Genomic DNA, 57,671 nt, shown 5'->3' with positions numbered 1-57,671 from the left:
AGGATTAGGGCCGGACTTCCGTCTGGAATGGAATCTCGATCCCTCCCTTGACACGGACGCAATCTATCTCCCGGCCATGCTGATCCAGATACCCGTAGAGAATGCCGTGAAACATGGCTTGTGTGCGATCGAGGGCGAGAAGCGATTATCTGTTTTCGTGGAGCGCGACGGGAAAGGCATCCATATCCGTATAGAGGATAATGGACCCGGGTATCGTCTGTTTACGAATGCGGGACATAACGGTACGGGGATGGGAACGAAAGTCCTTTACCGTACGATCCTATTGTTGAATAGGAGAAATAAAGAGAAGATCACATATTCGGTCCAAAGCAAGGAGAAGGGGATGGGGAGCGGAACAATCGTCAGTTTCTTTATTCCGTTGGATTTTAATTACGCTTTCTAGGTATCGTGAATGTACGAAAGTAATCCGGGCCGTTTCCTCCGGATAGTGGATGGAAGCGGCCCGGATCGAATTGAATCGGTTGATTCGGGTTATAGTCGCTCAATGTCTTCAACAGAAAGTCCGGAGCATTGGGCGATAAGTTCGGAGTCAAGTCCTTGCTCCTTCATCTTTTGGGCTATCTGGAGTTTTTCCTCTTGACGGCCTTTCTCGATCCCTTTCTCGATCCCTTTCTGCATCCCTTTTTGCATTCCTTCCTGCATTCCTTTTTCAATCCCTTCCGTTTGTGCGTAATCGATGGTCGCATACCAATCCCGATAATTCTTTAGGTTTTCCTCGTAGATCGCACGTTCTTTTTCGCTGAGTGAGTTGACGTTCGCCACGTCCAGTAAGCGAAGGAAGGTCTCCTGTTCCTCCTTGAAGGGAGATTGTTCAAATAGGTTCATATTCTTCAATGTATAAATCCAACGTTCGAAGGAGCTCTTGCACTCCTCCTTGCTTAAACTGAATAACGGGAACGATATGTAGATCTGCTTCATCTTGATCTCATTGAACACCTTTCCCGTCCTCTCGTTAGCGAGGACAACATCCGTACGGAAGTCTGTGAACTCCGGCAACTTGAAATTCAAGAAATAGACTCCGTAGATGGGTAGCAACCGATATTGCCATTGCTTGCCGATTTGTCCTTGCCGGGCCACCATGCGACAAAGATAATAAAAACCTCTGTTAAAGAAATAGTGCTGGGGACAATTCTGCATCTCTAGGATGAACTTGGCCCCGGACACGTCCTCGCAGAGCAGGTCGAATATGATGGTACGGTTCTCGACGGTCTCTGGCTTGATCTCCTTGTCGAGGTAGGTGATGTCCTTGATCTGCCGTTCGCCGGCTAGGGCGGCGTTAAGGAACTTGATGGTAACTTGCTTGTCTTGGAAGACAGCCTTAAATCCAGCATCAGTCATGATGTCTACGTATTGTGCCATAGTTAAATGGTTTTAGGTGATTACTGCTCCAAAGGTAAGGTTTATTTTCGTATCGCACATCCTGTTTATTGTATATTTCTTAAAAAGCAGATTCATGGTAGTCAGCTTTACTATTTATAGAAAGTACGATTAGTATTAATAGTAGTGCAAAATACTATGGATAGTAATCGGCTCCCATTTTGATCAATTCTTATTATACGCTGATTATCAGAAATATAAATAACAATCTTTAAATATTAGGCTTATTGTACTTTTTAAGAGATCAAATTTGGTATGGTTGACTTATTCTTTTCACGTATAAAGATAACATTAAATAATAGACTAAGCCGCTAGCATAAAGTTCTCCAAGTGAATAACTAATCACTTCTCAACTCGTAAGCTTATGGCTTGACAAGCCTTGGATTATACGTTTGTAGTATTTGCAATGATTGCATGTGAATGTTTGTATTTTGTATTTATTATGCGGTTATGGATGGATACCATATATAATGTACATGCGTACATTATATAATAGATAGAAACGGCTAGTCTAAACGATCGATTCTTTTAGTCATTTGCAAAGGTACGCGTTTCTTCGATACTTGCAACCCTTCCGAGCTATTTTTTTTTCACTTATCCTCTTTCTTATCAATAGGATAGGTTATCATTTACCAAACAAGCGATTCCTTCAACGAACCTCCCGCTCAAGCGTCTAAAAAACGCAAGATCTAAACGATCGTTTAGACTAGTCGTTTTCGAGTAAAACAAGGGTACTAAACGACGGGATGGACTTTAATTAACACTATTATTAATATTAAATTTTGAATTTATGAACAAGAAGTTTTCTACTCTTTTGGCAGGTATGGCGCTGTTAAGTGTTATGTCTGTTAATGCACAGACTACACCAAGTCGAGTAGACCCGGAAACTGTATTGGGTCAAGAATGGCGTTTAGGCGGTTTGAAGGAGGGAGCTAATTCTGGTCTTTATCAGTTGAAGGTCATGGATGGCACTACTCCTGCTTATCTTGCGATGGAGCTAAATCGTGGAACAGGTGATTATGAACTACGTGTTTATAGTGCAAGCGAAGCTAAGAATAACTTAGAGGCTACATTGTGGTGTGTTTCTGTCTCTAATTATAACCAAGGTCAAGCTCCTATTTATGACTTCCAGAATAAATTGTCTGGAACTATGTTGGATTTGACAATGGCTGGCCATGAGAAGACTGAGAATGGTATGAATGGTGCTTGGAAACCTGTTTTAGGTGGTGAGATCGCAGGTTGGGCATTCTCTCGCTCATACAAAGATTTGGAAGAAAAGAGACCTTTGTATTCTTATTTCTCAACGGACTCAATTGTTGGTTTGAAAGCGGATCCTGCTACCGGCGCTGTTAAGGTTGCCAAGTGGGGTGCTAATCAAATAGATGCCACTTCAAACGCCGCTGATGTGACTAACTTTGCTTTGGTTGGTGCGGCACAAATCGCATTGAGTGAAGATCAAGTAAATACGAAGTTGGGTCTTCTTCAAGATAACGAGGCTGGAGTACAATTGACTTTCACTCCGGACGTGAAAGGTACTAGCTTGAAGAATCCGTTCAATGAGCAGAAGTTTATCGCGGAGGATAAAGATAATGACAAATGGCTTTTCATCAAGCAAAAGGATAAAGACGCTTATTTGAAAGTTGATACGGCTTATACGAATGAGACAGGTACAAAGTTCTTAGCTTACGGTTGGACAGAGAAAGCAAAGGATAAAGCTGATGCTTACAGTTCTATTAGCTCTGAATTACGTGCTCAGCACAAGTTCAAATTTATCTATTCTCCGAGTGGCGATAGCTTGTACATCTATGTGAAAAAAGTTACTTGGAATAATGATGGCAAGTATTGGAATACGCACGTTACGGCTAATCCGGCTAACGAGCATGAGTACTGGCGTGTCTCTTTGCAAGACTTGATTAAAGATGAAACTTGTATTTTGACAGTTGATCCGGAGGACCAGAACACTCATATTTCTTTGGGTCTTAGCGGATGTGAGGAAAAGGGTTCATCCAAGACTTCCGTTGATGATGGTGTTTATTTCATCAAGAATAAACAAGGACAGTATTTAGCTTCTCCTATCTATGAGAATGGTACTATCCGTTGGACAACCGTGAATGAGGATGAGCAGAGTGTTGCTCATATGCCAGCTTATCAATGGGTTGTATTGAAGAAAAATACAAGTAATGATAAAGTGAAGGCTGTGTCTCCGGTTACTATCTCTAACCGTGAATTCGCAGATAAAGTTATAAATGCGGATTTTGATGGTGATGGCCAGATGGAGTCATATAAGACTGCTGTTTATTCTACTGTTCAGTTAAGAAAGGCAGAGGGTGGTTCTTATATGTTTGTATATGGAGATAAACTTACAGCGGAGTATGGCTCTGTCGGTATAGATTCTTTGTTCTTCGAGAAAGTTCCGGCAGCTTCTATTTCTGATCCGTATTTAGGTTACAGAAAGTTGGAGAAAGATTCTTTGTTGGTTAACAAATATACGTTTAACTATTGGCATCCTTATGCTACGGATAAATACATCGCTAAATCTACAGACTCTACGTTGACTGTGTTGGATGGAAAAGATGCTTTCGTAATTGATACATTGACTGAGCGTTGGTATAATAACTCAAAGATATTTGCGACTGTAGATATCCCTTACGGTTATAAGGTTAGCGATGATGTGGCTAAGAATCGTATTAAAGGCTTGAAGACTCTAGTGAGAACTGCTTATGAGGTTTCTTATAAAGATGGTAAAGGTGAACTTAATGAATGGAAAGTTAATAAGGAAGATAAGTTTAATGTAGGTTCTAGTGCTACTGGTCATCAGCAATCTTATACGACTTATTATGCATTCTTCAAAGAAAACAACCATATCAGTGGAAAGCACTATTATGCGATTGTTAATGCTGCATATGATAATTATCCTAATGCTACAAAATATGTATTAGGTTATCAGAAAGCTGGAGTATCCGATTATGATGGTGCCGCTACATTGAAGAATCAAGTATTAGGCGAGACTCGTACTTCTGCTTTCGCTATCGAACCGGACAACACTCCGCTTTACCGTCGTTTCAGTTCTCTTGAACTTGAAGGTAATGAAGGTGACAAGGCCGATACTTTACGTTTTATCGAGAAATACCGTAAAGAATACTTGCAGGTTGAGAATAATAAGAACTTCATGAAAGAAGGTATTGACTTCTTAGGTATTTATACTCCGGATAAGACTGAGGATGGTTTGTCATTCATCGTTGATACCGCATGGGTAAACCGTGGTTCTGGTAATATCAAGCCTCAATATTTGATCTCTATTGATCGTAATGATTTCGAAGGAGTTGAAGGCGTACCTTGTACGGAAGATGACCATCACTTTACCGCAGAAGGTAAACCGACAGATAAATGGCATTGCGTTCACGCAAAACCGGCTGTTCCGGGCTTTGAAAGAGGTAAATATTTGATCAATTTCCATGATTTCGCTAATAAATATGGTTGGTCAACATTATCAAATGGGGAGCAAGATGCTGACTACATGTGGAAGAAATATGATCGTGCAGGTTTCGTGGAAGCTATCCGTGTAGCTGATACTTTGTATATCTTGAGAGATGAGTTCAAGAACTTACCGAACGAGAAGATCAACTTCGCTGATTTGAACAAGGCTGAGGAGGATGCTTGGACTGCGGCTAAGAAGGCTGGAGTATCTGAAGATGAATTTGTTTCACACAAATATATCTTATCTGGTGATAACCATAAGTATGTGACTTGGTCTATGCGTTTCGTAAACAAGGAAGTTGCCGCTAATGAGGTAGAAGCTGATAGAGCATTCTTGTTCGAGTCTATGAAGAGTAAACATGTTTCTGGTTACAATAATTCTGCTATGGGTGACATCGCTCCTACATATGCGGCTTGGTTGAGAATGCAGAATGGTTGTTTAGTTCTGTCTGATGATCGTTCTTCTAATTTCGATGAGATGAATACAGGTGGTGACGATGCTTTGATCTTCAATGTGGAGCAAGGTGATGATATCGCAACAGATAACGAAACAATCGATACTGTAGAAGGTATCTCTGTAGTAGCCGGTAACGGTACCGTAACCGTTCAAGGCGCAGCTGGTAAGTCTGTAGTTATCACGAATATCTTGGGTAAGGTAATCGCTGAGACCGTTCTTACTTCCGATAACGCTACAATCTCCGTGCCTGCCGGTATCGTAGCAGTGGCTGTTGATGGTGAGGAAGCTGTTAAGGCTATCGTTAAATAAGAATTTAACAAAATAAGATAATCATACAATTCCCGTGCGGGTATCGATCCAAGTAATCCGTGACGGATGAACAGGCGGGAGTTGGATTAATATTAATACTAAAGTAATAAATTAAGAGGTCCGTAAGTACCTCCGTGAGGAGGAAGTACGGATAAAGGAACAAGAGGATGCGTCGATATAATGTACGCATCCTCTTTAGTGTTTATAGCGGGTGTTGAGGATAAATCCTGCTTCTACTTGCAAAAGAGCGAGATAAGCAACGGCACGCTGATCTCGAGGATAATCCCGTGGATAATAGCCACAGGTACGATATTCTTTCCGGAATACCGACTGATAACCGGAAGGCAGACATCCATGGAATTGATTCCCGCCACGGATACCGGAGCGAATTTACCAAAGAAAGAGGCATACAGCGGTGCCCCGAATAAAGCTAACATTTCCCGGATGATATTAGCCAATAATGCGATAGCCCCAAGTTGCGAAGCGATCTCTATCCCTGCCGACGCCTCTTTCAGTTGTACGATAAGCAAGGAGGATAAGGAATAATAAGCGAATCCGCTTCCTACAGCCATACAATCATATATATTCCACGAGGTCAATAACAAACTTGCCGCCGCAGAGAATACTAACGTGCCGATGATCGTAAAGAACGGCAGTAGCAAACTGGAAAACCGGATATCCTTTATCATCTTTCCTAATTCGGCGTTTGCTCCCAGATTCAATCCTACTTGGATAACGAGGGCGTATAGCAAGAATTGCGGTAGTTTTTCGCAATACGTGGAGATAGTCGTGTTGGCGAAGGTTCCGCAAAAGATTCCCGCAGTGAAACATAAGATAACGATTAGGTTATTTTTCATTGAGACCTCCTTTCTTGATAAATAATTTATAAGCGATAAAAGATGCTACCAGACTTCCCAATACTCCGCAAATAGCAAGTATGGCTGCTTGTATTCCAAACTCACCAATATTATTCAGCAAAGATTGGTTGGCTCCTATGGTAATACCGAATATGAACAACATCGCGAAAATCGTATAAGAGATGGAATGTTCCAATCCCTTGAAAGCGGGGACGTGTCGGCATAAATAACCGACGCTTATCCCCAGACCTAATAGACCTAGAATGATAAACATAAGCATATTGTATTTTGAGATGCGCAAGACATCTTTTCCCCGGAAACGAAGCATACGAATACTCCCTCTTTTCCGCAGAAGTTAAACTTGAGTGCAATTAAGACCTAGATGTAGGTGTAAGAAGAGAACTATAAAAAGAAGTCCTCTCAAGAAGAGTATGGATGGATTTAGACAAAACCGCTGAACCAATGAACATGCACGATCGTATTGCCCGAGAAAGCCCGGGTATACCATCTTTTTGAGTTGTTCAGAAGCTTCTTGTTCATCTTATTTGTATCATTGTTTGATTTCCGGCGCAAAGGTAGTAATAAATTAGAGATTCTAAAACTTTTTCTAGGATCGGATATATAAGGGACTTGACTTGGATTTTGGATCTTTTTATGTACATTTGAGGTCCTACCCGCTATTGGGCCAACTAAAAACGGATAGAACAGATATGATTAAAAGAAAAGATTGGTTATGAGGAAAAGAATGATTTTAACAGCATTGGCGGCTGTCGCTATCCCTACGTTGTTGATGGCGGCGGATGAGGCGAGATTAATGCGCTTTCCGGCTACAAATGGTTCAGAGATTGTATTCTCGTACGCTGGCGATTTATATAAGGTCCCGGCTACAGGTGGTGAGGCACAGCGATTGACATCGTATGTGGGGTATGAGATGTTTCCCCGTTTCTCCCCGGATGGTAAGACGATCGCTTTTACGGGACAGTACGACGGTAACACGGAAGTGTACACGATGCCCTCTTCCGGCGGTGAGCCATTGCGTATCACTTACACGGCTACGAATAGCCGTGATGATCTGGGCGATCGCATGGGCCCGAATAATATCGTGATGACTTGGACACCGGACGGTAATGGTATTGTTTACCGCAACCGCATCAGCGATGGGTTCTCCGGCAAGTTATATACGGTAAATAAAGAAGGTGGCCTTTCCGAGGTGGTTCCCTTGCCCGAGGGCGGCTTTTGTAGCTATTCGCCCGACGGAAAACAATTGGCTTACAACCGGGTAATGCGTGAGTTCCGTACATGGAAATACTATAAGGGCGGTATGGCCGATGATATCTGGGTTTATAATCCGGAGAAGAAAAGTGTAGAGAATATCACGAACAATGAGGCGCAAGATATCTTTCCGATGTGGATTGGTGATGAGATCTATTTCCTTTCGGATCGGGATTACACGATGAACTTGTTCGTTTACAATACGAAGACTAAACAAACAAGTAAGGTGACGAACTTCACTGAGTACGACGTGAAATTCCCTAGCAGCTTCGGCAATACGATCGTTTTCGAGAATGGAGGCTATATCTATAAGATGGATGCGGTGTCGAAGAAACCGGAGAAAGTGAACGTAACCCTCGCCTCCGATAATGTCTACGCACGTAGCGAGATCAAGGATGGCTCCAAATATATCACGAGTGCCAGCCTCTCCCCAAAAGGTGAGCGTATGGTGGTGACAGCTCGTGGCGAGGTATTCAATATCCCGGTAGATAAAGGGGTTACGAAAAATATCACCCGTACTCCGGGAGCGCACGAACGTGACGCTCAATGGTCACCGGACGGAAAACATATAGCCTATATCTCCGACGCTACCGGCGAGACCGAGCTGTATCTCCAAGATTTCGAGGGGGGCGAGCCTACCCAGTTGACCAAGAATAACGATACGTATATCCGTACTTTCCAGTGGAGTCCGGATTCCAAGAAGATTGTCTATACGGATCGTAAAAATCGTATCAATCTTTTGGACGTATCTAACAAACAGCTAACAACTATCTCACAAAGTCTGTTAGGTGAAGCCCGCAACGTAAGTTTCTCTCCGGATAATAATTGGTTGACTTATTCCCGTGTGTCCGATAATAATTTCTCGATCGTCTATGTCTACGATATCGCGGGTAAGAAAGAATATCCCGTGACCGATAAATGGTACGAGTCTTATTCTCCGGTATTCAGTACGGATGGCAAATATCTGGTATTCACTTCCGCCCGTGATTTCAATCCTACGTATAGCCAAACGGAATGGAATCATGTGTATAATAATATGGGTGGCGTATATCTGGCGTTATTGTCTAAGGATACCGCTTCCCCGTTTATGGAAACGGATGCGGAGGTAGCCATTGAATCTACCCCGGCGAAAGCGGATGCCTCTAAAAAGGACGAGACAAAGAATGAGGCTTCTACTCCGGTCGTAAAGATTGATATAGAGGGTATCACGGATCGAATCGTTAAGCTCCCCTTGCCGGGATCGAATTACTACGATCTTTATTCCGATGGAACGAACGTGTATTATTTCACGAAAGGCGGCATGAAGATGTTTGACTTGAAGAAACAGAAAGAGGAAACCGTTAGCGATGCCGCTATGATGGTTGATCCGGCTGGCAAGAAAGCTGTTTTCTTTAAGGACGATCAACTATTCGTAACCGATATACCGAAGGGTAAAGCGGATTTAAGTAAGCCGGTTAATCTGGCGAATATGAAGATCACGGTAGACTATACGAAGGAATGGGCGCAAATCTTCGATGAGGCTTGGCGTGCTTTCCGGGATGGTTTCTATCTGGAGAATATGCATGGCAAGGATTGGAAGGCGATCAAGGAGAAATACGCCGCCCTTCTTCCTTACGTGAAAACACGTTTGGACTTGAATTATATTATTGGCGAGATGATCGGCGAGCTGGGAGTAGGGCATGCTTATGTGAACCCCGGTGAGGTGGAAAGTCCTAAACGGGTATCGATGGGTCTGCTAGGTGCTGAGGTTTCTCGGGATAAGAGTGGTTTCTTCCGCTTGGAAAAGATCCTGCCGGGGGCTTCTTGGAGTAAGGAATTACGTTCTCCATTGACAGAACCGGGTGTTGAGGCGAAGGCTGGAGAGTATATCGTCGCTATAGACGGGGTTCCTGCGAATAGCGTGAACGATATGTATAAGTTGTTGATCGGGAAGGCGAACGTTCCGACCGAGTTGTCCTTGAATAGCAAGCCTCAGTTGGCGGGGGCTCGTAAGATCGTGGTCAGTCCGTTGGCGGAAGAATATTCTTTGTATCACTATAATTGGATCCAAGATAATATCAAGAAGGTAGATAAGGCGACGAACGGTAAGGTCGGTTATATCTATATTCCGGATATGGGGCCGGAAGGCTTGAATGAGTTCTCTCGCTATTTCTATCCGCAATTGGATAAGGAAGGTTTGATTATCGATGATCGTGCGAATGGCGGTGGAAATGTCTCCCCGATGATTCTGGAACGTCTGTCTCGTGAGCCGTATCGTTTGACGATGCGCCGGGGTTCTTCTTTGATCGGGACCGTGCCGGATGCCGTACAGGTTGGCCCGAAAGTTTGCTTGATCAATAAGTATTCCGCTTCCGATGGCGATTTGTTCCCGTGGGGCTTCCGTGCGCTTGGCTTAGGTAAATTGATTGGAACCCGTACTTGGGGCGGTATCATCGGTATTAGCGGCCCGCTTCCTTATATGGACGGTACGGATATCCGTGTGCCTTTCTTCACGAGTTATGATCCGAAGACGGGCAACTGGATTATCGAGAACCACGGTGTGGATCCGGATATCTTGATCGATAACGACCCCATCAAGGAATGGAACGGTGAGGATCAACAATTAGACCGTGCTATCGAGGAAGTCATGAAACAATTAAAAGAACGCAAACCGCTAGCTCCTGTCCCCGCGCCAAGGGACTGGAGCCATAAATAATGAGAGGTTATTTGTAGAGACGGGGCACGCCCCGTCTCTACAAATAAATAAATAGTAAACGGATTAAAAACTAGTAATCTATCTATGGAACGATTCGCAGCCATTGACTTTGAGACCGCTAATGGAAAGCGGAGCAGTATTTGCAGTATAGGTATCGCCATATTGGAGGATGACTGGGTAGTAGATAGCATTTATACCTTGGTACGTCCTACCCCTAATTTCTATACCCGTTGGACTACGGCTATACATGGGTTGAGCGCTGAGGATACGAATGATGCGTTATGTTTCGAGGAGGCTTGGGAAAGCATCGCCCCGAAACTAAAGGATCTCCCCCTTGTTGCCCATAACAGTCCGTTTGATGAGGGATGCCTGAAAGCCGCCCACGAGGTGTATGACTTAGCCTATCCGAAATATCCCTTCTATTGCACTTGCCGTCTATCCCGGAAGATGTACCCATTTCTGGTAAATCATCAGTTGCAGACAGTAGCCGCCCACTGCGGTTACGACCTTACCCGACATCATAACGCCATGGCTGACGCTTACGCCTGTGCCCATATCGCCCTTACGATGATGCGGGAAAAAGAGGTCGATACCTTGGAGGCGCTTATGGCTTCCTGTTACTCTAGGTAACTATGGGGTGTTTTTCCCGGCTATTTTATCCACCACGACAGCGATAGCGCCATCTCCCGTCACGTTGCAAGCGGTGCCAAAACTATCCATGGCAATATAAAGGGCGATCATCAACGCTTGCAGTGTCTCATTGAATCCCAGCATACTTTGCAAGATACCCAAAGCGGCCATAATAGCCCCTCCCGGAACCCCCGGAGCCGCTACCATCGTAATTCCCAGCATCATGATAAATCCGCTGAAGTTGGAGAAGGTAACCGGTTCTCCCGCCATGATCATGATAGCCATAGCGCAAGCTACGATTTTCATGGTGCTACCTGCCAGATGGATCGTGGCGCAAAGCGGTACGGTAAAGATCGCTATATTCTCCCGTACGCCATTCTTGACAGCCTGCGCCAGTGTCACGGGAATCGTGGCGGCGGAGGATTGGGTCCCCAGAGCCGTAGCGTAGGCCGGTAACATATTCTTCAAGAGGCGGAGCGGATTTTTCCCGGCTATGGCTCCGGCTATCGTGAATTGGATCAATAACAATAATACATGTAAGACAAAGATGACTATGATAACCTTGAGGAACATCGTGATAATACTCATGACTTGTCCGCTCACGGTCATGTTCAGGAAGATACCGAAAATATGGAGCGGTAATAACGGGATGATAACCACCTCGATTAGCTTAATGATAATTTCCTTGAAATCCGTGAAAGAGTCACGCAGGGTGGTTCCCGCTATATTAGAAAGCCCTAGGCCAATCGTAAAGGATAGCAGCAAGGCTGTCATGACATCCATTAAAGGCGGCATATTTACCACGAAGTAAGGTGTCAGCATGAAATCTTCCGGATTCTCCATTGCCGTCAATTCCGTGTTGGTCGGTAGTATGTGCGGGAATATAGCCGATCCGCTCAGGAACGTGAAGAAACCCGAGAAGACTGTTGAACCGTAAGCGATCAAGGCGGTTATCAACAATAGCTTTCCGGCTCCTTTACCCAGATCTCCGATAGCGGGAGTCACCAGCCCCAATATGATTAGAGGGATGGAGAACGATAGGAAGTTGCCGAACAATGAATTGAAGGTTACAAAGATACGTGCGATTCCTCCCGGTAAAAACTGGCCGAACAATACGCCGGCGGCGATAGCGATAACGACTTTAGTTAACAATGATACTCTGATCTTCTTCATGGTGTTGCTTTATTTTGAAGCCAATGGCGGCCATCGTAATACTCATCAACGGACTGATCAGGTTAAAGAAGCAATAAGGAAGATACGTCAGGGTCGCTACGCCTAATATCGTGGCTTGCGTCATGCCGCAGGTGTTCCACGGTACCAGCATGGACGTTACGGTTACGGAATCTTCCGTCGTACGGCTTAACAGGCGACTCTCATATCCTTTTTTCTTGTAGATATCCTTGAACATATTTCCGGTAAGGATAATAGATATGTATTGATCGGCCGTAACGATATTCAAGAATAAACCGGAGAATACGGTAGACGCCACCATGCCGACCCTCCGTTTCATAAAGCGCAGGAATACGGACGTAAGGCTTTCCAGCATACCGCTGGCCGTCATGGAACCACCGAAGCACATGGCGCAGATGATCAGCCAAATCGTATTCATCATACCCGCCATACCCCGGGTAGCGACCAAGCTGTTCAAGGCCTCGTTGCCCGTATCGATTTGGGTACTCCCGTAGAATGTCATGAATAATCCCTTAAACAGGGAGGAGGCATCCGCTACCGACGCTCCCGCTACCTCTTGCAATAAATGAGGCTGGAAAAAGATCGCGAGCACCCCCGCCATCGCTGTCGAGATAAACAAGGTGATCAAAGACGGTACTTTCTTGGCGATTAATATACCCGTTACCACCGGTACGATCAGTAGCCAGAGCGAGATATTAAAACTTTCGTTCAACGAGGCGGCGAACTCGGCTATTTGCCCGGATGCGTTCGAGGTATGCGTAAAACCCGCTATGGTAAAGATAATCAACGTGATCACCATAGACGGTATTGTCGTAAGCATCATATACCGGATATGGGAGAACAAAGGGGTATGCGTTACGGAAGAGGCTAATACCGTCGTGTCCGAAAGCGGTGAGATCTTATCCCCGAAATAAGCGCCCGAGATGATCGCCCCGGCTACCCACCCCGTAGCGAAGCCCTGTGCCTCACCGATACCCATCAAGGCGATACCGATCGTGGCGATGGTAGTCCACGAGCTACCGGTCATAACGGATACGACAGCGCAGATCACGCAACAAGAGGCCAGAAAGAAACTCGGATGGATGATTTGCATCCCGTAATAAATCAAGGTCGGGACGATACCGCTGATCATCCAGCTACCGGATAAAGCGCCAATCAACAATAGGATAATTATAGCTGTGGCCACTCCCAATATGTTTTTACATATCGCCTCTTCTATATCACGCCATTTGACTTTGCAGAAGATCATGGCCAAAAGGGAGGCGACCGCCGTGGTGGTAAGTAATACGACTTGGCTTCCGCCGCTCAACGCGTCGCTGCCAAAAGTGCGTATGGTTACAAACAAAAGAGCTACCAGCACGAGGATAGGCACTAGTGAAAGTAGAGGGGAGGGCATCTTCTTAAGATGATTTTCCATTGTTCATTCAGTCGCTTAAATAATGATGGTGCGAAAATACTAAAAATACCTTGAATAGCGCTATGAATTATAGATTGATTTCCTTATTTCACAGTCTTTTGGACGATCTTATAACCGGTTGCCGCTATAAGAATGCTCATAAACGGGCTGACGATATTAAAGACGCAATAAGGGAAATAAGTCCAAGTAGATACGCCAAGGATTGTAGATTGCGTCATGCCGCAAGTCGTCCACGGGATCAGCACGGAGGTGACGGTGACGGAGTCTTCCGTTGTCCGGCTAAGCAGGCGGCTCTCGAATCCCCGTTGCTTATATACTTCTTTAAACATTTCGCTGTTCAGGATGATGGCGATGAACTGGTCCGCCGTGCAGATGTTCAAGGATAATCCGGACACGACGGTAGAGGCGACCATGCTGGTACGGCCTCGCATGAAATGCAAGAAGATACGTGTGATGCTTTCCAGCATGCCGCTAGCGGACATGGCCCCGCCGAAACACATGGCGCAAATGATCAGCCAAATCGTGTTCATCATCCCGGCCATTCCCCGGGTAGAGACTAGAGAGTTCAGGGCCTCGTTGCCGGTCTGTATCTGCGTGCTGTCATAGAAAGTCATCAGCAGGCCTTTGATATAGGCGATAATTCCGCTATCCGTGATCCCGGAAATCTCCAATAAGGCGTTTGGCTGGAAGATCAAGGCGAATATTCCGGCGAGTATGGAAGAGGCGAAAAGCACTACGATCGAAGGTGTCTTCTTGGCGATCATGATTCCGGTAACGATCGGTACGATCATAAGCCAAGGCGTGATATGGAACGAGCCTTTCAAGGCTTCGGAGAAAGCGGCTATCTGGGACGCGTCCGCTGTCTCCCTCGAGAATCCGGCGATGCTGAATACGATCAGTGTGACGATCATAGAGGGAACGGTCGTATAAAGCATATACCGGATATGCGTGAAAAGGGGCGTGTCCGTTACGGAGGCCGCCAATACCGTAGTGTCTGATAACGGCGACATCTTATCCCCGAAATAAGCGCCCGATATAATCGCTCCGGCTACCCACCCCGTACTGAAGCCTTGCGCCTCGCCAATCCCGATCAAGGCGATCCCGATGGTGGCGATGGTAGTCCACGAGCTACCCGTCATAACCGATACGATACTGCATAGCAGGCAACAGGCCACGAGGAAGAAATCCGTTTGCATGACTTGCAACCCGTAATAGATCAAGGTCGGCACGATCCCGCTTACCATCCAACTGCCCGATAGGGTTCCGATCAATAAAAGGATGATGACGGACGGTGCGATCCCATAGATGTTACGGGCGATTTGCCCCTCGATATCTTCCCACTTGATCTTGCAATGAAAGACGGCGATCAAAGAGCAGATCGAGGTGGCTATCAATAATACGATTTGGCTGGCTCCTCCAAGGGAATCGCCCCGGAAAATATAGATGGCTACGGCCAGCATGATGACTAATGTCACTACGGGTAGTAAAGAGATCGCGATGGAGGGTGTCCGGGGCTTTTCTGCCATGGGTTTATTCACGTCGTTTGTTATTTATCATGGATAATCCGAATAAATTCTTTATACGGACTTGCCTTGTGTTATCGATTCTAATTAATTTCGCTGCAAAAATAAAAAAGGATTTGGATAGGAGGGTAACTTATGGTAGTAAATAATCGGTTAGGCTATTTATTTGTCTTTTTGGGGATGAGTATGGCGCTATATGCCCAGCGAAAGACGGAAGTGATCCGTTATGGCGATCTGGATCAGTGGGTGGTACGTAAGATCACGGAATCGGCTATTATCGGGAAGGAGACGAAGACACTTTACTGCGTTGGCCCTACGGATACGATTATCGGAAATAGACCTTTTGAGTCGAAAGCTTCGCCTTGGGGCAGTTCTAACGTGATGGCTAGGGTGAGCGGGATTACGAAAGCTAGCGTCAGTGTCTACCCCGAAAGACGGGATGAGGGGTATTGCGCACGGCTGGAGACGGGGATAGAATCGATCTCGGCGATGGGTATCATGAACGTGAAGGTGTTGGTCGGGGGATGCCTCTATCTCGGCCGTTTTCTGGAACCGGCGAAGAATTCTTCGGAGACGTGGGGACAGATCGTTTGCGGTATCCCGTTTCACCAAAAACCTACGTCCTTGTTATTCGATTATAAGGTGAAACTCTCCGGTGATCCCAATCGTATTAAATTGAGCGGTTTTAGCAAGAGATCGGAGGTAAATGGCATTGATATGCCTTTGGTGAATCTCTTTCTTCAGAAGCGTTGGGAAGATAAGGACGGGAACATATATGCTAAGCGTATCGGTACGCTGGTAATCCGGATGGATAAAAATACGGATTGGGTAAACGATGCCAATTTCACGATCTTATACGGCGATATCACGAAACGTAGCGATTATAAAGAATATATGGGGTTTCAACTCGGAGAGTCCGCTCGTTATAGTTTAAACAGCAAAGGTAAGAACGTCCCTGTCCAAGAAATCGGCTGGGGAACGGAGGACGATGAGGTAACCCATATGATCTTAGAGTTCTGTTCCAGTCACGGAGGCTCATACATAGGGTCTCCGGGAAATACCTTTTGGGTAGATAATATCCGGTTGGGATATTGAGCCTATTATCGTTGAAACCCTATGGTATTTGTCTCCGGTCTTGATACAGAAGCCAACAAATGAAGCGTAGCTTGTTTTATTCTATGGTTTCGTGATCAGAATATAATAGTCTGATATTAGCCTCTAATATTCTGAATCCACTCCCATGATCGTGCGGCATACCATATTTGGGGCCAGATTTATAGCTCCCGATTCTTATATCATACATTATCTTCCCATCGGTTAAGAGTGATATAAAACGCTCAAATGATGGCTCTGTATATATATCGGCTTTATTGAAGTAGAAGAGTTCCTTACCTCCTTCTTTTTTTGTTTGGGCAGTTACATATAATAAGTTCTTTAGCTTCTTTGTTAGTGCTTTTTGAATGTCTTGATAGGTGTAACCTACGCTACAATCTAACAGCTCTTTTGTATTTAAGTCAAATACTCCTATTAATATTGTCTTGGCGACAGGGTTGTTTAGGAGTTTAAAAGAATATTTCTTCATATATGTGTTATAGCTATTTGCAAACATAGACGTATGCAAGCTATTTATAGATGGTGCATCTTCATAAGGTGTTCCAAATTTATCTTTTAAATAAGCATTCGCACGTTTGGGAAATGAGGGGCTTTTAGTGAATAGGGTAACGTAAGAGCATGAAGCGCCGCGATGAGATTTTATTTCGAATCCAGCTAAATCGGGCTCGTCTAAATTGTTCTCGACAACTCCGATGTAATCTTCAAATGTTTTTCCAATCCCAGTATTGTTGGCTCTATTGCTTGGAACATATTCCAAGGATTTAACCTCTTTGAACTTTGAAATAATAAAATCCTTATTCTCCATAACGTATTATATTAAATATGAGTAAGTCAATAATATCTCTATCTTTGGAAAAATCTTCCTCTGATATGAATAGCTGTTCTATGGTAATGTTGAAATAGTGGCATATTTTATAGATCTGACTAAGGGTGTACTTATGTGGAAATTTAGGGCTTTCTATACTCCCTATTAAGCCCGGAGCCACTTCGAGGAGATTCGACAACTCTTTTTGGCTAACATTGTTGGCCTCTCTTAGCTCCTTTATCTTAAGGATGATTTCAAGTTGATACTCGGTCTTTCTAATCATTATTGTTATTTTTGCCCAAAAATATAGTTTTATATATGCTTATGTACTCACAATATGTGAGCAAATGAGTATATTTGCACTCACATAATATAAGTAAGGAAGGTATGTACAAAAGAACGATTGATAATAGGTGGAGCTTTAAGGATGCCGATACCAAAGAATTTACTCATTGCTATCATGCGTATCCTGCGATGATGATTCCCCAAGTAGCAAGAGCTCTAATAGAGGAATATAGGCCAGAGGATGGAGTTGAGCTACTTTTTGATCCATATATGGGAAGCGGTACATCGTTAGTTGAGGCTTCTATAAAAGGTATAAATGCGATAGGAACAGACCTTAATCCATTGGCTAGATTGATGAGCCATGTAAAAACAACCCATTATGATTTATCTTGTATCAGAGATACTTTTTCAATGATGCAAGCCTTGTTCTTTGAGTATTCTGAAGATAAGGTCAAGAATAAGAATTTCGATAATATTTCTAATTATACTTATTGGTATTCCAGAGATAGCCTTTTGCGCCTTTCTTATATTTATCAAGTAATTAATGAATGTGTGGCTTTAGATTTCGCTGATTTCTTTAAAGTTCCTCTTTCCGAGACTGTTAGAGAGGTGTCGTTTACGAGGAATGGAGAATTTAAGCGGTTTAGGATGAAGGAAGAGAAAATTAAAGACTTCAAACCGGATGTCTTTCGATTGTTTGAAGAAAAGGTTATAAGAAATATAAATGGACTTGAGGAGTTTAATAGTATAAAATATCCATGTAATATAGGTATCTATGACTTTAATAGTACTATAGAAATCCCTTCCGATATAATACAGCCGAATAGTGTTGATATGGTTGTAACCTCTCCGCCTTATGGCGATAGTAGAACAACCGTTGCTTATGGACAATTTTCAAGGTGGGCAAATGAATGGTTCAATTTTGAAAATGCTAAAACACTAGATAATCTCCTAATGGGGGGACGAGTTCAGAAAGAGGAACTTTTTGAGACTAAAAGCATTAAATCTGAACTGGACGAAATAAAGAGCATTGACCCAAAGAGAAATTTGGAAGTGGTCTCGTTTCTTAATGATTATAGTTGTTCTATAAAGAATGTCGCGTCTGTAATAAAGAGTGGTGGAGTCGTTTGTTATGTCGTAGGGAACAGAACGGTTAAGGGGGTTCAAATTCCATTAGATTACTTTACTGCTGAAATGTTTGAGAAGAATGGTTTTACACATATCGATACTATTGTTAGAGAAATACCTAACAAAAGGATGCCTTCCAAAACAAGTCCTACTAATGTGGCAGGGAAGAAGGTTAGTACGATGTGCAATGAATATATAGTCATATTGGAGAAGAAATAAGGAAAGAGGCTGTTTTATTTGACTGAATTGATAGCCAATGGCTCCTAGTGTCGAGTTCTTTCTTTTTGACAGTTTGTAATCTTAACGCCCGTAGAATCGATTATTGCGGGGGAATGTACAGTCTACTCTTAAATTTGAGTTAAAATATATTTAATCGCTTGTTGGATAGTTGGATATCAAAAGATGCTCTTTTGTTCTAGCGAAACTAGCTCATCCTAATTCCTATTTTATGGGATGAAAAACCTATCTCAATGGGTTACGATAGGGAAGTGACAGGGTTATGATGGTTATTCTTGATAGTTCACGACCCTATTCTTGACTATTCACGATGCCTAACGGCACTATTGGCGTTGCCAAACACGACCGATAGTGTAGGCTTTTGTCGATACTCGTGTGTAAAAAGTAGTACTTTGCCGCATAAAACGCCGCTTACAACCTCCTTTTTCTCATTATCTTGCCTCTTTTACGAATAGCCTATGTCACGATATGCGCTTTATTTCAGTCAAAAGGATTGTATGAATGCTGTTTTACTGACAGGGAGATTCGCGGGAAATAGTCTGTATTGGAAGTAAAATATAAATAGATAATTGAAAGTAGAAATGAATTGTTCTTTTAATGTACGCTCGTACATTAATGTATAGTTAAATACGTTGATATTTGAGAATTTTTTATGGGATAGAAACGACTAGTTTAAACGATCGATTCTTTTAGTCATTTGCAAAGGTACGCATTTCTTCGATACTTGCAACCCTTCCGAGCTATTTTTTTATCACTTATTCTCTTTCTTATCAATAGGATAGGTTATCCTTCACGAAACAAGCGGTTCCTTCAACAAACCTCCCGTTTCGACGCTCAAAAAACGCAAGATTTAGACGATCGTTTAGACTAGTCGTTTTTAAATAGCGACGATTTGTTAAGGTCTTGAATGATATTTAATTAACACTATTATTAATATTAAATTTTCGATTTATGAACAAGAAATTTACAACGTTTTTGGCTAGCGCCATGCTTGTATCTGCTTTCTCTGTAGGTACGGTAGCGGCGTATGTCGGAACTCCAGTTGCTCCGCAAGCTACAATGGCTGCGGAAGAAACTCCGGATCCTAATGCGACGATAACGCCTAAAAAAGGGGAGGCCGTTTTGTTTCAAAACGGTTCTGAGGCGAAGTTCTTAGGTATCACAAAAGGAACGACCTTCGGTTATATTACAAAGGAGACTGGGACTTCTCAGTTTACATTGGAGAACTTAAACAAGGCTACTTGGACAGTTTCGGAGAAGAAGACCGTTTTAGGTCAAACGGTTTATTCTTTTGTGAACAAGAATACAGGCTTGACTTTCGCTGTAGATCCTTCTTTGGCGGCAGAGGCTGTTATGCAAGAAGACGGTGAAACGGTAGATGCGGCTAAAACCGCTAAGAAAGTTGAGGAGGCGGCCGTAGCCACTTTAGGGGGTAGCGCTACGGAGTGGGTAGTGAAAGATCTTGACGGCAGCGGCAAAACTTTGGTTTCTTATGTGGATGGTAATAAATATGTTTATCTGGCGACCAGATCGTCTGATGGCAAGATGATCTTGGTTAAGGGATCAAGTACTTCTTTAACGGGAACATCTGTATTATCTATCGGATTGAACCAAGGTAATATTCCGCAGGAGTTAGAATTAGGAGCAAAGGATTTAAATACCTTGTTGCAATCGGCAGTTGAAAACTCTTTCCGTTTGAATATGACTCCGGAGGTTACTTCTGGAAAGAAAAATCATTTGACGGCGACCGACCTTGTTGCGGAAGACGCTACTGAAGGCTATGTACTTTTACAGGCTAAAGACCAGAAAAAAGATGATGCGCAGTTGTATGTTGTTGTTGATACCACTTATTATGGCGGTACGGAAACAGATGGTTCCTTGCTTACTTATACGTATGATGCCTATGGGCCTAAAAACGACGATGGCTCTTTAAAGGATACGAAATCTATTACGGGTACCGTGGAGGGTGAATCAGTTACATATACAACTCTAAAGAACGGACGTTTGCAAGGCTCTTATAAGTATAAGTTTACTTATAATGCAGTAGATGACAAGCTTTATGTCCAAGTGAAGGACGCTATGCACCAAGTGCCTCGCAGAGAGGATGAGACAGATGCCGCTTATGCTAAAAGAATAAAGGACAGCTTTGATAATGCGAAATGGCAATCCGCTGAAAACGTAGTAAACGACAAGTATATTTATATGGCTAGTCTAGCCAGTGTAAATGTATTGTCATTGAATACGGATGAGACGGAAAAAGAAAAAACAGGTGTGGTAACTCAAAACGTAAAGATTACTATCGGTACGAGTTTCACAGGTTTGAAACCGACTACAATCCCCGATGGTGTTTATACGGTCCAGTTTAAGGCTAAGGCAGGAAATCCGAAGTTCGCCCAAAACGGTACTTATGCGTTGGCTAACCTTGCTGGTGATTTCGGCTGGGCTGATCAGGCTAAGAGACAAGATTTCAATCATATGCCGGCTGCTCAATGGGTGGTTAAAAAGAATGGAGTTTCTACTACGTCTGCGGTCACAATCAAGAACCGAGAGTTCAATGATTGGGGAGCTGATGCGTCTGCTGAAAGTGTTTTGCCTAAGACTTCAACCCAATTCTATGCGGTGGAAGGTAGCGGTGATGTCTTTTATTTCAATGGAACAATGCCCGATACATTGACCTTCACGAAGGTAGCGGACGAATTAGTCAAGGATACGAAGTTGGGTTATAAGTACGTAACCGCTAACGAGGCTATGGTGCAGACCTATACATTTAATTACTTGCATGGCTTGTCATTAGACAAATATTTATACACCCCGGCAGGCAAGGACTCTATCGTACGTGTAGACGAGAATGATGGCAAGTCCAATTTCCGTTTGATCTTGAAAGTCAAGGATGACAAATATGGCTATGAGAATGGCTTGGTAAGAAACGCTTACTATGTATCTGATGGCAAGGGACATTATATCTCTTATGACTCTGACGCTAAAAAGTATATGATGAAATCCGAGCCTACTTTGTTCTTCTTGAAAGAGAACAATTGCGATAATGGCAAGCATTACTATGCGTTAGTGAAGGCTGTGGAGCGTACGCATGCAGTTGGTGAGGGCTCATTCTTCACTTCTGATTATTTAGGTAAAGAGGTTAAGGAAGGTAAGATCGATGGTAAGGAGCTTGCTAAAGTGAAAGACGAAGAAAATACGCTTCTTTACGACAAGGATGGCTATCGTTTAATTAAGGACAACAGCGAGATCAAGAAGGCTTATGTGTATACGTTGAATGAAGATGAAAGTAAAGTCATATTTGACGAGATTGAATTAACTTCAGTTGCTGAACAAAAACACAAATCAACGGATTATGCTACTGTCAAGGTTTCTGTGGATGATAACACGTTGGATTTGACGGAAGGAAAGTTGAATGATAAGTTCGATGATGGCACTGACAATGAGATCCGTACTTCCGCTTTTGCGGTAGAGGTTGACAACTCTCCATTGTATCGTCGTTTCGACAACGCCGAGTTGGAAGAGAGCGAGACAGCTGACAGCTTATTCTTCGTAGAAAAGATCCGTAAGGAATACTTGATGGATGAGTGGAATAAGAACTTGACAGATAAGAAGGTTGATTACGCTGGTATCTGGAATAAGGAGAAAGCTGATGGTAAATTGGCGTTCATCGTTGATACCGCTTGGGTAAACCGTGGCGCTGGCAATATCAAGCCTCAATATTTGGTGTCTGTAGCTCGTCAGGATCAAGCCGGTACTCCGGGTGTTCCTTGTACATATGCTCATAATCATTTCGACAACGCCGGAAATCCTGTAGAGGCAGATAAATGCTCACATGCTACTCCTGCTAGCCAAGGCTTCAACTACGGTAAGTATTTGGTAAGTTTCGGTGACTCTGCCCTTATTAAAGGCAAGGAATACAAGACTCCGTATATGGATATTGACGGTGGTTATACTCGCGTTGGTTTCGTAAAGGCTATCCACGCAGGCGACAGTTTGTTCATCTTGGTGAATGATTTCGCTAACATGAAACCGGAAGAGTTGAATGTTGAGACAATTATCAAAGCTTATGAGAAAGCTAAGATCAACGAGACATATATTGTAAACTTGCGAGGCGACAACCATAAGAACGTAACTTGGTCATTCCGTTACGTAAATCCGGATAAGGCCGCTCAAGCTTACGAGGATGGTAAAGAGGGTGAGAACAATGAGTTCATGTTCGAGTCTAACATTTATTCCGAGACTGCTGACGCTGCTGTTACGGGTAATAAAGGTAAGGCTACTGCAGGTTACAAGGAAGTTAAGGCCGGTTCCATAGCTCCTCAATATGCCGCATGGTTGAAGATGCAGAACGGTTGCTTGGTATTAACTCGTGGTGATTCAGAGTTCAGCGCAGCTAAGACTGGTTCTGACGGTGCCTTGATCTTCAACGCATATCAGAAGACTGATGCTGAGGATATGGTAACATCTATCGAAGGCGCTAACGCTGAAGGCGTATCTATCGTAGCCGGCAACGGTACTGTAACCGTTCAAGGCGCAGCCGGTAAGTCTATCGTTATCACGAATATCTTAGGTAAGGTTGTCGCTGAGACTGTTCTTACCTCCGATAACGCTACAATCGCTGTACCTGCCGGTATCGTAGCCGTAGCTGTTGATGGTGAGGAGGCTGTAAAGGCAATCGTGAAATAAGAAATAAACGAAATAAGATAATCATACGATTCCCGTGCGGGTATCGATCCAAGTAATCCGTGACGGATGAACAGGCGGGAATTGGATTAATATTAATACTAAAGTAATAAATTAAAGTTCATCCGTAAGTACTTCCGTGAGGATGGAAGCGGATAAAAAGACAAGTCCTTGGCAATGTGTTCGCATGCCAAGGACTTCGTGTTTATACTTGCCTTCGTCAGACCTAATGAGTGTATGAATTGTTTAATTCTGCGTAAGCAACTCCGTCAGCCTCTTGACCCCTTCCGAGGCCCCGGCCTGTATATGCTCGATATCGTTGCGATAAGTACGTACATCTTTCGGGTCGATCAAGTAGATCGGTTGGCCCCGGCGCACGTAGTTTAGTAATCCGGCAGCAGGGTAGACGTTTAAGGAGGTACCGATAATCACGAAAATATCACAATCTTCCACCAGCTTGATGGAAGGCTCTATCATGGGTACCGCCTCTCCAAACCATACAACGAAAGGACGTAGCTGATTTCCGTGAGGGTCCTTGTCGCCCAGATGAATATCCGGGTTCTCCGGCGATAGATTGTAGGTCGTGTCCAGATCCCTTACGGAGCATGCCTTCATCAACTCTCCATGCAGATGGATCACGTGGCTGCTACCTGCGCGTTCATGTAAGTTATCGATATTCTGGGTAATGATCCGTACGTCGAAATCTTTCTCCAAGGCGGCAAGGCCGAGGTGACCGGCGTTAGGTTTCGTATTCAATAGCTCTCTTCTGCGCTGGTTGTAGAAGTCGAGAACCAATTTAGGGTTGGCGGCGAAGCCTTCCGGCGTGGCGACATCTTCCACCCGGTATTTCTCCCATAACCCGTCCGAGTCACGGAAAGTGGAGATACCGCTCTCTGCGCTCATTCCCGCTCCGGTAAGTATGACTAACTTTTTCATCTGTTACTTGTTTAATGTATAGATGTATATATTAATAGTTACGAAGTTACGACTTTATTTCGTAAAAAGCTTTGAATGAAATAAAAAGTTCTTACAAAATGCTGTTATACGATTAAAAGCATTACTTTTGTGGCTTATAATTAGTTGAACAAGAAAAAAGAATGGATAAAGTAAGTTATGCGCTTGGCTTAAGTATCGGAAATAATTTCCAGAACTCAGGCATCAAGGATCTTCAAGTGGAAGATTTTGTACAGGGATTGAATGACGTCTTAACAGAGGCAAAACCTGCTCTTAGTTATGATGAGGCAAAACAAGTGATCAATGATTACTTCATGAAGCTTCAACAAGAGAAACTGGAGATCAATAAGAAAGCCGGTGAGGAGTTCCTTTCTATCAATAAGCATAAGGCTGGTGTGGTAGAGTTGCCTAGCGGTTTGCAATACGAGGTGCTGAAGAATGGTACAGGCGCTAAACCTACGGCGAACGATAAGGTAAAATGCCACTATCACGGTACGTTAATCAACGGTCAGGTGTTTGATAGCTCCGTACAGAGAGGCGAGCCCGCCGTATTCGGTGTTTCACAGGTAATCCCGGGATGGGTAGAGGCCTTGCAGTTGATGCCGGTCGGTTCTAAATGGAGATTGTTTATCCCGTCTAACCTTGCTTATGGCGAGCGTGGGGCAGGTGAGGCTATCGAGCCGAATAGTACGTTGATCTTCGACGTTGAGTTATTAGATATCGAAAAATAATATATAAGAGTTAAAGAAAAATGAAAAAGTTAAGTGTATTAGTCGCTACAGTGATTGTAGCAATGGGCGCATCTTTCACCTCTTGCGGTGATTCTCACAAAAGCGCGAGCTTGAAGACTTCTATCGATAGCGCAAGCTACGCTATTGGTATCAGCACAGGTGCCGGTTATAAGGAAAACTTAAAGACTTTGCCGGGTGGTGAGGCTAACGTAGATGATTTGATCGCTGGTTTTATCCAAGCTATCAAAGGGGATTCTTCTGCGATGAAGATGAATCCGCAACAGGCTCAACAATATTTGCAGACTTACTTCGTAGAGGCTCAGGCTCGCGAGGCTAAGAAGACAAAAGAAGAGGGCGATAAGTTCTTGGCGGAGAATAAGACAAAAGAAGGCGTTATCACGACTGAGAGCGGCTTGCAATATAAGGTAGAGAAAGAAGGTACAGGCGCGAAGCCGACCGCTACCGATAAGGTAAAAGTTCATTATACCGGAACTCTATTGGACGGTACTAAGTTTGATAGCTCCGTGGATCGTGGCGAGCCGGCTGAGTTCGGTGTTGGCCAAGTAATCAAGGGCTGGACTGAGGGCTTGCAGATCATGCCGGTCGGTTCTAAATATATCTTCTGGATCCCGGCTGAGTTGGCTTATGGCGAACGTGGCGCAGGACAAGATATCAAACCGAACAGCGTATTGAAGTTCGAGGTTGAGTTGCTTGACATCGTAAAAGAATAAGTAGCGAAGAAATAGAAACGGAACGTTTGTAAGATAATAGGCGGGCAAATTATGCTAAAAAGCATTTTTTGCCCGCTTTTATTATTTATTGATTACTTTTTTCTTTCAGAATGATATATGATTCAAATTTATTATATACTTTTGATACATTAAATCTGAATGCATATAATAAAGCGAATTTAAAATGGAGAAGATAGACAAACTGGACCGGCAGATATTGAACATTATTTCAAAGAATGCTAGGATTCCTTTTAAAGATGTTGCCGAGGAGTGCGGTGTATCTCGTGCAGCTATTCATCAACGGGTTCAACGCATGATTGATATGAATGTGATCGTTGGCTCAGGGTATCACATCAATCCTAAAATATTGGGGTATAATACATGTACCTATATCGGCGTGAAATTGGAGCGTGGATCTATGTACAAGGATGTTGTCCCGGAATTCGAGAAAATACCCGAAGTGGTAGAATGCCATTTCACTACGGGTCCGTATACGATGCTGATCAAGCTGTATGCCCGTGATAACGAGCACTTGATGGAGCTTTTGAACTCCAAGATTCAAGAGATACCGGGTGTTACGGCTACAGAGACCTTGATTTCTTTACGCCAAAGTGTTAAACGTGAGATCCCTATCTGTAATATCAATGAATAAGACGAAGAATTATACATGAGCCCGGCCTATTCCAGTGCCGGGCTTTTTTGTTTATTCGGCGGTATCATCTATCTTTGTAATTCGTAATTGTGTGAGGTTCTATGAGTAAATATATAGGAATATTCGTTTTCGTATTCAGTTTGTTTTCTTTGGGAGTACATGCGGGGGAAAGTTTTCGTTTTCGGGTGTATTTGAAAGATAAAGGGGATTCCGGTTATACGCTGGATAACCCGGAGGAATATCTTTCCAAGGAGTCTGTTGAGCGACGGAACCGGCAAGGTATATCGGTGTCGGAATCGGATTTGCCGATCGCTCAAGCTTATCTGGATACCTTGTCCGCCAATGGAGGAAAACCGGTGCTGGAGAGTAAATGGTTCTCTACGGTCGTGGTGTCCAGTCCGGATAGCTTGGTCGCTGAGCGTCTCTTGCGCCTCCCGATCGTGGATTCCGTGAAATGGGTTTGGAAAGGTGACGAGGAAATCGATATTCCTAGGGAGGAGAATGATACGACACGGTTTATGCCAATAGATAAACCGGAGAAATCGCCTTACGGTTATGCCGAGGAGCAGATCAAGATGCTGAACGGTATCAAATTGCATGAGGCGGGCTTTAAGGGTAAGGGTATGCGTGTGGCCGTGGTCGATGCCGGTTTCATGAACGTGGATCGGATCAGCGTATTTGATTCCTTGCGGTTATTAGGAACGCATAACGTGGTTTTCCCCGGCCGAAGCGTTTTCATCGGGGATGATCATGGGACGAAGGTCTTATCTTGCTTGGCCGCTGATGCGCCGGGCTTGATGGTCGGTACGGCTCCCCAAGCCGAATATTGGCTGATAAAGAGCGAGGATAGCCGTTCGGAGTTTCCCATCGAGGAGGATTATTGGACGGCAGCTATGGAATTTGCCGATAGCGTGGGAGTGGATGTGGTCTCTTCTTCGTTGGGGTATTTCTCTTTTGATGTAGAGGCCCTGAACTATCATCAAGATCAATTGGACGGGAGGACTTCCTTGATCAGTCGTGCCGCTAAGATGGCTTCATCAAAAGGGATCTTGTTGTTTAGTAGCGCCGGCAACGAGGGGGGCGGTAGCTGGGGAAAGATAACCTTTCCTGCGGATGCCCCGGATATATTGACAGTGGGCGCTATCACGGATCGTAAGAAGAAAAGTAATTTCAGTTCTGTCGGCTTTACGGCGGATTACCGGGTGAAGCCGGATGTGGTTGCCTTGGGTACGGGCTGTTGCGTGATAGATCCTACGGGGAATATCCGTTATGCGAATGGTACCTCTTTCGCTACGCCGATCTTAGCGGGGTTGGGTGTTTGTCTATGGCAAGCGTTTCCCAGTCTGACGAATAAGGATATAATCTCTCTTTTGCAGCGTTTCGGCAGTAAGTTTGAGCAACCGGACGCTGAGTTGGGATATGGCATCCCGGATGTGTACAAAGCTTATAAACAAGAGCGTAAATATGCGGCCGAATCTAAATAACTTATCGGGTGAGAAAGAGGCTCTATCTTTGTTAGAGCTGAATACCCGCATACGGGGTGCGTTGTCGAGGGCTTTCCCGGAGACTTGCTGGGTGCGTGCGGAGATGAGCGATGTGCGGGTGAATACTTCTTCCGGACATTGTTATCTGGAGTTTGTGGAGAAGAATGTGCAGACCGGGCAATTGGTGGCCAAGGTACGAGGGTCTATCTGGGCGAAGACGTTTCGTATGTTGAAACCTTATTTCGAGATGGAGACCGGTCAGATGTTCGCTTCCGGCTTGAAAGTGTTGGTGAAGGTGTCTGTTGAGTTCCACGAGTTGTATGGATTGAGTCTTACGGTGCTTGATATAGATCCGGCTTATACGTTAGGTGATATGGTGCGTAAGCGTATGGAGATTATCCGTCAATTGCAGGAGGAAGGGGTCTTTACACTGAATAAGGAATTGCCTTTTCCGCTACTTCCTAGGAGAATCGCTATCATTACTTCTCCGACGGCTGCCGGCTACGAGGATTTTATGAATCAGTTGACACGGAATAAAGGAGGTTATCCGTTCTATACCAAATTATTCCCCGCCTTGATGCAGGGAGAACGGACGGAGGCTTCTGTAATAGCGGCTTTAGACCGGATTTATCAACATCAAGATCTTTTTGATGTGGTCGTGATTATCCGTGGAGGTGGGGCTACCTCGGACTTGAATAGCTTCGATTCTTATCTGTTGGCGGCGAATTGCGCTCAATTCCCTTTACCGATTATCACGGGTATCGGGCACGAACGGGATGATACGGTTGTAGATTTGGTAGCGCATACCCGGATGAAGACACCGACCGCTGTCGCCGAGTTCCTTATTTCCCGAATGGATAGCGTTGGTGAGGAGTTGGAGAGTTTGCGTCAAGACGTGAGTTTATTGGCTATGGATATTCTATCCCGACAGAAAAACTATTTACAATTGGTAGCGACCCGTTTCCCTTCTATCGTGACAAGCCGGATCGAGCGGAATCGTTCGGGACTGCAAACGATAGCGAGCCGTTTACCTGCGATGGCATCGGGTTTGTTATCACGCCGCCAGTCGGTGCTTGAGAATACGGAACTTCGCTTGCGGAACGGTATTACCTCTAAACTTTCCGAGAGTGGGCGTTTTATCCAGCTTACGGAGCAGTTTATCAAGATGGCTTCTCCTGATTATATATTGAAGAGGGGATATAGCTTAGCCTTGAAAGATGGCAAGATTATCAAACATGCCTCTGATTTGCGAGCCGGCGAAGAACTGACGACTCGCTTCATCGATGGTGAAATAAAAAGTATTATCAAACCATAGAGGGTGGTTTTATAACCGTCCGATAAATACATAATTAATATGGCGAAGAAAGAAGAAACATATAACGAGGCGATCGAGAAACTTCGTAAGATCGTGGCTGAGATCGAGAATGGAGACTTGGATGTCGATATCCTGTCCGAGAAGGTAAAAGAAGCTACTCGTCTGATCAAGCTTTGTAAGGAGAAGCTGTATAAAGTGGATGAGGAAGTTAAAAAAGTTTTGGAGGAATTGGATTGATGGATAAGTACGTCTTGATCGTTGCCGGGGGGAAAGGGCTTCGTATGGGTGGAGATCTGCCGAAGCAGTTTATTCCTATGCGGGGGAAACCTCTTTTGATGCATACGTTAGAGGCTTTTCATCGTTGGGATGCTTCCGCACGTATAATCCTTGTGCTTCCGGAGGATCATCAGCCGTATTGGAATATGCTTTGCAAGGAAATCGGCTGCAAGGTCCCGCATGCGATCGTGAAAGGGGGAGATACTCGCTTCTTCTCGGTTAAGAATGGGTTGGATTGGCTTTTGGCGGAGAGGCGTCGGAAGGGGGAGGAGGATAGCGGTCTGAGTTTGGTCGCTGTGCACGATGGCGTTCGTCCTTTCGTCTCTCCGGAGGTTGTTGAGGCCTGCTTTGATAAAGCGGCTGTCACGGGAGCCGTTATCCCGGTTGTTCCGATGATTGATTCCCTGCGTGAGACAGATGAAAAAGGGAGCCATCCGGTGGACCGTTCCCGCTATATGGCTGTACAAACCCCGCAAGTCTTCCATTTGGAATTATTGACAAAAGCCTATGAGCAACCTTATTCGTCTTTATTTACGGACGACGCTTCCGTGGTGGAGGCGATGGGGTATGCGATTGATACGGTTCCCGGTGATCGTGAGAATATCAAGATTACCACGCCCTTTGATTTGTTAATAGCGGAAGCGATGTTTGCCCGGTAAACCCTAAAAACTCATAGACGTTATGCTGGACCTTGATAAGCGATCGATTACGTACTTGCCGGGAGTAGGACCCAAGAAGGCGGATATCCTGCAAAAGGAAGCGGGGATATCGTCGTATGAGGACTTGCTCTTTTATTTTCCTTATAAATATATAGATCGCAGCCGGTTTTATAAAGTAGCTGAGATCAGTGGGAATATGCCTTATATCCAGTTGAAAGGCCAGATTCTCTATTTCGATACGCTAGGCGAGGGGCGGAGTAAACGGCTGGTCGGCAAGTTCTCGGATGGTACGGGCACGATCGATTTGGTCTGGTTCAAGGGCTTGAATTATGTGACGGATAAGTATCGTCCCAATACCGAGTATATAGTTTTCGGAAAGCCTACGGAGTTCGGTCATACCTATAATATACCACATCCGGATATTGATTTATTGGACCAAGCGGATCAAGTGGCGAGAGGCTTGACCCCGTTCTACAATACCTCGGAGAAGATGAAAAAGTCGTTTCTGAATTCCCGGGCGATCCAGAACCTGCAATATACGTTGTTAAGCTGGCTGAACTGGAAACTTCCGGAGACGCTTTCCCCCGACGTATTGAAACGGATCCATATGATGTCTATGACAGAGGCGATGCGGAATATCCATTTCCCGGAATCTGCCGCTAAGTTGCGTGACGCCCAGTTACGTTTGAAGTTTGACGAGCTTTTCTTCATACAATTAAATATATTACGTACTGCTAGTGTTCGGAAACTGAAGCTAAAAGGGATCATATTCCCGACGGTCGGCCATTATTTCAATACGTTCTATAAAGAGTATCTTCCTTTTGAGTTGACGAACGCCCAGAAGCGGGTAGTCCGTGAGATCCGGATCGATATGGGTAGCGGGCGGCAAATGAATCGCCTGCTGCAAGGTGATGTGGGGAGTGGCAAGACTTTGGTAGGCTTATTGTCTATGCTATTGGCGATAGATAATCATTGCCAAGCTTGTATGATGGCTCCTACCGAGATCTTGGCGACCCAGCATTATGCGACGATCATGGGATTCCTGAAAGATATGGACGTGAAGGTCGCTCTTTTGACTGGATCTACCAAGAAGAAGGAGCGGGATAAGATATTACCGGCTATTGCCAGCGGTGAGATCCAGATCGTGATCGGGACGCATGCGTTGATTGAGGAGACGGTGGTTTTCTCTTCGTTGGGATTAGCGATTATCGATGAGCAGCACCGTTTTGGTGTGGAGCAACGCTCACGCCTTTGGATGAAGAATGCTATCGTGCCGCATGTGCTGGTGATGACGGCTACCCCGATTCCCCGTACTTTGGCGATGACTTTGTATGGGGATCTGGATGTATCGGTGATCGATGAGTTACCTCCGGGACGTAAACCGATACAAACGCTTCATCGCTATGATAATAAAAAGGCGCAATTGTATGAGTTCCTTCGGAAAGAGATACAAAAGGGGCGTCAGGTTTATGTGGTATATCCGTTGATTGAAGGAAATGAGAAACTGGATTATAAAGACTTGGAGGCCGGTTTTGAGACGTTCAAGGAGGTTTTCCCTGAATATAAGGTATGTATGGTACATGGCCGTATGAAAGCGGCGGATAAGGATACCGAGATGCAGAAGTTTATCTCCGGCGAGGCGCAAATCTTGATGGCTACTACGGTTATAGAGGTTGGCGTGAACGTGCCGAACGCATCCGTCATGGTGATCGAGAGTGCTGAACGTTTCGGCCTCTCTCAACTTCATCAGCTTCGTGGCCGGGTAGGACGTGGTGCTGAACAATCCTATTGTATCTTGGTCTCATCCTATAAACTAAGTAATGATACTCGTAAGCGATTGGAGATTATGGTGAACAGTACGAATGGCTTTGAGATCGCTGAGGCGGATCTCCGTCTCCGGGGACATGGAGATTTGGAAGGTACCCGACAAAGTGGCGAGGGGATAGACCTTAAAATAGCGGACTTGGCGGCCGATGGACAAATACTTCAGTATGCGCGGGATATCGCTCAAGGAGTTCTTGACGAAGACCCCGAATTATTGTCCGAACAGCACCGGATATTGAGCGAAAGGCTCAAAACTCTGTTCACAAGGAAGATAAATTGGGGAATGATTAGCTAATATGTTGTGAAACATATTGTTCTGTAAGTCTTTGATATTTAGTTCGTTTATTCGCTTGTTTTGCTTTTATTCAAAGTCATTGCAGAAATTTTTCGTTAATCAATTTTGTCGGCTTATTCAAATTTCCGAACTTTGACAAGTTGACAATCAGGCAGAGATGCCGGGTATTGCCGTTTTATCCTGAATTATAAGAATGAAAGTTATCAAAAAATGAGTATAAGGACATTTCTATTCATTTGTTGTGCCGCTGTGATGGTATCGACTGCTAATGCGGAGAACCCGGTGAAACCGGAAACTCCGGAGACTCCCAATCATCCAACCCACAAACTTATGGACAAGCGTGTATCTGAGTTAATGGCTGACCGTGTTGGCTTTAAGAAAGATATGGCTTTGAAGGAGCTTGCGGAGATTAATGAGAAAGCGGAGTTGGAGGCGAGAGAGAACTTGATGTTCCCTGCCGATGAATTATATGGCGAATGGACAAATGAATGGGTGAATCCTTTCCGGGGTAAAAAGGTAGATATGCCGGATTCTTGCGTAATCGATTGTTCTACTTTTGTCTTGCCTATGGACTCTATGACAAGGGTCACTTCAAAGTATGGTCCTCGCCGTAGACGGATGCATAAGGGGATAGACTTGAAAGTGCAAATTGGAGATACGATCCGTGCGGCGTTTGACGGCAAGGTGCGTATCAAGAATTTCGAGCGTAGGGGATATGGCTATTATCTTGTGATTCGCCATCCGAATGGTTTAGAGACTGTATATGGTCATTTATCTAAATTCTTAGTAGGTGTGAACGATATCGTACGGGCTGGAGATCCGATCGCTTTAGGGGGAAATACAGGACGCTCTACGGGATCTCATTTGCATTTTGAGACTCGTTTTCTTGGACAGGCTATTAACCCGGCTGATATTATTGACTTCGAGAACTCAATACCTCATCAGGATCAATATGTGTTTCGTAACGTCAAGATTAACGGACGTAAGAGCAATATCTATACATCTTCCAATAGTCAGATGGTGTACCATCGTGTAAAATCCGGTGATACCTTAGGTAAAATCGCACGTATATATGGTACGACAGTGAATGAGCTTTGTCGTTTAAATGGATTGAAATCTACTTCTATGTTACGTATCGGCCAGTCCATTCGTTGTAGTGCCGGTGTGGAAACCGCGGCTAAAGCGACTCCAAAAGCTCAAACTCAAAAGAAATCGACTGCTTCCGTATCTTCTAAGAAAATCACGGTACAGGCAAGTTCTTCCGCTACCGCTTCTTTAGGAGAAGACACGAATACAATGAATGATGTGGAGGCTACTTCGGTTTATCATCGTATTAAATCCGGTGATACGCTTGGCGCTATCGCTAAAAGATACGGTACTTCTGTTAGTAAACTCTGCGAATTGAACGGTATCACAAAGACTACCGTGTTGCGTTTAGGACGCTCATTACGCTGTTCATAACGATATATAAGATGTAAGGAAACGAAAAGGAGCCGCTTATAAAGTGGCTCCTTTTCGTTGTAACCTCTTTTCATTTATCTTATTAGCTTTTGTTGTCTTGAATTTTCGAGAACATCTACGTCTTTTTTCCTATATTCGCGGGTATAATCTAGGATAGTATGCCAAATACAAAGGAACAATTCGAGCAAGTGATCTCCCTGTGCCGGGAGTTGTTCGGGAAGAAGTTGAAGGATTACGGGCCGTCGTGGAGGATTATGCGTCCCCAGTCGGTTACCGACCAAATATTTATCAAGGCGAACCGTATCCGTAGCTTGGAGATTAAGGGGACGAGCATGGTGGACGAGGGAATCCGTCCGGAGTTTATCGCCATCGTTAATTATGGTGTGATCGGTTTGATCCAGTTGGGGTTGGGATTCGCGGATACGACCGATATCACGATAGATAAAGCCTTGGAATTATACGATAAATACATCACTGAGACGAAGGAACTGATGTACGCCAAGAATCACGACTATGATGAGGCGTGGCGCAGTATGCGTATCAGCTCGTACACGGATCTTATTTTGATGAAGATTTATCGGACCAAGCAAATCGAGAGTCATGGAGGCAAGACACTCGTCTCCGAGGGAGTGGACGCTAACTACATGGATATGATCAATTATGCCCTCTTCGGCTTGATTAAGCTGGAGTTTGGTGAGGAGTGAGCTACATGGAATATAAGGAAACCGTAAAGAAAGTGATTGCGGAGGTCTGCCGCCTGTTATTGGGAGTTGTCTTTATCTTCTCCGGGACGGTGAAGGCTGTCGATCCCATGGGAGGTGCCATTAAGATTGGCGACTATCTGACTTCCTTTGGGCTGGATAAGCTGCAACCCTTTACGGTATTGATCTCCTTTAATTTGTCCGCTCTGGAATTCATGCTGGGTGTCTGTATGCTATTGGGGGTGTACCGGCGGTATACGACCTTCTTGACCTTGCTGATGATGTCTTTCATGACGCCGCTGACGCTGTATCTGGCGATTTTCAATCCCGTATCGGATTGCGGTTGCTTCGGGGATGCCTTGGTGATCAGTAATTGGCAGACCTTCTATAAGAATGTCGTACTTTTGGCCGCCGCTATTTACGTGTTCATCCATAATCAGCGGCTTTTACAAGGCTATACCTACCATGTCTACTGGTTCGTGGCCTTGTGGGCATATGTCTTCGCTATCGGTTTCGCTTACCGGAATTATAATCATTTGCCGATCTTGGATTTCCGTCCCTATAAGTTGGGTGCGAATATCCCTGCCTTGATGTCGATACCGGAAGGTGCGCCCGAGGATGAATATGCGTATTCTTTTATTTACGAGAAGGATGGCGTACAGAAAGAATTTTCTTTGGAGAACGCCCCGGCCGATGATAGCACGTGGACTTTCGTGGATTCAAAGACCAAGCTGATCAAACAAGGATACGTTCCCCCCGTTACCACATTTCATATCTATAATGAGAATGACGCAGACGTGACTGATGAGTTGCTGAACGACCCGAAAGGTCTTTTCCTTTTGATCGCTCCCCGTCTGGAGAATGCGGATGATGAGCGTATCGACGAGATTAATAACGTATACGATTACGCCTTGGAGAACGGCTTGGGCTTCTATTGCGTGACGGGTTCTTCCGCTGATGCTATCGCTACATGGAGCGATAATACCGGTGCCGAGTATCCGTTTCTTATGGCCGATGATGTCCTTTTGAAAACGATCATCCGCTCCAATCCGGGATTGGTCTTGCTGAAGAAAGGTACGATCTTGATGAAGTGGCATTACAACGATATCCCACAGGAAGAAGACCTGAAAACGATCGTAAACGGCTATCTGGAAGGAAATACCGACTGGAAAGCGAAAGAAGATGCCCGGCTAATAACCAACCTATTAAGTTTTACCGTACCTTTGTTGCTGGTTTGGGGATACGATGCCTTGCGCAATCGCCGTCGCCGGAAAGGAAAAGAATCTGAATAGAGATTTATTTGTATTACATATTTAAATTATTAAGTTATGAGAAAGAATATTGTTGCAGGAAACTGGAAAATGAACACTACTCTTGCTGAAGGTCTTGCTTTGGCTAAAGGTTTGGACGAGGCTTTGAGGGGTAAGACTCCGAATTGCGATGTGATCATCGGTACTCCGTTCACTCACTTGGCAAGCGTTGCTGCCGCTATCGATACAAACAAGATCGGTGTTGCAGCTGAGAACTGCGCTGACAAGGAAAAAGGTGCTTATACAGGTGAGGTTTCTGCCGCTATGGTAGCTTCTACTGGCGCGAAATATGTGATCTTAGGCCACTCTGAGAGACGTGCTTATTATCATGAGACTCCGGAAATCTTGAAGACGAAGGTTGAGTTGGCTTTGGCTAACGGTTTGACTCCGATCTTCTGTATCGGTGAGGTTTTGGAGGAGAGAGAAGCCGGCAAGCACTTCGAGGTAGTAGACGCTCAGATCGCTGGTTCTTTGTTCGATCTTTCCGCTGAGGATTTCGGCAAGATCGTCTTGGCTTACGAGCCGGTATGGGCTATCGGTACAGGTAAGACTGCTTCCGCTGAGCAAGCTGAGGAGATCCATGCTCACATCCGCGCTACTTTGGCCGCTAAATATGGCAATGAGGTAGCTGATAACTGCACGATCCTTTACGGTGGTAGCTGTAACGCCGGTAACGCTAAGGAATTGTTCGCTAAACCGAACGTAGACGGTGGTTTGATCGGTGGCGCTTCTTTGGCCGTTGACAAATTCATGCCGATTATCGAGGCTTTTTAATTAATTCATAATAAGAAGGTATCTTTCCCCTCAATGAATGGGGAAAGATACTCTTTTTAATATTCTATCTATGAAAAGAATTCCTTGTATCTTATTGCTATTTGCCTTTATGATGGCCGGTACTTCATCTTTATTCGCTCAGACGGCGTTGGAAGGTGAGCGTTCGACCATATTCGATGCGTTGCAGAGATCCGGTTTGGGAAAAGGCGAGGTCGTTATCAATCAATCCGCCGCTATCCGCGAGATGGTGGGTGAGCGTATGCGTGGAGCGAACGTGGAGACGACCGATAGCCTTACCTTCTTGAAGGTACAAGGGTATCGTACGCAGGTATTTTCCGGTAATAACCAACGGGTCTCGAAAGACGAGGCTTTTCGTAAGGAGAAGGAAATCAAGGAGCTTTTTCCAGAGATCCCGACGTATGTCACTTACAACGCCCCGTTCTGGAAGTTGCGTGTGGGAGATTTCCGCTCGCATGAGGAGGCCTATCATATGATGCGCCTGTTGATGGGTGCTTTCCCGAAATACGGGAAGGAAATGTATATCGTACGAGAAGAGATAAAAATTCCCCTAAATTAAAGAGAATGTCAGAAGTAAACGAAGAGACGCTACGTGCCCGGGAAGCTTTGGCCGGCCATTATAAGGAAGTATTGGGTTTGCTGGGTGAGGATGCCGGGCGTGAGGGTCTGCTTAAAACGCCGGAACGTGTGGCGAAAGCCATGCAGTTTTTAACCAAGGGATATCATGAGGACCCGGAGGCGGTGCTCCGTTCCGCCATGTTTCAGGAAGAGGATTACAAACAGATGGTTATCGTGAAAGATATCGATTTCTTCTCCCTTTGTGAGCATCATATGTTGCCTTTCTTCGGCAAGGCCCACGTGGCTTATATCCCCAAGAAATATATTACGGGCTTAAGCAAGATCCCTAGGGTAGTGGATATCTTCGCCCGCCGTCTCCAGATACAGGAGCGTATGACGATGCAGATCAAGGATTGCATCCAGAGGACCTTGGACCCGTTGGGCGTGATGGTCGTGATCGAGGCGCAACATATGTGCATGCAGATGCGTGGCGTGGAGAAACAAAATTCCTTGACGACTACCTCTGATTTCACCGGCTTTTTCCAACAAGCTAAGACGCGCGAGGAGTTTATGAATCTGATCAAGCATAACCGCTGATCATCTCCCGTCATAGCTTACTCCAGTTTAGCCGTATAACTGATCCGCAGTGATACGGCTTTTATTATATCCCTACATTTCCATTAGTTGGGGCACAGTCGTGAAATATATAGGCGGGATGCAACTTTTACGGAGACCTATTCATCAATTAGATATAAGGACATTAAAAATATCAAGTTATGAAGACCAACAATTACCTATTCCTGTCGCTCTGTCTCTGCATACCTTTGTTTGCGTTGACTGGGTGCGACAATGATTCTTTCGGAGAACCTTTCGGAACCGATACTGAGCGATATGATATACCTTTGGATACTAAATCGATAGAGGTAAACGCTAGAGGGCAGAAGTTCGCTTTTAATTTTTATAAGGAAATGGCTGGCAAGGAGGAGTCGAATTTTTGTATCTCTCCTTTAAGCGCCTCCTTTTGTTTGGGTATGGTATTGAATGGGGCGAATGGTAATACGTATACAGAGCTACAAGAAGCCTTAGGTTATGAGGGCTTAACCAACGAGGAGATAAACGCTTATGCCCAAATGATGCAGACGGAGCTTCCCAAGTTGGATGGTCGTACTGTTTTCATGAATGCGAATAGTATGTGGATCAAGGATGATTTCCAAATGCTGGAACCATTTGTAAAGACCAATCAGACATATTATAATGCCGAGGTTTATAACGAGCCGTTCAATATGGAGACGGTGGACAAGATCAACCATTGGTGCGCCAATAAAACGAATGATTTGATCCCTAAGATGCTGGAGACAATCAGTCCCAATACATTGGCATGCCTGATCAACGCCATTTATTTCAAGGGAGTGTGGAAAATGGAGTTCGATAAGGGAGATACAAAGGACAAGCCGTTCCATCTAAAGGACGGATCAGAGATCAAAGTTCCTACCATGAAACAACAAGCGACAAATTATTATTATGGTGATGAGCAGGTATCTGTCGTGGAACTACCTTATGGAAACGGAGCGTTTAGTCTGGTTCTTTTTATGCCGTCCGATAAGAAGAAAACCTCGCTAGATGAGTTGATTGCGGACTTGGATGCGGATCGTTGGAACCAGTGGATGAGCAACCTGAGTTCTTATTCGTTCGACCTCTATTTGCCTCACTTTACGATGGAATCAAGTATGGATTTAACAGATGTGATGAGGACATTGGGAGTCAAGGATGCCTTTAAGTCGGAGGCAGACTTCACGAATATATCAACCGAACAGCCTTTATTTATAGGCTTGATAAAACAAAATACCTTTATTAAGGTCGATGAGTCCGGCACGGAAGCCGCCGCTGTTACGATAGTAGATATGGATACAAGTGCGCTTCCTCCCGCTACCACTTTAAAGGAACTTCGTTTTGATCATCCCTTCGGCTATGTCTTAAAGGAGAATAGTACGGGTGCCATTTTATTCGCAGGCCGAGTGGATCATCCCAAGTCTTAAAATAAATCAGTGTGTGTACCGGTATCGGTCATGATCAAGACCAGTTCGGTATCGTTTTGTTGCCATATTAAGAGCCAGTCGCTTTTAATATGGCATTCCCATAAGCCCTCAAATTTACCGCTTAGTTTATGGGGGTGATATTGCATTGGGAGGGAACCGGTTTCTTGAAGAATGCCGATAACTCCCATAGGAGTTCTGGATTGCAATTCCTTTTCAAGCATTTCTTGAAACTCTTATCAAATTGCTTGGTAGTCTGTACGTCGTACATGGTTTATTGATTTAGCAAATGCTTTTTTAGATCTTCCATATCTTTGGCCTTATAAACCCTTCCTGCCTTGATATCCTCCAGCCCCTTCTCTATACCGGACTTCTTCCTGCCGATATTCCAACCGAATTTCTTGGCCAGTTCTTTGAGCAAGGCCATGTCTACCTCCGGTAAGGTAATTTCTACTTTCTTGACTGTCACTTCCATATCTTGGGTTGTTTATAGATTGTATGTGACAAAAATACGTTTTTTTATTGAATTGATAATCATCTTTGAGAGATTTCGAGAAAGACGATCGAAGGATATGACAATCTGTTAGGATTGACAATTTGTAATCGGAAGTCCCGGAGAATCGGTTTTTCCGGGCTAAGGTACGTCTTGTGCTTGAATTTGAAAAAATAAATCAGCAATCGGTTCATTGATAGAGCAATGCCGAAAAATAGCCTTTTGTTCTAGCGAAAATAATTCATCGTAATTCATATCCGATGGAGCAAAAGGAGGGAAAAACGGTGTTACGATAGGGCTATAAGGAGGTAAGAATGCCCATTCACGACTACTTACAACCCTATTTGCGACTGCTTATAATGCCCAATGGCACTACTGGCGTTGCTTAACGCGACCGTATGTGTAGGCTTTTGTCGCCTAATGTGTATCGAAAACGGTCTTTTTCATTGGAAAAGCACTGTTTATTGTTATCTCCCCTCCTTTATCTTGTGATTCCTGTGGAAATGAGATGTTATGGAAAAGCTCTAATACTACTCAAAAAGACAGAAAAGCCTCTTTGTGGATGACTTTATGGAAATGAGAATTTTGCTTGATCAACAGCTAGAAAAGGCGTTTAGAAGTGAATAACTAATCACTTCTAAAGCCGTTAGTTATTCACTGGGTATACTCGTTAGTTATTCACTCGACAAGCCGCAAGTTATTCACTTCAGAAGGCAAAAGTAGGAGATTTTACCTTTCATCCCCCGGATACTTCCGTTGGTCACAATAATTTGATTGGATATTCCTGCTGATGTAATTTTGATATAAAAACGACATGAGCAGGAATCTTTTTATAATAGTTCTATTGATAATTACCCCTTTTTGTGGTTGGGGACAGGTCGATACGATAGCGGACCAGAAGTTACAGGAGGTGGTGATCATGGCTAAGCTCCCTACGGTAGAGATGAAACCGGGGAAGATGACTTATAGGCTGGATGCCTCTATCACCCAAAGCCAAGGGAATGTCTACGACGTGTTGACCAGTTTGCCGGGAGTCGTGATACAAAATGATGGCACTATTTTCTTGAATGGTCAAAACGGGGCGAATATCTTGATGGATGGTAAGCCTACCTATTTATCGGGGCAAGATCTTGTCAATCTCTTAAAATCGACTCCTGCCTCCATTACGGATAAAATCGATTTGATTACGCATCCCTCGGCACGTTACGACGCTAGCGGAAACTCCGGTATTATCGATATACGTACGAAGAAGATATTGCGAAGGGGAATGAACCTTTCGGTAAATGGTAGTTATGACCAAGGTAAATATGGGGAAGGTTTCGCTTCTACTACCTTGAATCTGCGGACGAATAAGTTCAACTTCTATCTCTCTTATTCCTATTCCCGGAAGAATGATTACGATGATTTGTATGTGGAGAGAAGCTATCTGGAAGGTTGGCGGCCGGAAGGGGAGACCGGGCAGATGACGCAATCTTCCTATCGAACTTGGAAGAATACATCAAACTATTATCGTTTCGGGATCGATTATCAAATGTCGGATAAGACTACGATCGGGTTTTCTACGGATGGTAATCTGGCAGGTAACAAGGTTGAGGGAGATATGAACTCATCCATTCCTAAGCGATCTCCACAAACCGGAGGTTCGCTTCGCACCTTGAACGACCAGAGTCGTTCGCAGGATAATTTTACGGCTGTTTTAAGTTTAACACATACCTTTAACTCCGATGGCGGGGTCTTGGATGCCTCTATGGACTACTTGCGTTATCGATACGAGGAAGATCAATATTTGAATAGCCAAGATACCTTGTTTGGGGATATGGATGGAGGAATCCATTTATACTCCGGACAAGCGAATCTGGTGTGGCCTTTCTCGAAATCTTTCACGTTCCATGCGGGCGCCAAGACCTCTTTCGTCTCTATTGATAATAACGCTGATTATAATCGGTTACAAGGTGATTCTTGGCAACCGGACCATGACTTGAGTTGTGATTTTCAGTATGACGAGAATATAAACGCAGGCTATGTACAGCTTGACGCCAAATTCTCTTCGGTAAGTCTGGAGGCAGGTCTTCGTCTGGAGAATACCCGTATAGAGGGCGAACAGTCGGGTAACGCTTATCAAAGAGACTCCTCCTTTACCAATCATTATACACATTTATTCCCTACGCTTTCTGTTCAGTATGCCTTGAGGAATGGGAATAGTCTGTCGCTAACTTATGGCAAACGGATTGTCCGTCCGAATTACCGGGACCTGAATCCGTTTGTATATATCCACGATGAGTATACGTATGATAAAGGTAACACCTTATTACGCCCGGAATTATCCGATAATCTGGAACTGGCCTATATACATGGCGATTTATTCCGGGTGGGGCTTGCTTTCAATTATACGAAGGATGTAATTATCAAGAGCTATTTGGATCAAGGGAACTATGTTGTTTATGTCTCACCGGAAAATCTCTCTTCCCGCGTCAGCGTAGGTCCCCAGCTCAGTACCTCCCAGTTACCGCTAACCTCATTTTGGAACGTGAACGTCAGCGCATCCTTGATCTATAACCGGTATCGTTTACCGGAGAATTATCAAGTAAAGGTGAATAAGAGATGGACACCGAATATCGGGATCTCGAATCAGTTTAACTTTGCCCGGACTTGGAGCGCTGAACTTATCGGTTTCTATAATGGGAAAATGGCGGCGGGACAAGCTACGATCTATCCGTTATGGCAAATAAATGCCGGTATCCAGAAGAAGATATGGAAAGGCCGGGGAACGATACAGTTATTCGCACGGGATATTTTCCATTCGAATGTATCGAGAATGAGCGTGATGACCCCTACCCAGCACGCTTTTATAAAAGAGCGGATGGACCGGACGGTAGTCGGTATTTCATTGACCTATCGTATAAATCGTGGTTTGGAGGTGAAAGAATCTCGCCGGAAGCATAGCGTAGATGAAAGTAAAAGAATAAATTTGTGAAACCTCTAGACAAATGGTTTATGAAAAAGATATATAAGTGGATATATGCCTTGATTTTTGCGGTCTCTTTGTATTCTTGTATCCGCTGGGTAACGGATTATACGAAAGAAGGACACTACTGGACACAGTCCTTGGGGAATAGTATCCTAGAGATCGTGATTCTAATCTTTGTCTCTTATTTGTTTTTTATTTACTTTGGAAGCCAGATCGAGAAGAGCCGAAGAGCGAAAGAACCGAATAGGTGGAAATTTGTTTGGAGATCGTATGGAATGCCTTTCTTATTTATTATATTGGGTGTGAATGCTACGTTGGCAATAACCCGTATATTTATCGGTGATACTTTCCATATGGACGATATAATAATTGCGAACGTGATAGGGAGCTTGTTTGCGTTTATGGTCTATAATGTTCAGCGAGCTCAAGTATTGGATAAAGATTACGCCGAGCAGCGTATCCAACTCGAAAAGATCAAGAATGATCAATTACAGACGGAATTGAAGTTCTTGAAATCCCAATATCATCCTCACTTCTTGTTTAATGCGCTCAATACCGTTTATTTCCAGATTGATGAAAGTAACAAGGCGCCTCGTCGCACGTTAGAGATGATATCCGAACTCTTGCGTTACCAACTGTATGGCGGTAATCAGAAGGTCAGTATCCTACAAGAAATTGATTATTTGAAAACTTATATAGCTTTGCGTAAGCTTCGTATGAGTGAACGCCTGCGGTTGCGTGTAGAGTTTCCGCCCGAATTGAATGAACTGAATATTTATCCGTTACTCTTCCTCCCGTTGGTAGAGAACGCTTTTAAATACGTAGGTGGCGATTATCAATTGGATATTATCATGAAATGGGAAAATAACCGGATCAGTTTGTTTATACGAAACTCCATCCCCGAGCTTTCAGCGGAGGACGAAGCGTTGCGTAAATCGGTGGATGAACGGCAACGTAAAGGCATCGGTCTGGTAAATTTACGCCGCCGATTATCTTTATTGTATCCCAGTAAGCACCGTTTGGAAACCCGGAAAGAAGAGACTGAGTTCGTAGCGGAATTAATGATTGAAATAGAAGAAATATGACAATAACCTGCGTGATAACAGATGATGAGCCGATGGCCCGTAAAGGATTGCAATCGTATGTGGAGCGAGTGGATTTTCTCTCCTTGACCGGTGTATGTGAGGACGCTATCCAATTAAATACCCTGTTGAAAACTCAGCAGCCGGATTTACTTTTGTTAGATATCGAGATGCCTTATCTTTCCGGTTTGGATTTATTGGCGACCTTAAACCAGCCTCCCAAAGTGATCGTTACTTCCGCTTATGAGCAATATGCCTTGAAAGGGTATGAGCTGGATGTCGTGGATTATTTGCTGAAGCCTATTTCCTTTGAGCGTTTCTTAAAAGGCGTGAATAAGGTGCACGACCTGTTGGCTCGGGAGAATACGCCGGATGCGGATGCCTCGTTTTTCGTGAAAAGCGAGAAGCAAATGCGTAAGATTTACCTAAGAGATATCTTATTTGTAGAGGCGTTGGAAAATTATGTTAGTATCTATACTACTTCCGGTAGAGTATTGACCCATTCAACCTTGAAGCGGATCGGGGAATCCCTACCCGATGATCAATTTCTCCAAACGCATAAATCGTATATAATTAATGCGGATCGTGTCGATCTGGTAGAAGGGAATAGATTACGTATCGAATCCTATCAAATCCCGATCGCCCGTAATCTCAGAGATATTGTATTTAAGCGTATCCTTAAGAATACGTTGTAATTATATGACTGTAGCTAGGTCATAGAGACGCGGCACATGCCGCGTCTCTACAACTGGGGTATTTTGTTATTTGAATAACATTGGGGCGAATTTTGTGAGGTAGATGCGCCAGTTTTTCCAGATATGGCCGCCGTCGCTCTCGTAGTATTCGTATTTGTAGCCGCTATCGTCTAGTTTCTTGCGATAGTCTATGTTGTTCTTGTATAAGAAGTCGGTTTTACCGATGGCGATCCAGTATAATTTCGGGTGCTTGCCGAATTGTACTTTCAGCTTCTCATCCATATTCTGGTAGATGGGAGATTCGGAGCCTTCGCGGGGGAGGATAGCGGCAGAGAATAATCCCACGTAATCGAACATATCCGGATATTGCTTAGATATATGCAAAGAATGGAAACCACCCATGGAAAGTCCGGCTATCGCACGGCTGGATTTCTTTTTTTCCACACGGTAATTGCTCTCGATAAACTTAATGACATCCGGGAAGCTGCTTTCCATGCTACCCTCCATGGTTTTAGGTAGTTGCATATTCGGCTTAACTAAACCTAGGCTGGATTCTCCCGGAGCGGCCTCTTGATCCGCATTTCCGTTTGTCATAACCACGATCATCGGTTTTGCCTTACCTTGGGCGATCAAATTGTCTAAGATCTGGGCCGTACGTCCTAAGGCGATCCAAGCTTCCTCGTCGCCACCCATGCCATGTAAGAGGTAGAATACCGGATATTTTTTGCCACTTGTCTCATAGCCAGCCGGCGTATAAACGGTAATACGGCGGGTCTTTCCCAATGTCGGGCTCTCATACCAACGGCGAGCGACCGTTCCGTGAGGAACATCATTAACGCTGTATAAATCGCCCTGTCCACCCTTGATGATAAAGATATTCGTAACGGATGCCACGTCACGGTTCAGATAGACATTATTAGGATCTGTAGTCTTTAATCCATCGACAATAAAGGAATAGCTATATAATTCGGAGGGAAGAGGTTCCGGTGTGGTATATTCCCAAACGCCTTCTTTACCTTCCTTTAAATCAACGGTACCGGGTACATCCACTAAACCGAACTGAGTCTCCATCTTCTGTGTGGGAAGGAAATCTCCTGTTACCTGCACCTTGATTGCTTTGGGTGCCATGAACCGGAAGGTTACGGTGTTATCCGGATGAATCTCCGGAGAGATGATGTTCTGACTACCCCAAAGGGCTTGTTGGGCGAACGTGATCACGCTGATCAGCATGAATACGGCCAAGATTGATAATCTTTTCATAATGATAAATTTATTAATGGTATTACTGAGGTCTAAAGATTTTTACAAATGTAATGAATAATCTGTTACATGAGCAATAAATAGGCTCGATAATGTGTGTCTTTCGTGACGGGGCATAATGAGAGGTAGCCTTCTTGAATCCTTCCATTCGCAAAGCGAAGTGGATAAGTCTCAGACATGAGGCGGTGTTTCTCGAGAGCTTCTCCGGCTTCCTTCTCGTAAGAAACCCGGTAATCGCCAACAGCCCTAGGCACTACATAATGCTGGAATAGACGTAAAGCGACCATTCCCATCGTGTACCGCATATTGATCTCAATGCAGGGATGAATAGCGAAAGATCCGTCCTTTTGTCTATAGACCAGCATATCCACACCTATACAGCCCGCGTAAGTAGATCCGTACACTTCTTGTAATACAGAGCGTACCGCCTCTTGGATGCGGGAATAGGTTTCTTCGCCCGTGAATCGGGTGATGCGAGAGAGCATGGTGGATTGTTCCTCTAGGATGTTGCCTGTATAGGAGCCTCGCTCCTCGGTATTGAAAACGGATAATCCCTCGTAACGGACAGTACCTTGCCCGTCGGAATAAAATTCCATGGCGAAATCCTGTACTTTGTCTAATCCGCTTTCGATACTGATCATTCCTTGTTTGTTGAATACGCCCTCTATCCAGTTTTTCGTTTTTGTATCCGGTTTTCGTTTCTCTACCCATAGCAATCCCCGTCCGGAAGAGGAATAGGGTGTTTTTAATACGAAGGGAGCGTTGCATAAGATCATGTATCTCTCCACCTCCCGGATTTTCGTGCAGAAACGAGGCGCTACCGGAATAGGGAGATCGGGTAGGAGGGCCTGTATCTTTTCCAGACATTCCGCCGCCGTTTGCCTACCGGTAAGGCGAAAATAATCCTCTTTCCAAGTCGGGACGGATAGCCGGACTTTTGCCTTGTCCCTCAACTGCTCGAATAAATGAAGACTATGCGGGGAAAGTCCCCACGGGGCTGCGTCCATAGGAGAGAGGTAGGGAGCGTTTTTCATCAGCATCGCTTTTGTTACAGGTATAGGAGCCGGGTGTAGGTCTTTGGGTAAATGGGCGAAAAACGGAGGGGTTGCCTTACTATCTTCCAGATAGACAAAATCATCCTCTTCCGCATACCAAACCGGCAGCAGCGCCAAGTCTTTTTGCATTTTACGGACATTTGTCGGTGCCGTGTAGTTCTGTGTCCCTAAAAGTACGGCCGTCTCGTGGCCGGGATTGAAATAATGTATCCGTGACATAAAAGCGTAAAAACAACAAAGCCGTCTTTTTAAAGGACGGCTTTGCTCGGGTTTATGAGATTGTTATTCCAGATTCTCGTCGATGGCATCGATCTTCTTGACTGTTAAAGCCATATCCTCTTTCAGTTTTTCGATCTTGCGTTCCATTTCTTTCAGTAAACCGCCGCCGCCCTTGGAGGAAATGCTTAGGAAGCCGATGTTGTTCTCGTAAGTCTGAAGCTCGTTCTTCATGCGCTCGTACATACGCATCAACTTATCACGCTCGCTGAACAAACGGCCTTTACCTCTTTCGCCGCTGGTCATCTCGTTTAGGTTGTTGCGGAACGACTGCATCTTGCGATCGTTCTGGTCTACCTTCAAGCGATCGAATTGTTGGTCAACCGCCTCGTGATATTCCTTGTAGATCTTATCTTTCTCCTTGAACGGTACGAAACCGATCGTGTTCCATTCCGCCATATAAGACTTCAAGGTCGTGATAGCCTCATCATGTCCAAGGCTCTCGTCCATGCCCTTAATCTTAGCGATCAACTCTTTCTTAGCGGCCAAGTTGGTCTGCTCTATGCTCTTTTGGGAAACAACGTTCTTATTCTTTTGCTCGAAGAAATAATCACAAGCCGAGATAAAACGTTTCCAGATAGCGTCGGAATGCTTACGGGCTACCGGTCCGATCGTCTTCCATTCTTTCTGCAAAGCGATCATCTTATCCGTCGTATCCTTCCAGTCCGTACTATCCTTCAAAGCCTCGGCTTTCTCGCATAACGCACGTTTAGCGTCGAGGTTTTTCTCCATATCGCTCTTGATCGCCTTGTAGAACTCGCTCTTCTTCTCGAAGTAGACATCGCAAGCGGCACGGAAACGTTCGAATATCTTTACGTTATATTTTTTCGGAGCAAAACCAATCGTCTTCCATTTCTCTTGCAAGCCGATTACCTCCTTATTCTTTTCTTCCCAATCCTTAAACGATTTCAACGCGCTGAAATCAATCGCCTCGATTTGTTCGCAAATCACGGTCTTCGCATCCAGATTCTCCTGCTCTTTCGCTTTTAGTTTCTCGAAGTGCTCTTGGTGACGCTTATTGATCACGGTTGAGGCAGCTTTGAAGCGAGCCCATAAGTCCTCACGTAACTCTTTCGCTACCGGCCCGATCTCACGCCATTGCTGGTGCAGCTTCTGAAGCTGGTGGAAAGCGGAGATAACATCCGGCTCGTTACCTAGTTTTTCTACGGTTTCGCACAAGGCGGTCTTCAATTCCAGATTCTTCTTGAAGTCGTAATCACGGAACTGATTGTTTATCTTGATAATATCATAGAATTTCTCGGTGTAGATCTGATAGTTCTTCCAAAGCTCGTTCACGTGCTCTTGGGGAACGGCCTTCACCTCTTTCCATCTTTGTTGGATGTCCTTGAAAGAGTTGTATAATTTATTGAAATCATCTTGGCTTTCGCAAAGCTCTTTCAACTGGTCGATCAACTGCAATTTCAAAGCGTAGTTAGCGGCCTTTACACGCTCTTCCTCGGCGAGGATAGCGGCTCTTTTCTCTTTATAAGAGGTGAGCAAATCCTTGATCTTGTTCTCGGTTTCGTCAGCGGGGGCTGTAAAATCCTTTTCTTCGCCACCATCAGCGATGAATACTTTCTTAAGCTCTTCCACCTCGTTACGACGGATCTTGTAGTAAGCCTGTTTCAAAGCCTCTACTTCTCCACGGGAAGTCTCTACGGAAGTCTCAACAAGTTCGGTTAACTTAGCGAGAATTTCTTCTTTGGTTAATTTACCTGCGGCAATAGCAGCGTCCGCCTCCGCTGTATCGTTGGCTTCAACGTCTGCGGTAGCATCGATTTCCGGCGTCTCAACCGGTTTTTTAGTTTCTTCCAATTTCCCGGCTTCTTCCGGCAAATTAGTCTCAAGAGTGTCCTTCATATACAATCGCTTTTAAGAAAAGGATAAATACATTCCTATATCAAGTCACAAATTAAACTAAATATTTTTGGATTACAGCATTTCGGGGAAATTATTTATCTAAAAAGTCATTTTGGATACTAATAGATGTTAAGGTTGGCCGATTTCTCCTGATTCCGGTTGTAGAGACGGGGCATGCCCCGTCTCCCACCATCTACTCATACTATTTAATCTTATTTATCCCAAGAAGGAAATCAACACGCCGGCAGCTACCGCTGAGCCGATCACCCCCGAGATATTACTAGCCATGCAATATTGCAAGACATGGTTCTTCGGATCATATTGCAACGCGATCTCATTCGCCACACGAGAGGCCATGGGTACAGCACTTAAACCCGTGGCTCCGATAAGCGGATTGATTTTCTTCTTGGTGAACAAATTGAAAATCTTAACGAAGAAGATACCTCCGGCGATAGACAAGGCGAATGCCAAGAAACCGCCGATTACGATACCGATTGTTGTCAGGTTCAAGAACGCCTCTGATGTCATGGTAGCTCCGACAGATAATCCAAGGAAGATCGTTGCAGCGTTCATGATGCTGTTGGAAGCGGCATCGAACAGACGGAACGTATTGGTTCCGATCTCTTTTACAAGATTACCGAACATCAACATACCGATCAAAGGAACGGAGCTGGGAACAAACAAGGCGACTACGGTAGTTACCACGATCGGGAATATGATCTTCAATACACGCAAGTTCTTGATCTCCGTGTCGGAAGGAAATTTCTTCTCTTGCTCTTTCATGTTGATCCGTAACTCATCCTTCGTACACAATAGTTTAACTACCAAAGGAATGATAACTGGAACTAAAGCCATGTAAGAATAAGCCGCGATAGCGATCGGGCCTAATAAATGAGGCGCCAACTTAATGGTCGTGAAGATAGCCGTCGGGCCATCGGCACCTCCGATGATTCCAAGAGATCCGGCTTCTTTCGGTGTGAATCCCATTAAGATCGCTACCAAAAGTACCGTGAAGATTCCCAATTGGGCCGCGGCGCCGAAAATGGATAGGCGAAGGTTGCGGAGCATTGGGCCGAAGTCGGTCAACGCACCGACACCCATGAAGATAATCGGCGGCAAGAAGCCCGTCTTGATCAACATATAATAGATGAAGTTCATCAAGCCAAGCTCGTGTGCGATATCATGCAGCGGCATTTCCCAGATGTTTCTCATCACGCCGTGTACATTAATCAACCCATTCTCATCCGCTTGAATCACTCCCATATCGCCTCCGGGGAAATTGGCGAGCAATACGCCGAACGCGATAGGCACGAGCAATAGCGGCTCGTATTGTTTCTTGATACCGAGGTAGAGCAATACGAACGCTATGGCATACATGATCAAGAACTGCGGTTCAGCAATGATATTGCTGAACGCAGTCATCTCATATAAGTTTTGAAATATCTCGTTCATTATTGAATCGTCATTAATACATCATCCTCAGATACGGCATCACCGGAAGACAGGCAGATCGCCGTGATCGTTCCCCCGAACTCGGCACGTACGGCATTGTATGTTTTCATGGCCTCCACGTAGCAAAGGACATCACCTTCTTTCACTACGTCGCCTACCTTCACCGGTGTATCGGAAGCGTTCTTTATAAGGAAGAATTTACCTTCCAGCGGAGAAAGCACCTCTTTTCCAGCGCCTGCGGGAGCATTTGTTGTCTCCGGGGCTGTCGGGGCGGGAGCCGCTGTCGGTTTAACTTCCGGAGTCGCGCTGTTGGTATCACCAAAAGCGACGGTCACACGGTAAGCTTGCCCGTTTACATCTACGGTCATGACTTGCGGAGTAGTCGGCATCGTTAATGCAGCGGCAGGTGCCGGAGCCGGTGCGGCTGGAGTGGCGGGTACCGTCGGTTTACCGGCGTTCGCTTTCTCTGCCTTACGTTTTGCCACGTCTGCCTTAAACTCGACCTTGGCCTTTCCGGAGCGATATGCCTCGTATTGAGCGGGGTGCATGGCGTATTCGAAGAGTTCTTCCTCATCCTCGCCAACTTCCCATTGCTTCTCGTTCATCAACTTGCGATACTTATCCAACGCGTCCGGATAATTGTCTTGAGGATTGCCCTCGAAGAACTGGCGGCCTTCGGCCTTCGCCTTCTCGACGATCTCGGGAGCCAACGGGCCCGGAAGACGTCCGGCCTTTCCGAGGATCATATCCCAAATATCGTCGGCGATCATGCTCCAGCGGGCTTTCCCCTTCTCCATCTGCATGACGTTCATCAAAGCTAGGTTCTTCACGTATTGGCTGAATGGAGTTACCAATGGAGGATAACCGACACGTGGCCATACGTAAGCTACCTCGTCGAACAACTTGATCAATAACTGGTCTTGAGACATCAGCGGTTTGTTGTTCTTTATATTGCTCTTGTTGATCGTCTCTAGGTTCTTCTCAAGGTCTGCCATCAAGCTACCCATCATACCGCCCGGAAGTCCCGGTCCGATTAGCAAGGAATTCATCAACCGGTTCTTCGGGCTGATATACAATCCCAAGAAATCATCCATGAATTCTTGAACCAAGGCACGAACCTTCATATAAGCCTCCATATTGATCTCGGGCACCTTATAACCGGCGTCCTTCAACATCGCCTGTACGGTCAGCAAGTCCGCATGTCCTGTACCCCAAGAAAGCGGCTCCATACCTACGTCGATATAGTCGCAACCCGCGTTACAAACCTCCATGATGGAAGCTACGTTAAAGCCGGGACCGGCATGGCTATGATATTGGATCGGGATCTCTGGATATTTTTCCTTGATATTGGCTACGATACGGCCTAATGTGTACGGACGTCCGATACCGGCCATATCCTTGATACAAATCTCATCTGCTCCGAGCTCGATCAACTCGAATGCCATCTTGGTATAATACTCAACCGTATGTACCGGAGAATGCGTGATACACAAGGAGCATTGTGAGATCATACCGGCCTCTTTCGCGTATTTAATAGATGGGGCGATATTCCGTACGTCGTTCAAACCGCAGAACGTGCGGGCGATATCCGTTCCCTGCGCTTTCTTTACCTTATAAAATAGCTGACGTACATCGTCGGGTACCGGGCTCATGCGAAGGCCGTTCAACGCGCGGTCCAACATATGCGTCTGGATACCTGCCGCATGGAAAGGTTTTGTCCATTCACGGACCGCTTTATTAGGATTCTCTCCGAATAATAAGTTGACTTGTTCAAATCCTCCGCCATTCGTTTCCACCCGGGCGAAACAGCCCATCTCGATAATTGCCGGAGCGACTCTGGTTAGTTGGTCTACGGTCGGGACATACTTTCCGGCAGATTGCCACATGTCTCTGAAGACCAAACTGAATTTGATTTCTCTTTTCATGATATTAATATGTATTATTTATACTTTCTCAATTTTGATAACTTTCCCCTGTCCACGGGTCACGGCGCTGATTGCCGATACGATGGCGGCTGTCTCCTGTCCGGAAAGACTGCCGATTGCGGTGGTTTGCGTTGGAGTGGCCGTTTGTACCCGAACGGCTGCCGCTACTGGTTTCTTCGCTATGATCTCTTCCGGTGCGTATTTATTCACCAAGACGATAAGTCCTTTTCCCAGATTGATAACGATCAAAAGGATAGCAAATACGGTGGTCATTCCAACTACCATTAACAAAAGTCCTGTCTCTATATTCTCCATATTCTATATTTGTGGCTAGCTTAAAAGGTTTCTACAAAGGATTGAGCAACTTTCAGCCAAATTAAAAACAATCGCAAAATTATAAAATACTGGAAAACGATCTGTTACATTTTAATTAAAAAAATGAAAATAAATAAGCGAAACGGCCTTTTCGGTGAATGATTGTCAGCTTGAAAAAACATGTACGTGTTTTCCAAAAAACATGTACGACTTTTTCCAAAAACACGTACGTGTTTTTTCCGGCGCTTGTACGGCTGAAAATTCAAATATATTACCGTAACTTTGCGGTGGAATTCTAATAATGTAGAACTATAATAATTAAGGAATAAGACCATGGGAAATTTCTTTACATCTTTATTCTCTTCTTCCAAACCGGCCGAGGCGACGGAGGATAAGGCGAAGAACGAGCAGAAGAACTTTGATATCTTGAAATACGACGGCGTACGTGCCCAGAAGATGGGAAAACTTGTTTATGCGATCAAATGCTTTACGGAGGCACTGAATATACAGGAGGATTTTGAGACGATGAGCTATCTCGTTTCCGCTTATACGATGGCGAACGATCTAGGGAAAGCCGAGGATGTGTTGAACCGGATGGTTGAGATGGAGCCGGATCATATCGCTACCCGCTTGACTCGCGTTAACTTATTGTTTATGTTGGATAAGGATGCGGAGGTCATAACCGATTGTTTGCACGTGATCGAGCTAGAGCCTTCTAATCATGTCGCTTATTTCATGATGGCAAAAGCGAAGAAAGCGACGAATGACGTATTTGGCGCTATCGCCGACCTGACGAGATCGATCTCCTTGAAGGAGGATTTCGCCGATTCTTATTTATTGCGTGCGGAGATTCTTTTAGGACTGGGACAAGCTAAAGAGGCGCTGCCCGATGTGGAGAAAGCGATCGAGATCGTGCCGGAGGAGGAAAGTTCTTATTTATTGAGAGGACGTATTCATATGGCTTTAGGGGATATCGAGGCCGCGAATTCTGATTTCCAGCAGGTCCTAGATCTAAATCCGTTTAATGAGGACGCTTGTATCTTATCTGGTCAGTTACTGATCGAGCAAAAGAAATATGACGAGGCGATCGCTTTCTTCGACGAGGCGATCGAGACGAATCCGTCTTTTGCCAAGGCTTATAGTGAGCGTGGGCGAGCCAAGAATCTGAAAGGTGATAAGACCGGTGCGTTCGAGGACTTGAAGAAATCTTTGGAACTGAATCCAGAAAGCGAGGAGGCCCAGAAGATGAACGGACAGCATTCGAATTTCGATGATATGTATAAAGGGGGAATCTTTTGATTCCCCCTTTTTAAGTTTGCGCTAACAGTCCGCTATCTCTTCGGGAGAGAGCCCTGTGCAATTCGCTATGATCTCGATGGGAAGCCCTTGCTTTTTCAAGTTGGCGGCAATTTGACGTTTCTCTAGGTTCTGTCCTTCCGCGATACCCTCCGCTCTACCTTCCGCTTTACCCTCCGCGATGCCTTCTGCTCTGCCTTCCGCTCGTCCATCCGCATGCCCTTCTATCCATCCGGTCTCGATGACGCTCCTTTGATATCGAAGGGCTTCCATGTGGGCGTAGTATTGGCCCTTCTCGGAAGGGCTGAGTTTATCGATCCGTAACTTCTCCCGTGCTTCCGGCAATCCTTTGGCGGTGGCATGTTCATCTATTTCTCCTGTTTTTAGGAAATAGATCCATTCGTCGAGGGGTGTTTTCGCCAGTTCGTCAAACTCGTTGACACGTAATACGTAATATTCAGGAAAAATATCGCCGGCTTCTTGTTTGACGAATTGTTCCCGTTGGCGGGTGGATAGTTTCAATATATCGTCAAAATGAATACCTTTGAATTGGGTCTTCCCGTGATATACGTAATCTTTTCCCTGCCCAAGATCGAAATAGATAATGTTTACGGAGTAGATTTTCTTGATAGTACCGTATTTCTCTCCCTCATGAATATACTCGGTGACTGCCTTGGATGTGCCATATAGCATACGGTGAAAATAATCTAGCTCCCGGTTGTTTTGTACCTCGATGATTACCAGCTCGCCTTTACTGTTTTCTGCCAATACGTCTACGCGGTTGAACTTGTCCTCGCTATCCTCTTTGTTACCTTCGCTTTCTAGGATGCGGACAATAATCACGTTTTCCCCGAGAAGGGTGGATAAAAGACCTTCGAGGACTACAAAATTGGACTTTTGGCGAAGTAAACGTTTGATCGCCCAATCGAAACGTACTAACGATGATTTATTTTTCATAGTTATCTTGTTTATTTGTTTATACTTCCACAAAGATAATGAATTAAACGATTATCTTTGTTCCTATTCATAAAAAAGCAACCATGACCTATAATGTTTCTCTGGCAGCATGGGTATCTCTATCGAAATGATAGGATTCTCTATCGTTTATTTCAACAAACCTTAAATTGCTAGTTTTACCCCTTAAAGTTGAAAGTTCCGCCTATTCCATTCATTAATGTATCCATTTAATTTTGTCAGTGTAAAAAAATCCGCTAGCCTGTCCTTGGGAACTTCGTTCCGATAGGACGAAGGTCTAGGCAGGCTTGAGTAAAGAAGACATACAAGACTGAATCAACTCTTTACCTTGTTGAGAATAGGTAAAGATAATTTTCATAAGTTCTTCTCCAAAGTGGATTGATTTGCATAAGAGACTATAATATAAGGATTTAATATTAGGATAGGTTATATAGTCCTATCGGAACTAAAACGATCCTTATATTCTAGACAATAAGGAATAAGTTAAACGAATAAAATATAGGGGTATGAAAATAAGGATAATAATCTCAAGTATTTGCTTGATGCTACTAGCGATCTCTTGCTCGATGGGGGATGAGGTGCTGGATGAGGTAGGCAAAGTTGTTACAGAGGAAGAATCGAGGATGGATATATATGCGGAATTCGACTTGGCTTTAACAGGTGGCACTCTACAAACTAAATCAGTAGGTACAGAAGCTCCGGATAATAATAAAACAACAGAAGGAGTTATCAATAGCTGTTATATAGCGGCATTCTTAGGGGGTGAAGATGCGTTAACAAACGGAAGTGAAATAATAGCCTCTGCTTTCTATAATACCTATCAAGGAGGTGATGCGATAGGCTCTGCACCTACGAAAGATAATCCTAATATTTATGCGTTGGGAAACCATATGATTATTAAGATTCCTGTAAGAAACGCGGATGCGACAGATAAACCTAAAGTGACGTTTGTGGCGGTCGCTAATATATTATCGGCCGATGCAAAAAAAGATCTGGATGGATTTGTGGCAAACTGCAAGACTTACGGTGATATATTGGGACGAAGAATTACTAAGACAGATCCTAATATCTTCGTGAAGTTCGGTTCAGCAACTATATCTGATTATAAAGTGCGGGAGAAGGTATTGGATGAATGTGTTGAGGGAGAGAATTGTACCAAGGTTGAAATACCGGTATATCAACTTACGTCGGCTATTCAGTTGGAGGAGTTTAAGGTAAATAAGAAGGTACAAACTGGAACAGATTCGAAAGGGGAACCTGTTTTCAAGGAAGAGACGGTACCCGATGCTAACGTTGTAAGCGTTTCATTATTAAACGCCGTTACTAGCACATATGTTAAAAAGGCTGATCCTAATGTGATTCTGAGATCTTCTCCTGTAGGTCCGCTTTCTGTAGGTGATGATAATCCTTTTCATCCGGATTATAATGATTCGAGTGTATCCCCAAAACCAACGTATGAGAATATTAGCGATATTCGTTTTTATACATATGCGAATGAAAGCAATGACGTGAATAAACAAACGGCATTGAAAGTCGTATATACGGTGAATGGAGTGGAATCTACAAGTACATTTAAGATAAAGACGGACGGCGCAGCCTGCGTACAGCCGGGGAATATATATAAACTGTATGTGACCATTACGAATGGCACGGCAGAAGGAACCTGCACGGTAAACGACTTTATATCGAATACGGTAACAGGAACTTGGGAAGAAGTAATAAAATAAACGGGTAAAATTAATAAGTTATGAGATTAAAGAATATACTATTTACGATAGCTGCCACGACATGGCTATTCTCTTCTTGCTCAGAGGAGACATTGGTTGACGGACCTGTTATAAGTGGAGGAGAGGAGGCTACGATATCGGCTACTTTGTCCATAAATAGTGTGGAGACAAAGGCTGCTGCGAACTATGAATTTCCACAGGATGATGCCGAAAAGAAAATCAATAACTATGTGATAGCGGTTTTTGATCCGGAAAAAGCGAATGTGGTTGGTTTAAGCTATGGTGAGCCGGATGCGAAGGAATCGTTTGAGGTAGAAGTCGTGGCTAAATGTTACGGGGAAAAACAGCCGATATTGACACTCGTTAATTTGCCGAGTGTTCAATGGGAAGCTTGTAAGGCTTATACGACATATCAGCAATTCAAGGATTTGGCGGTAGAGCAAGCAGGAAGTTTCAAATCCTCTGAATTGATAAAAATCGCGGAACAGTCTGAAACTCTAAATAAAGGTCAAATCAATAAATTTGATATCAAAGTGGATCAGTTGGTTGCACGCATTGATGTTTCGTGGAAATTTTCTGCTGGAGAAGAAGCTTCTTTCGATGTTTCCTCATTTAAAATAACAGGGATCAACCCGGAGTCAGACGTGGTTTTACCTGCGGGAGGCACCGTTTGTACGAATAGTAAAAAGAATAAATCAATGACTAGCTCATGGGATAAAACGGAGGAAGGCTGTATCAGCAGCTTCTCTTTTTATACTTATGAGAAAGCTACTGAAGGTTCTCCTATTGTAATCGAGATAACAGGCGTGTTAAAGGAAAGCGCTATGGATGAGGGGATGGCTCGGACTTTTAAGTATGAGTTGAATCCGGTGCGAAAGGCTGGAGTGTGTGAAACTACCGGTCTGGTTCATGGAAACTTATATAAGTTAGCAGGAACATTTGATTTGAAAGAGCGCAATATGAAATGGGCTTATAGTATAGTAGATTGGGTACCAAGAACGACGGATGTGAATGTGGAGAAAGGAAATTATTTGTTAGT

45 protein-coding genes and 1 pseudogene (2 of these 46 running past the window's edge) are annotated in these 57,671 nt (G+C 44.5%); 28 read left to right on the top strand and 18 right to left on the bottom strand.

Translation table 11 applies throughout. The features are described 5' to 3' along the window. On the top strand, window positions 1-403 hold part of the coding region annotated (locus tag DW033_RS12885; RefSeq protein ID WP_122382808.1) for a histidine kinase (this coding region is incomplete at its 5' end). Its footprint begins 1,568 nt before the window's first position; 403 of 1,971 annotated nt are visible. Window positions 404-492: 89 nt separating this feature from the next. On the opposite strand, the gene DW033_RS12880 is transcribed toward DW033_RS12885, so the two are convergent. After that, window positions 493-1,380 (bottom strand): Rpn family recombination-promoting nuclease/putative transposase, encoded by an 888-nt coding sequence (locus DW033_RS12880; RefSeq protein WP_005860923.1) that lies wholly within the window; start codon window positions 1,378-1,380, stop codon window positions 493-495. Between the two features lie 808 nt (window positions 1,381-2,188). Here DW033_RS12880 and DW033_RS12875 point away from each other — a divergent pair. Continuing rightward, complete coding sequence (locus tag DW033_RS12875; protein WP_048927868.1) at window positions 2,189-5,641, top strand: DUF6383 domain-containing protein; 3,453 nt, start codon at window positions 2,189-2,191, stop codon at window positions 5,639-5,641. Window positions 5,642-5,874: 233 nt separating this feature from the next. Here the strand turns inward: DW033_RS12875 and DW033_RS12870 are convergent, their stop codons facing one another. Together DW033_RS12870 and DW033_RS12865 are read right to left on the bottom strand one after the other, a co-directional pair. Further along, window positions 5,875-6,498, bottom strand: a complete 624-nt coding sequence (locus DW033_RS12870; protein WP_048927869.1) for a lysine exporter LysO family protein — start codon at window positions 6,496-6,498, stop codon at window positions 5,875-5,877. Then, complete coding sequence (locus DW033_RS12865; RefSeq protein WP_172718840.1) at window positions 6,488-6,772, bottom strand: LysO family transporter; 285 nt, start codon at window positions 6,770-6,772, stop codon at window positions 6,488-6,490. The genes DW033_RS12870 and DW033_RS12865 overlap by 11 nt, the downstream gene beginning before the upstream one ends. Before the next feature lie 459 nt (window positions 6,773-7,231). Between DW033_RS12865 and DW033_RS12860 the strand changes: the two genes are divergently transcribed. Next, complete coding sequence (locus DW033_RS12860; RefSeq protein WP_057326060.1) at window positions 7,232-10,465, top strand: S41 family peptidase; 3,234 nt, start codon at window positions 7,232-7,234, stop codon at window positions 10,463-10,465. A gap of 84 nt (window positions 10,466-10,549) precedes the next feature. Beyond that, window positions 10,550-11,095 (top strand): 3'-5' exonuclease, encoded by a 546-nt coding sequence (locus tag DW033_RS12855; RefSeq protein ID WP_036611673.1) that lies wholly within the window; start codon window positions 10,550-10,552, stop codon window positions 11,093-11,095. On the opposite strand, the gene DW033_RS12850 is transcribed toward DW033_RS12855, so the two are convergent. The 3 genes from DW033_RS12850 to DW033_RS12840 all read right to left on the bottom strand — a co-directional run bounded on the left by DW033_RS12850 (window position 11,096) and on the right by DW033_RS12840 (window position 15,229). After that, a complete protein-coding gene (locus tag DW033_RS12850; protein ID WP_005866537.1) occupies window positions 11,096-12,268 on the bottom strand; it encodes a dicarboxylate/amino acid:cation symporter in 1,173 nt (390 codons plus the stop codon). It abuts the gene before it with no gap. Beyond that, complete coding sequence (gene nhaC, locus DW033_RS12845) at window positions 12,237-13,703, bottom strand: Na+/H+ antiporter NhaC (protein ID WP_122382807.1); 1,467 nt, start codon at window positions 13,701-13,703, stop codon at window positions 12,237-12,239. The genes DW033_RS12850 and nhaC overlap by 32 nt, the downstream gene beginning before the upstream one ends. Before the next feature lie 83 nt (window positions 13,704-13,786). After that, complete coding sequence (locus DW033_RS12840; protein ID WP_005866541.1) at window positions 13,787-15,229, bottom strand: Na+/H+ antiporter NhaC family protein; 1,443 nt, start codon at window positions 15,227-15,229, stop codon at window positions 13,787-13,789. Between the two features lie 132 nt (window positions 15,230-15,361). Between DW033_RS12840 and DW033_RS12835 the strand changes: the two genes are divergently transcribed. Then, complete coding sequence (locus DW033_RS12835) at window positions 15,362-16,321, top strand: PCMD domain-containing protein (RefSeq protein ID WP_005866543.1); 960 nt, start codon at window positions 15,362-15,364, stop codon at window positions 16,319-16,321. A 76-nt stretch (window positions 16,322-16,397) separates the two neighbouring features. Here the strand turns inward: DW033_RS12835 and DW033_RS12830 are convergent, their stop codons facing one another. After that, window positions 16,398-17,144, bottom strand: coding sequence for an MvaI/BcnI restriction endonuclease family protein (locus tag DW033_RS12830; protein ID WP_005860943.1), 747 nt, complete (start codon window positions 17,142-17,144; stop codon window positions 16,398-16,400). Next, window positions 17,134-17,427, bottom strand: a complete 294-nt coding sequence (locus DW033_RS12825; protein ID WP_005860945.1) for a helix-turn-helix transcriptional regulator — start codon at window positions 17,425-17,427, stop codon at window positions 17,134-17,136. The genes DW033_RS12830 and DW033_RS12825 overlap by 11 nt, the downstream gene beginning before the upstream one ends. A gap of 104 nt (window positions 17,428-17,531) precedes the next feature. Here DW033_RS12825 and DW033_RS12820 point away from each other — a divergent pair, with 104 nt between their 5' ends. Together DW033_RS12820 and DW033_RS12815 are read left to right on the top strand one after the other, a co-directional pair. Beyond that, window positions 17,532-18,776, top strand: coding sequence for a DNA methyltransferase (locus DW033_RS12820; RefSeq protein ID WP_005866545.1), 1,245 nt, complete (start codon window positions 17,532-17,534; stop codon window positions 18,774-18,776). A 969-nt stretch (window positions 18,777-19,745) separates the two neighbouring features. Next, complete coding sequence (locus DW033_RS12815) at window positions 19,746-23,480, top strand: DUF6383 domain-containing protein (protein ID WP_005866547.1); 3,735 nt, start codon at window positions 19,746-19,748, stop codon at window positions 23,478-23,480. Between the two features lie 243 nt (window positions 23,481-23,723). Here the strand turns inward: DW033_RS12815 and DW033_RS12810 are convergent, their stop codons facing one another. Next, window positions 23,724-24,413, bottom strand: coding sequence for an NAD-dependent deacylase (locus tag DW033_RS12810; RefSeq protein WP_005866555.1), 690 nt, complete (start codon window positions 24,411-24,413; stop codon window positions 23,724-23,726). Window positions 24,414-24,574: 161 nt separating this feature from the next. On the opposite strand from DW033_RS12810, the gene DW033_RS12805 reads away from it, so the two are divergent. The 15 genes from DW033_RS12805 to DW033_RS12735 all read left to right on the top strand — a co-directional run bounded on the left by DW033_RS12805 (window position 24,575) and on the right by DW033_RS12735 (window position 39,256). Then, on the top strand, window positions 24,575-25,162 hold the full coding sequence (locus DW033_RS12805) for an FKBP-type peptidyl-prolyl cis-trans isomerase (protein ID WP_005866557.1): 588 nt from the start codon (window positions 24,575-24,577) through the stop codon (window positions 25,160-25,162). Between the two features lie 20 nt (window positions 25,163-25,182). Then, window positions 25,183-25,893, top strand: coding sequence for an FKBP-type peptidyl-prolyl cis-trans isomerase (locus tag DW033_RS12800; protein WP_005860960.1), 711 nt, complete (start codon window positions 25,183-25,185; stop codon window positions 25,891-25,893). A 184-nt stretch (window positions 25,894-26,077) separates the two neighbouring features. Beyond that, complete coding sequence (locus DW033_RS12795) at window positions 26,078-26,545, top strand: Lrp/AsnC family transcriptional regulator (protein ID WP_005860962.1); 468 nt, start codon at window positions 26,078-26,080, stop codon at window positions 26,543-26,545. 101 nt (window positions 26,546-26,646) lie between these two features. After that, window positions 26,647-28,029 (top strand): S8 family serine peptidase, encoded by a 1,383-nt coding sequence (locus DW033_RS12790; RefSeq protein ID WP_008773976.1) that lies wholly within the window; start codon window positions 26,647-26,649, stop codon window positions 28,027-28,029. Then, window positions 28,010-29,344, top strand: a complete 1,335-nt coding sequence (gene xseA / locus DW033_RS12785) for an exodeoxyribonuclease VII large subunit (protein ID WP_005866561.1) — start codon at window positions 28,010-28,012, stop codon at window positions 29,342-29,344. Before DW033_RS12790 ends, xseA begins: the two co-directional genes overlap by 20 nt. Window positions 29,345-29,383: 39 nt before the next feature. Next, complete coding sequence (gene xseB / locus DW033_RS12780) at window positions 29,384-29,581, top strand: exodeoxyribonuclease VII small subunit (protein ID WP_005860969.1); 198 nt, start codon at window positions 29,384-29,386, stop codon at window positions 29,579-29,581. Continuing rightward, on the top strand, window positions 29,581-30,279 hold the full coding sequence (locus tag DW033_RS12775; RefSeq protein WP_122382806.1) for a 2-C-methyl-D-erythritol 4-phosphate cytidylyltransferase: 699 nt from the start codon (window positions 29,581-29,583) through the stop codon (window positions 30,277-30,279). The genes xseB and DW033_RS12775 overlap by 1 nt, the downstream gene beginning before the upstream one ends. 22 nt (window positions 30,280-30,301) lie before the next feature. Next, the gene (recG, locus tag DW033_RS12770) at window positions 30,302-32,398 is read left to right on the top strand and encodes an ATP-dependent DNA helicase RecG (protein WP_121962150.1); all 2,097 of its coding nucleotides are present in this window, start codon (window positions 30,302-30,304) and stop codon (window positions 32,396-32,398) included. A gap of 210 nt (window positions 32,399-32,608) precedes the next feature. Beyond that, complete coding sequence (locus DW033_RS12765) at window positions 32,609-33,859, top strand: M23 family metallopeptidase (RefSeq protein WP_009018423.1); 1,251 nt, start codon at window positions 32,609-32,611, stop codon at window positions 33,857-33,859. 158 nt (window positions 33,860-34,017) lie between these two features. Beyond that, a complete protein-coding gene (locus DW033_RS12760) occupies window positions 34,018-34,563 on the top strand; it encodes a DUF1599 domain-containing protein (RefSeq protein WP_057327999.1) in 546 nt (181 codons plus the stop codon). Between the two features lie 5 nt (window positions 34,564-34,568). Then, the gene (locus tag DW033_RS12755; RefSeq protein ID WP_036611642.1) at window positions 34,569-35,852 is read left to right on the top strand and encodes a BT_3928 family protein; all 1,284 of its coding nucleotides are present in this window, start codon (window positions 34,569-34,571) and stop codon (window positions 35,850-35,852) included. A gap of 36 nt (window positions 35,853-35,888) precedes the next feature. Beyond that, complete coding sequence (tpiA, locus tag DW033_RS12750) at window positions 35,889-36,644, top strand: triose-phosphate isomerase (protein ID WP_122382805.1); 756 nt, start codon at window positions 35,889-35,891, stop codon at window positions 36,642-36,644. A gap of 70 nt (window positions 36,645-36,714) precedes the next feature. Continuing rightward, window positions 36,715-37,221: a hypothetical protein gene (locus DW033_RS12745; protein ID WP_005860984.1), complete on the top strand. Its 507-nt coding sequence runs from the start codon at window positions 36,715-36,717 to the stop codon at window positions 37,219-37,221. A 5-nt stretch (window positions 37,222-37,226) separates the two neighbouring features. After that, complete coding sequence (folE, locus tag DW033_RS12740; protein ID WP_009018420.1) at window positions 37,227-37,817, top strand: GTP cyclohydrolase I FolE; 591 nt, start codon at window positions 37,227-37,229, stop codon at window positions 37,815-37,817. A 179-nt stretch (window positions 37,818-37,996) separates the two neighbouring features. Beyond that, complete coding sequence (locus tag DW033_RS12735) at window positions 37,997-39,256, top strand: serpin family protein (RefSeq protein ID WP_122382804.1); 1,260 nt, start codon at window positions 37,997-37,999, stop codon at window positions 39,254-39,256. Here the strand turns inward: DW033_RS12735 and DW033_RS12730 are convergent. Beyond that, window positions 39,253-39,524: pseudogene (locus tag DW033_RS12730) on the bottom strand (type II toxin-antitoxin system YafQ family toxin). The gene DW033_RS12735 and the pseudogene DW033_RS12730 sit on opposite strands and share 4 nt — an antisense overlap. 3 nt (window positions 39,525-39,527) lie before the next feature. Continuing rightward, window positions 39,528-39,728 carry a hypothetical protein gene (locus DW033_RS12725; protein WP_034532133.1) on the bottom strand — a complete coding sequence of 67 codons (201 nt, stop codon included), beginning with the start codon at window positions 39,726-39,728 and terminating at the stop codon, window positions 39,528-39,530. 832 nt (window positions 39,729-40,560) lie between these two features. Between DW033_RS12725 and DW033_RS12720 the strand changes: the two genes are divergently transcribed. Genes DW033_RS12720 through DW033_RS12710 form a run of 3 tightly spaced genes read left to right on the top strand, consistent with a single transcriptional unit; the run spans window position 40,561 to window position 44,491 of the window. Beyond that, window positions 40,561-42,720, top strand: coding sequence for an outer membrane beta-barrel protein (locus DW033_RS12720; protein WP_122382803.1), 2,160 nt, complete (start codon window positions 40,561-40,563; stop codon window positions 42,718-42,720). A 20-nt stretch (window positions 42,721-42,740) separates the two neighbouring features. Beyond that, a complete protein-coding gene (locus tag DW033_RS12715; protein ID WP_057319263.1) occupies window positions 42,741-43,799 on the top strand; it encodes a sensor histidine kinase in 1,059 nt (352 codons plus the stop codon). Further along, window positions 43,796-44,491: a LytTR family DNA-binding domain-containing protein gene (locus DW033_RS12710; protein WP_005860996.1), complete on the top strand. Its 696-nt coding sequence runs from the start codon at window positions 43,796-43,798 to the stop codon at window positions 44,489-44,491. Before DW033_RS12715 ends, DW033_RS12710 begins: the two co-directional genes overlap by 4 nt. A gap of 66 nt (window positions 44,492-44,557) precedes the next feature. Here the strand turns inward: DW033_RS12710 and DW033_RS12705 are convergent, their stop codons facing one another. The 6 genes from DW033_RS12705 to DW033_RS12680 form a co-directional block, all read right to left on the bottom strand. Next, window positions 44,558-45,751, bottom strand: coding sequence for an esterase (locus tag DW033_RS12705; RefSeq protein WP_121962144.1), 1,194 nt, complete (start codon window positions 45,749-45,751; stop codon window positions 44,558-44,560). Window positions 45,752-45,816: 65 nt separating this feature from the next. Next, window positions 45,817-47,025 carry a hypothetical protein gene (locus tag DW033_RS12700; protein WP_122382802.1) on the bottom strand — a complete coding sequence of 403 codons (1,209 nt, stop codon included), beginning with the start codon at window positions 47,023-47,025 and terminating at the stop codon, window positions 45,817-45,819. 63 nt (window positions 47,026-47,088) lie between these two features. Continuing rightward, a complete protein-coding gene (locus tag DW033_RS12695) occupies window positions 47,089-48,942 on the bottom strand; it encodes a DUF349 domain-containing protein (RefSeq protein WP_122382801.1) in 1,854 nt (617 codons plus the stop codon). Between the two features lie 216 nt (window positions 48,943-49,158). Further along, window positions 49,159-50,394 carry a sodium ion-translocating decarboxylase subunit beta gene (locus DW033_RS12690; RefSeq protein WP_048927881.1) on the bottom strand — a complete coding sequence of 412 codons (1,236 nt, stop codon included), beginning with the start codon at window positions 50,392-50,394 and terminating at the stop codon, window positions 49,159-49,161. Next, window positions 50,394-52,319, bottom strand: coding sequence for a biotin/lipoyl-containing protein (locus DW033_RS12685; protein ID WP_005861011.1), 1,926 nt, complete (start codon window positions 52,317-52,319; stop codon window positions 50,394-50,396). Before DW033_RS12685 ends, DW033_RS12690 begins: the two co-directional genes overlap by 1 nt. An 18-nt stretch (window positions 52,320-52,337) precedes the next feature. Then, window positions 52,338-52,634, bottom strand: coding sequence for an OadG family protein (locus tag DW033_RS12680; RefSeq protein ID WP_008773957.1), 297 nt, complete (start codon window positions 52,632-52,634; stop codon window positions 52,338-52,340). Window positions 52,635-52,967: 333 nt separating this feature from the next. On the opposite strand from DW033_RS12680, the gene DW033_RS12675 reads away from it, so the two are divergent. Further along, window positions 52,968-53,933, top strand: a complete 966-nt coding sequence (locus DW033_RS12675; RefSeq protein ID WP_122382800.1) for a tetratricopeptide repeat protein — start codon at window positions 52,968-52,970, stop codon at window positions 53,931-53,933. A 21-nt stretch (window positions 53,934-53,954) separates the two neighbouring features. On the opposite strand, the gene DW033_RS12670 is transcribed toward DW033_RS12675, so the two are convergent. Continuing rightward, window positions 53,955-54,887, bottom strand: a complete 933-nt coding sequence (locus tag DW033_RS12670) for an Rpn family recombination-promoting nuclease/putative transposase (protein ID WP_044546112.1) — start codon at window positions 54,885-54,887, stop codon at window positions 53,955-53,957. A gap of 524 nt (window positions 54,888-55,411) precedes the next feature. On the opposite strand from DW033_RS12670, the gene DW033_RS12665 reads away from it, so the two are divergent. Further along, window positions 55,412-56,632 carry a hypothetical protein gene (locus tag DW033_RS12665; protein ID WP_147378375.1) on the top strand — a complete coding sequence of 407 codons (1,221 nt, stop codon included), beginning with the start codon at window positions 55,412-55,414 and terminating at the stop codon, window positions 56,630-56,632. Between the two features lie 20 nt (window positions 56,633-56,652). Continuing rightward, window positions 56,653-57,671, top strand: partial view of a fimbrial protein gene (locus DW033_RS12660; RefSeq protein ID WP_122382799.1) — the 5' portion only. Its footprint extends 910 nt past the window's final position; 1,019 of the gene's 1,929 nt are visible here — the first part of the coding sequence; its start codon is at window positions 56,653-56,655; its stop codon lies beyond the right edge, outside the window.

This window comes from Parabacteroides sp. AF39-10AC (genome assembly GCF_003635405.1).
Taxonomy (GTDB): domain Bacteria; phylum Bacteroidota; class Bacteroidia; order Bacteroidales; family Tannerellaceae; genus Parabacteroides; species Parabacteroides distasonis.
This window is presented reverse-complemented; position numbering and strand designations above follow the sequence as displayed.

What these genes read in the sequence shown, in the direction of transcription:
- DW033_RS12670 (WP_044546112.1), bottom strand. Translation starts at nt 54,887, where the DNA reads ATGAAAAATAAATCATCGTTAGTACGTTTCGATTGGGCGATCAAACGT.
- DW033_RS12805 (WP_005866557.1), top strand. Translation starts at nt 24,575, where the DNA reads ATGGATAAAGTAAGTTATGCGCTTGGCTTAAGTATCGGAAATAATTTC.
- DW033_RS12675 (WP_122382800.1), top strand. Translation starts at nt 52,968, where the DNA reads ATGGGAAATTTCTTTACATCTTTATTCTCTTCTTCCAAACCGGCCGAG.
- DW033_RS12685 (WP_005861011.1), bottom strand. Translation starts at nt 52,319, where the DNA reads ATGAAAAGAGAAATCAAATTCAGTTTGGTCTTCAGAGACATGTGGCAA.
- DW033_RS12835 (WP_005866543.1), top strand. Translation starts at nt 15,362, where the DNA reads ATGGTAGTAAATAATCGGTTAGGCTATTTATTTGTCTTTTTGGGGATG.
- DW033_RS12860 (WP_057326060.1), top strand. Translation starts at nt 7,232, where the DNA reads ATGAGGAAAAGAATGATTTTAACAGCATTGGCGGCTGTCGCTATCCCT.
- DW033_RS12755 (WP_036611642.1), top strand. Translation starts at nt 34,569, where the DNA reads ATGGAATATAAGGAAACCGTAAAGAAAGTGATTGCGGAGGTCTGCCGC.
- DW033_RS12800 (WP_005860960.1), top strand. Translation starts at nt 25,183, where the DNA reads ATGAAAAAGTTAAGTGTATTAGTCGCTACAGTGATTGTAGCAATGGGC.
- DW033_RS12665 (WP_147378375.1), top strand. Translation starts at nt 55,412, where the DNA reads ATGAAAATAAGGATAATAATCTCAAGTATTTGCTTGATGCTACTAGCG.
- DW033_RS12820 (WP_005866545.1), top strand. Translation starts at nt 17,532, where the DNA reads ATGTACAAAAGAACGATTGATAATAGGTGGAGCTTTAAGGATGCCGAT.
- DW033_RS12830 (WP_005860943.1), bottom strand. Translation starts at nt 17,144, where the DNA reads ATGGAGAATAAGGATTTTATTATTTCAAAGTTCAAAGAGGTTAAATCC.
- DW033_RS12705 (WP_121962144.1), bottom strand. Translation starts at nt 45,751, where the DNA reads ATGAAAAGATTATCAATCTTGGCCGTATTCATGCTGATCAGCGTGATC.
- nhaC (WP_122382807.1), bottom strand. Translation starts at nt 13,703, where the DNA reads ATGGAAAATCATCTTAAGAAGATGCCCTCCCCTCTACTTTCACTAGTG.
- xseA (WP_005866561.1), top strand. Translation starts at nt 28,010, where the DNA reads ATGCGGCCGAATCTAAATAACTTATCGGGTGAGAAAGAGGCTCTATCT.
- folE (WP_009018420.1), top strand. Translation starts at nt 37,227, where the DNA reads ATGTCAGAAGTAAACGAAGAGACGCTACGTGCCCGGGAAGCTTTGGCC.
- DW033_RS12690 (WP_048927881.1), bottom strand. Translation starts at nt 50,394, where the DNA reads ATGAACGAGATATTTCAAAACTTATATGAGATGACTGCGTTCAGCAAT.
- DW033_RS12695 (WP_122382801.1), bottom strand. Translation starts at nt 48,942, where the DNA reads ATGAAGGACACTCTTGAGACTAATTTGCCGGAAGAAGCCGGGAAATTG.
- DW033_RS12875 (WP_048927868.1), top strand. Translation starts at nt 2,189, where the DNA reads ATGAACAAGAAGTTTTCTACTCTTTTGGCAGGTATGGCGCTGTTAAGT.
- DW033_RS12700 (WP_122382802.1), bottom strand. Translation starts at nt 47,025, where the DNA reads ATGTCACGGATACATTATTTCAATCCCGGCCACGAGACGGCCGTACTT.
- DW033_RS12680 (WP_008773957.1), bottom strand. Translation starts at nt 52,634, where the DNA reads ATGGAGAATATAGAGACAGGACTTTTGTTAATGGTAGTTGGAATGACC.
- DW033_RS12760 (WP_057327999.1), top strand. Translation starts at nt 34,018, where the DNA reads ATGCCAAATACAAAGGAACAATTCGAGCAAGTGATCTCCCTGTGCCGG.
- DW033_RS12840 (WP_005866541.1), bottom strand. Translation starts at nt 15,229, where the DNA reads ATGGCAGAAAAGCCCCGGACACCCTCCATCGCGATCTCTTTACTACCC.
- recG (WP_121962150.1), top strand. Translation starts at nt 30,302, where the DNA reads ATGCTGGACCTTGATAAGCGATCGATTACGTACTTGCCGGGAGTAGGA.
- DW033_RS12715 (WP_057319263.1), top strand. Translation starts at nt 42,741, where the DNA reads ATGAAAAAGATATATAAGTGGATATATGCCTTGATTTTTGCGGTCTCT.
- DW033_RS12720 (WP_122382803.1), top strand. Translation starts at nt 40,561, where the DNA reads ATGAGCAGGAATCTTTTTATAATAGTTCTATTGATAATTACCCCTTTT.
- DW033_RS12790 (WP_008773976.1), top strand. Translation starts at nt 26,647, where the DNA reads ATGAGTAAATATATAGGAATATTCGTTTTCGTATTCAGTTTGTTTTCT.
- DW033_RS12850 (WP_005866537.1), bottom strand. Translation starts at nt 12,268, where the DNA reads ATGAAGAAGATCAGAGTATCATTGTTAACTAAAGTCGTTATCGCTATC.
- DW033_RS12870 (WP_048927869.1), bottom strand. Translation starts at nt 6,498, where the DNA reads ATGAAAAATAACCTAATCGTTATCTTATGTTTCACTGCGGGAATCTTT.
- DW033_RS12855 (WP_036611673.1), top strand. Translation starts at nt 10,550, where the DNA reads ATGGAACGATTCGCAGCCATTGACTTTGAGACCGCTAATGGAAAGCGG.
- xseB (WP_005860969.1), top strand. Translation starts at nt 29,384, where the DNA reads ATGGCGAAGAAAGAAGAAACATATAACGAGGCGATCGAGAAACTTCGT.
- DW033_RS12735 (WP_122382804.1), top strand. Translation starts at nt 37,997, where the DNA reads ATGAAGACCAACAATTACCTATTCCTGTCGCTCTGTCTCTGCATACCT.
- DW033_RS12795 (WP_005860962.1), top strand. Translation starts at nt 26,078, where the DNA reads ATGGAGAAGATAGACAAACTGGACCGGCAGATATTGAACATTATTTCA.
- DW033_RS12725 (WP_034532133.1), bottom strand. Translation starts at nt 39,728, where the DNA reads ATGGAAGTGACAGTCAAGAAAGTAGAAATTACCTTACCGGAGGTAGAC.
- DW033_RS12815 (WP_005866547.1), top strand. Translation starts at nt 19,746, where the DNA reads ATGAACAAGAAATTTACAACGTTTTTGGCTAGCGCCATGCTTGTATCT.
- DW033_RS12825 (WP_005860945.1), bottom strand. Translation starts at nt 17,427, where the DNA reads ATGATTAGAAAGACCGAGTATCAACTTGAAATCATCCTTAAGATAAAG.
- DW033_RS12765 (WP_009018423.1), top strand. Translation starts at nt 32,609, where the DNA reads ATGAGTATAAGGACATTTCTATTCATTTGTTGTGCCGCTGTGATGGTA.
- DW033_RS12865 (WP_172718840.1), bottom strand. Translation starts at nt 6,772, where the DNA reads ATGTTTATCATTCTAGGTCTATTAGGTCTGGGGATAAGCGTCGGTTAT.
- DW033_RS12745 (WP_005860984.1), top strand. Translation starts at nt 36,715, where the DNA reads ATGAAAAGAATTCCTTGTATCTTATTGCTATTTGCCTTTATGATGGCC.
- DW033_RS12775 (WP_122382806.1), top strand. Translation starts at nt 29,581, where the DNA reads ATGGATAAGTACGTCTTGATCGTTGCCGGGGGGAAAGGGCTTCGTATG.
- DW033_RS12880 (WP_005860923.1), bottom strand. Translation starts at nt 1,380, where the DNA reads ATGGCACAATACGTAGACATCATGACTGATGCTGGATTTAAGGCTGTC.
- DW033_RS12810 (WP_005866555.1), bottom strand. Translation starts at nt 24,413, where the DNA reads ATGAAAAAGTTAGTCATACTTACCGGAGCGGGAATGAGCGCAGAGAGC.
- DW033_RS12710 (WP_005860996.1), top strand. Translation starts at nt 43,796, where the DNA reads ATGACAATAACCTGCGTGATAACAGATGATGAGCCGATGGCCCGTAAA.
- tpiA (WP_122382805.1), top strand. Translation starts at nt 35,889, where the DNA reads ATGAGAAAGAATATTGTTGCAGGAAACTGGAAAATGAACACTACTCTT.